Genomic DNA, 55686 nt, shown 5'->3' on the forward strand with positions numbered 1-55686 from the left:
ATTGGCTCGTCGAGCAGCAACAGCTTCGGGCGCTTGGCCAGCGAACGGGCCAGGGCCACGCGTTGACGCTGGCCGCCGGAGAGCTGGTGCGGCTTGCGCTTGGCGTACTGGCTCATCTGCACCAGCTTGAGCATTTCAGCCACGCGGGCATCGACCTCGGCTTTCGGGATCTTGTCCTGCTGCAGGCCGAAGGCGATGTTCTGCGACACGGTCATGTGGGGGAACAAGGCGTAGGACTGGAACATCATGTTGATCGGCCGCTCGTAGGGCGGCATGTCGGTGATGTCCACGCCATCGAGGAAAATCCGTCCCTCGGTGGGCCGCTCGAAACCGGCCAGCATGCGCAGCAAGGTGGATTTGCCCGATCCCGAACCGCCGAGCAAGGCGAAGATCTCGCCTTTCTTGATTTCCAGGGACACATCGTCCACGGCAATCGTCTCGTCGAACTTCTTCGTGACCCGGTCGATTTTGACCAACACCTGCTTGGGTGTCTGGTCGCCCTCGAGGGCTTTCTTATAGGCGCCGGAGGCAACTGCCATTTACGAAACTCCCACAGAATTTGCAGTTCGCCCCACGTGGACGAACCTAAGAGTGTTGACGTTATTTACCCGACTTGACCTTGGTCCAGCTGCGGGTCATGAGTCTTTGGATCTTGGGCGGCAACTCGGAGTTGACGTAGAGCTTGTCGACGACCGCTTGCGGTGGGTAAACCGCTTCGTCGGTGCGTACTTTCTGATCCATCAGCTCGCCAGCCTTGGGGTTCGGGTTGGCATAACCGACGGTGTCGCTGACCTGGGCGATGACTTCAGGCTTGAGCACATAGTTGATGAAGGCATGCGCTTGCTTGATGTTGGTGGCGTCGCGCGGAATCGCCAGCATGTCGAACCAGAGGTTGCCGCCTTCCTTGGGGATCACGTAGGCGATGTTGACGCCCTTGCCGGCTTCACTGGCACGGGCGCGGGCCTGGAAGATGTCGCCGGAGAAACCGGCGGCCACGCAGATCTCGCCGTTGGCCAGATCGGAGATGTACTTGGAGGAGTTGAAGTAGGTCACGTAAGGCCGGATCTTGAGGAGCTGGGCCTCGGCCTTCTTGTAGTCTTCAGGGTCTTCGCTGTTGGGGTTCAGGCCCAGGTAATTGAGCATCGCCGGGATCATCTCGTCGCCCGAGTCGAGGAACGAAACACCGCAACTGGACAGCTTCTTGATGTTTTCCGGCTCGAACAGCATGGCCCACGAATCGATCTTCTCGACGCCCAGGACCGCCTTGATCTTCTCGACGTTGTAGCCGATACCGTTGGTGCCCCACAGGTAAGGCACGGCGTACTGGTTGCCCGGGTCGTTCTTTTCCAGGCGCTTGAGCAGCACAGGGTCGAGGTTGGCGTAGTTGGGCAACTGCGCCTTGTCGAGCTTCTGGAACGCCCCGGCCTTGATCTGCTTGCCCAGGAAGTGGTTGGACGGCACCACCACATCATAACCGGTACGCCCGGCCAGCAACTTGCCTTCCAGGGTTTCGTTGGAATCGAACACGTCATACACCGGCTTGATGCCAGTGGTTTTTTCGAAATCCGCCAGGGTGGTCTCGCCGATGTAGTCCGACCAATTATAAATATGCACGGTGGAGGCGGCCTGGACGCTGACGGCGAGCGTCAGTCCGGCGCCGACCAGCAAGGCGTTACGTAACAAAGAAAAGACTGGCACGTGGAGGTCCTCTTAAATAGTTGGGCCCAAGTTGCCCCCGTTACTTGGCCAAGAGAGGCCCTGCAACAAAACCGGCGCGCAACTTACCCTCGATAAACCGATCCAGCAAAACTTTTAGTTATTTAATTGCTCCTGTTGCCGCCGCCGCGATGGCAGCGACAACAGGAAGATGCTTCAGGCCGGCTTATTTACCGGATTTGATCTTGGTCCAGCTGCGGGTCATGATCCGCTGGGTCGCGGCTGGCAGGTCGGCAATCGCGTAAAGCTTGGCTTGCACGTCTGCCGGCGGGTAGATGCCCGGGTCGCTGGTGATTTCCTTGTTGACCAGCGGCGTGGAGGCCGCGTTGCCGTTCGGGAAGCTCACGGTGTCGGTGATTTCAGCCATGATTTCCGGCTTCTGCAGGAAGGTCATGAACTTGTAGGCACCCTCGACGTTCTCGGCATCCTTGGGGATGGCGACCATGTCGAAGAAGCTGCCAGCACCTTCCTTCGGAATGTTGTAGCTGACTTTAACCTTGCCGCCGGCTTCGGCCGCACGGGACTTGGCCTGGTAGATATCGCCCGAGTAGCCGACCGCTACGCAGATGTTGCCGTTGGCCAGGTCGGAGATGTACTTGGAGGAGTGGAAGTAGCCGATCGAAGGACGGATCTTGAGGAACAGCGCTTCGGCTTCAGCCAGCTGTTTCTTGTCCTGGCTGTCGGTCGGATAGCCCAGGTAGTGCAGTGCCACCGGGATCATCTCGGTCGGCGAGTCGAGGAAGCTGATGCCACAGGCTTTCAGCTTGGCCGCGTTTTCCGGCTTGAACAGCAGGTCCCACGAGTTGGTCGGCGCGTCGGCACCCAGCGCGGCCTTGACCTTCTCGGCGTTGAAACCAATGCCGATCGAACCCCACATGTACGGGAAGGCGTGTTCGTTGCCCGGGTCGCTCACGGAAACGGCCTTGAGCAGGTCGGTGTTCAGGTTTTTCCAGTTGGGCAACTTGGACTTGTCGAGTTTCTGGTAGACCCCGGCCTTGATCTGCTTGGCCAGGAAGTTGTTCGACGGCACCACGATGTCATAACCGGACTTGCCGGCCAGCAACTTGGCTTCCAGGGTTTCGTTGCTATCGAACACGTCGTAGACGACTTTGATCCCCGACTCTTTCTCGAACTTGGCGACGGTGTCCGGCGCAATGTAGTCGGACCAGTTATAGACGTGCAGCACTTTGTCGTCCGCCTGAACAGCGCCCGCCATCACGCCCATCAGGGACATGGCGAGGAGGGTCTTGCCAGCTATCTTCATACCTAATGCCTTCATGAAAAAATGCTCCAGTTATTCTTCTTAGCCACAGTTCAGTAGCCGGCTCGCGGGCAACTTGAACAGCCGGTAGTCTGGCAAGTTACAGGCCAGGCTTTCAACACAAGCCCAGCCTTTTATTCTCGCTGGGCGAGGCCCTCGCAGGCACCTCGCTCAGAGCCTAGCACTTAGCCTTGCAACGCACTGAGCGTCAGGTCCAGGCACTGTCGCGCCTTGGTCACCAATTCATCGATCTCGGCCTTGCTGATCACCAGCGGCGGCGCAATGATCATGGTGTCGCCCACCGCGCGCATGATCAGCCCGTTATCGAAGCAGAACTGCCGGCAGATCATGCCCACGCCCTTGCCTTCGTAGCGCTTGCGCGTGGCCTTGTCCTGAACCAGCTCGATCGCCCCCAGCAAACCGACCCCGCGCACTTCACCCACCAGCGGATGATCGTTCAGTTCCCGCAAACGCTTCTGCAAATAGGGTGCCGTTTCAGCATGGACGCGCTCGATGATCTTTTCGTCGCGCAGGATGCGGATGTTTTCCAGGGCCACTGCCGCGGCCACCGGATGACCGGAATAGGTAAACCCGTGGTTGAAGTCGCCGCCTTCGTTGAGCACCGCGACCACGTCGTCACGCACGATCAGCCCACCCATGGGGATGTAGCCGGAGGTCAGGCCCTTGGCGATGGTCATCATGTGCGGTTTCAACCCGTAATGATCGGTACCGAACCACTCACCGGTACGGCCGAAGCCACAGATCACTTCGTCGGCCACGAACAGGATGTCGTACTTGGCGAGGATTTCCTTCATGCGCGGCCAGTAGCTGTCCGGCGGCACGATCACGCCACCGGCGCCCTGGATCGGCTCGGCGATGAAGGCGCCGACGTTGTCCACGCCGAGCTCCAGAATCTTTTCTTCCAACTGGTTGGCCGCCCACACACCGAACTCTTCGGGGCTCATGTCGCCGCCTTCGCCGAACCAGTAAGGCTGGGCGATGTGGACAATGCCCGGGATCGGCAGGTCGCCCTGCTCGTGCATATAGGTCATGCCACCCAGGCTCGCGCCGGCCACGGTCGAGCCGTGATAACCGTTCTTGCGGCTGATGATGACTTTCTTGTTCGGCTGGCCCTTGATCGCCCAATAGTGGCGGACCATCCGCAGCATGGTGTCGTTGCCCTCGGAGCCGGAGCCGGTGAAGAACACGTGGTTCATGCCTTCAGGGGCGATGTCGGCGATGGCTTTGGACAATTCCAGCACTGGCGGGTGGGCGGTCTGGAAGAACAGGTTGTAGTACGGCAGCTCGCGCATCTGTTGACTGGCGGCGTCGGCCAGTTCCTCGCGGCCATAACCGACGGCCACACACCAGAGGCCGGCCATGCCGTCGAGGATCTTGTTGCCTTCACTGTCCCAGAGGTAGACGCCCTTGGCGTGGGTGATGATGCGCGGGCCTTTCTCTTTGAGCTGCTTGAAGTCGCTGAACGGCGCCAGGTGGTGATCGTTGCTCAGGGCCTGCCATTCACGGGTTTGCGGGTTATTGCGGGTCATGCCAATTCTCCTGTTATCGGTGAGGGCGAAGCTGCCTGAAGCAGCCCCGCCCGGCGCTTCAGACGGCAAAGAGCAGGAATTCCCGCTCCCACGAACTGATCACGCGCTTGAAGTTTTCATGCTCGGCCCGCTTGACCGCGACGTAGCCTGTGATGAATTTCTTGCCCAGGTATTTCTCGATGGTGGTGCTGTTTTCCATGCGTTCCAGGGCGTCTTCGATGGTCAGCGGCAAACGCAGGTTGCGGCGTTCGTAGCCTCGGCCCACCACCGGCGCGCTCGGGTTGATGCCTTCGACCATGCCGATGAAGCCACACAGCAGGCTCGCGGCAATCGCCAGGTACGGGTTGGCATCGGCGCCCGGCAAGCGGTTTTCCACCCGACGGTTCTGCGGCCCGGCATCCGGCACGCGCAGGCCCACGGTGCGGTTCTCTTCGCCCCACTCCACGTTCACTGGCGCCGACGTGTCCGGCAGGAAGCGGCGGAACGAGTTGACGTTGGGGGCGAACAGCGGCAACAGCTCGGGGATGAATTTCTGCAAGCCACCGATGTGGTGCAGGAACAGATCGCTCATGGTCCCGTCTTCATTGGAGAAGACGTTCTTGCCGGTTTCCTTGTCGATGATGCTCTGGTGCAGGTGCATCGCACTGCCCGGCTCGCCGGTCATGGGCTTGGCCATGAAGGTGGCAGCCACGTCGTGCTTGAGTGCCGCTTCGCGCATGGTGCGCTTGAATACCAGGATCTGGTCGGCCAGGGACAGAGCGTCGCCATGACGGAAATTGATTTCCATCTGCGCCGTGCCATCCTCGTGGATCAGGGTATCGAGGTCCAGTTCCTGCAGCTCGCACCAGTCGTAGACGTCTTCGAACAGCGGGTCGAATTCGTTGGCCGCCTCGATCGAAAAAGACTGGCGGCCGGTTTCCGGGCGGCCGGAGCGGCCAATGGGCGGTTGCAGCGGAAAGTCCGGGTCGTCGCTGCGTTTGGTCAGGTAGAACTCCATTTCCGGCGCGACGATCGGCTGCCAACCCTTGTCGGCGTAGAGCTTGAGCACTTTCTTGAGCACGTTGCGCGGCGACAGCTCGATGGGGTTGCCCTGCTTGTCGTAGGCGTCGTGGATGACCTGGGCTGTGGGCTCGATGGCCCAGGGCACAAGGAATACTGCGTTCTCGTCCGGGCGGCAGATCATGTCGATGTCGGCAGGATCGAGCAGTTCGTAATAGATGTCGTCTTCGACATAGTCGCCCGTCACGGTCTGGAGCAGAACGCTCTCGGGCAGGCGCATGCCTTTCTCGGCGATGAACTTGTTGGTCGGCGAGATCTTGCCCCGGGTGATACCGGTGAGGTCGCCAATCATGCATTCGACTTCTGTGATCTTGTGGTCTTTCAACCAATCGGTGAGCTGGTCGAGGTTGTTACTCATAAATGCCTCTAGGCGTGAGTTTCCTGACTGCTATTAATCGTCAGGCGTTGTTTGACGCATCGGCGTCGCGTTGTGCTGCCCTTGCTCGGCAGGCATCGCCAAATGCCTGGAAAATCGCAAGGTAGTGCGGGTTAGAGCTTACCTCCCATTCGGGGTGCCATTGCACACCTAAAGCAAAAGCCTTGCCTTCTGGCACCGAAATAGCCTCGATCAGGCCGTCGGGGGCCACCGCTTCGGCCCGCAACCCAGGCGCCAGGCGCTCGATGCCTTGGCTGTGGATCGAGTTGACCTCTATCAGCTGGGGCAGCCCCAGGCCTGCCAGTACGCCGCCAGGCTGGATATGCACGGCGTGGGCAGGGCCGTATTGGACATCCACCGCTTGAGTATCGTCTTCACGATGATCGATGAAGGTTCCGACTTCGTGAACTTTCTGATGCAGGCTGCCGCCAAAGGCTACGTTCATCTCCTGGAAACCTCGGCAAATGCCCAGCACCGGGATGCCCGCAGCGACAGCGGCGCGGATCAGCGGCAAGGTGGTGGCGTCCCGTGCAGGATCATGAGCAGTGCCTGGCGCACTGGCCGGGCCCTGGTAATGAAAAGGTTCTACATTGGAAGGAGAGCCGGTAAAGAGAATACCGTCCAGGGCGTCCAGAATATCGGACGGCGGGAACAGATCCGCCAGGGACGCAAGCAGCACTGGCAGGCCCTTGGCGGCTGTCGCGACAGCCCGGGAATATTTATCGCCACTGATGTGATAAGCATGCAGACCAATCTGCCTGGAGCAGGTGGTGACGCCGATTAACGGCAGGCCAGACATGAAGCACCCCGGTATTATTGCTGTTATGGGTTTGAATCGAGCTTAGCCTTGTTCATTTTTTTACACAACACCCCCGTAAAAAATACAACACGGCCCGCTCAAGCCCGCGGGCGCCAAGACCCTTAAAGGGAAAAAAACGCCCTAAATTGCCTCAAAAAAGCCTTGAAGGTGCTTTTTTAGGGCAAAAAAGGCCCTGCTTGACTTCGGCATGCCGTTCGGGTTGACTGGCTTTCGAAGAGATCAATGATTGATATTTTTAACAACAAAGGTGTTGCATCATGTCGGTACCCCCGCGTGCCGTTCAGCTTAACGAAGCGAACGCGTTCCTTAAGGAACATCCTGAGGTTCTGTACGTTGACCTTCTGATTGCGGATATGAATGGTGTGGTGCGCGGCAAGCGCATAGAACGCACCAGCCTCCACAAGGTTTACGAGAAAGGCATCAACCTGCCGGCCTCTTTATTTGCCCTGGATATCAATGGCTCTACGGTGGAAAGCACCGGCCTGGGTCTGGACATCGGCGATGCCGACCGGATCTGCTATCCAATCCCTGACACCCTGTGCAACGAGCCTTGGCAGAAGCGCCCTACTGCGCAACTGTTGATGACCATGCACGAACTCGAAGGCGAGCCTTTCTTCGCCGACCCGCGTGAAGTCCTGCGCCAAGTCGTGACCAAGTTCGATGAACTGGGCCTGACCATCTGCGCCGCATTCGAGCTGGAGTTCTACCTGATCGACCAGGAGAACGTGAATGGACGCCCACAACCGCCTCGCTCGCCGATCTCCGGCAAACGCCCGCACTCGACCCAGGTCTACCTGATCGATGACCTCGACGAATACGTCGATTGCCTCCAGGACATTCTGGAAGGGGCCAAGGAGCAAGGCATTCCCGCCGACGCCATCGTCAAGGAAAGTGCCCCGGCGCAGTTCGAAGTGAACCTGCACCACGTGGCCGATCCGATCAAGGCCTGCGACTATGCGGTCCTGCTCAAGCGTCTGATCAAGAACATCGCCTACGACCATGAAATGGACACCACCTTCATGGCCAAGCCGTATCCGGGCCAGGCGGGTAATGGTCTGCACGTCCACATCTCGATTCTTGATAAAGATGGCAAGAATATCTTTGCCAGCGAGGATCCCGAGCAGAACGCCGCACTGCGTCACGCGATCGGCGGTGTGCTCGAGACCCTGCCCGCGCAGATGGCTTTCCTCTGCCCGAACGTCAACTCCTACCGTCGTTTCGGCGCACAGTTCTACGTGCCGAACTCGCCGACCTGGGGCCTGGACAACCGCACCGTGGCCTTGCGCGTTCCTACCGGTTCGGCCGATGCCGTGCGCCTGGAACACCGCGTCGCCGGCGCCGATGCCAACCCCTATCTGCTGATGGCCGCCGTGCTGGCGGGCGTACACCATGGCCTGACCAACAAGATCGAGCCCGGTGCGCCGGTGGAAGGCAACAGCTACGAACAGAACGAGCAAAGCCTGCCGAACAACCTGCGCGATGCCCTGCGCGAGCTGGACGACAGCGAAGTCATGGCCAAGTACATCGACCCGAAATACATCGATATCTTCGTGGCCTGCAAGGAAAGCGAGCTGGAGGAGTTCGAACACTCCATCTCCGACCTCGAGTACAACTGGTACCTGCATACCGTGTAAGCGGCTGCGGTAAACAAGAAACGCCGCAGGCCTTATGGCCTGCGGCGTTTTTTTATGTATTTGGGTGAATGGCCGCCTTCGGCGGATCGCGAGCAAGCTCGCTCCCACAGGGGATTTTCGGTGCACTGATTTGAGGGTCAGCACACACCCAATGTGGGAGCGAGCTTGCTCGCGATGGCGACCGGGAAGACAACACAGGACCCGACTCGTACAATGCCCGGCAGCCCCGCAGGAGACGTCCATGACGCGCATCGCCACCCCCCGCAAACCCCGCGCACGCAGCCAGGCCCGGATCGACACCATTCTTGATGCCGCCCGTACGCTGCTTGCCGCCGAAGGCGTGGCCAGCCTGTCGATCTACAGCGTCGCCGAGCGCGCCGGGATCCCGCCCTCTTCCGTGTACCACTTCTTCGCCAGCGTCCCGGCCCTGCTCGAAGCCCTGACCGCCGACATCCACGCCGCCTTTCGCGCCGGCCTGCAAGCACCGATCGATCATGCGGCGTTGAACCATTGGCACGACCTGTCACGGCTGGTGGAACAGCGCATGCTCACCATCTACAGCCAGGACGCCGCCGCTCGCCAACTGATCCTGGCCCAGCACGGCCTGACCGAAGTCATCCAGGCCGACCGCCAGCACGACCTCGAGCTGGGCGACCTGATGCATAAGGTGTTCAACCACCATTTCGAGCTGCCGAGCTTGCCCAAAGACGTCGACGTATTCGCCCTGGCCATGGAACTGGGCGACCGCGTCTACGCCCGCTCGGTACAACAACACGGCCAGATCACCCCGCGCATGGCCGAAGAAGGCATGCGGGTGTTCGATGCGTACCTGGGGCTGTACCTGCCGCCGTATCTGCCCAAGCGTGAAGCCCTCTGACCCATTGATCGTTCCCACGTCCGCGTGGGAATGCAGCCAGGGACGCTCCGCGCGCCCAAGAGCCGAACGCGGAGCATCCGTAGAGGCATTCCCACGCAGAGCGTGGGAACGATAAGCCCCGAAGGGCTCGCGCCGTCCGGGGCTGTGGGTCAAGCATCGCTCACAACTTGGCGATAGACACCTCGGTGGATTTGACGAAGGCAATCACTTCGCTGCCGATCGCCAGTTCCAACTCCTTGACCGAGCGGGTAGTGATGACCGACGTGACAATGCCCGAAGCGGTCTGCACGTCGATTTCCGACAGCACGTCGCCTTCGACGATTTCCTTGATAGTGCCTTTGAACTGGTTGCGTACGTTGATGGCTTTGATAGTCATGGTGTCGATTCCTGTCTGGATGAAGTTATTGCGCCCAACGCAATTGCGTGGGCAAGGGTGAAACGGGTTCGGGTTCCGGCGGTTGGCCGGGCAAGGACAGCACACGGTTGAGAACTTCGGTTTCCAGGCTCGCCAGCCGATGAGAGCCGCGAACCCGTGGGCGTGGCAGGTCGATGGGCAGGTCGAGGCCGATCTGGCCGTCCTCGATCAGGATCACCCGATCGGCAATCGCTACCGCCTCGCTGACGTCGTGGGTCACCAGCAACACCGTGAAACCGTGCTGCTGCCAGAGGTTTTCGATCAGTTGCTGCATCTCGATGCGGGTCAGTGCGTCCAGCGCCCCCAAGGGTTCGTCGAGCAGCAACAGGCGTGGCTGATGAATCAGCGCGCGGGCCAGGGCCACTCGTTGTTTCTGCCCGCCGGACAACGCCGCCGGCCACTCATGGGCGCGGTCGGCCAAGCCGACGGCTTCCAGTGCTTGCAGCGCCTGCGGGCGCCAGTTGCCTTTTAATCCAAGGCCGACGTTGTCGATGACTTTTTTCCAAGGCAGCAAACGCGCTTCCTGGAACATCAACCGCGTGTCCTGTTGCGCAGCACTCAGCGGCGCCGAGCCCGCCAACAGTTGACCATCGGTAGGCTGATCGAGACCGGCCAGCAACCGCAGCAAGGTACTTTTGCCACAGCCACTGCGACCGACCACGGCCACGAACTGCCCGGCCGGGATATGCAGGTCGATGTCGCGCAACACCTGGCGCGTGCCGAAGGTTTTTTGCAGCTTGCGCACCGCCAGCGGGATGCCACGCAGCAGGCGCGGAGGTTGTTGGGCGGTCATGCGGCACCTCCCTTGTTCACTTGGTAGGCCGGGTGCCAACGCAGCCAGACCCGCTCAAGCCCACGGGCGGCAAGGTCGGCCAATTTGCCCAGCACGGCATACAGAAGAATCGCCAGCACCACCACATCGGTCTGCAGGAACTCCCGGGCATTCATCGCCAGATAACCGATGCCGGAGCTGGCCGAGATGGTTTCCGCCACGATCAGCGTCAGCCACATGAAACCCAGGGCAAAGCGCACACCCACCAGGATCGAAGGCAAGGCGCCCGGCAAAATCACCTGGCGAAACAGGCTGAAGCCGGACAAACCGTAGCTGCGGGACATTTCCACCAGCGCCGGGTCGACGTTGCGAATGCCGTGGTAGGTGTTGAGGTAGATCGGGAACAACGTACCCAGCGCCACCAGGAAAATCTTCGCCGACTCATCGATGCCAAACCACAGGATCACCAGCGGAATCAGCGCCAGGTGCGGCACGTTCCGCACCATCTGCACCGAACTGTCCAGCAGGCGTTCGCCCCATTTCGACAAACCGGTGATGAAGCCCAGGGCCAGGCCGATGCCGCCGCCGATCAGGAATCCGACTGCTGCGCGCCACCCGCTGATCGCCAGGTGCGTCCAGATCTCGCCGCTGCGCACCAGGCTGATCCCGGCTTCGATCACGGCCACAGGTGCCGGCAGGATCCGCGTGGATAACCAACCGGCCGATACCGACAGTTGCCATACCGCCAGCAACAGCAGTGGCACCGCCCAGGGCGCGAGGGTGTGGATGATTTTCTTCATGGCCGCCTCAGCTCTGGGACGCAGCTTTGGGAAGAATATCGTTTGCGACCATTTCACCGAACGGGCTCACATAGCCCTGGCTTTTCGGTAATTCCGGACGCTCGACGTCCAGGTGTGGGAACAACAGTTCCGCCACGCGATAGGACTCTTCCAGGTGTGGATAACCGGAGAAGATAAAGGTGTCGATGCCAAGGTCAGCGTATTCCTTGACCCGCGCCGCCACGGTCGGGCCATCGCCCACCAGCGCCGTACCGGCACCGCCGCGCACCAGGCCGACGCCGGCCCAGAGGTTGGGGCTGACTTCCAGCTTGTCGCGACGGCCACCGTGCAGCGCGGCCATGCGTTGCTGGCCCACTGAGTCGAAGCGCGCCAGGGAAGCCTGGGCACGGGCGATGGTGTCGTCGTCCAGGTGGGAGATCAGCCGGTCGGCTGCTTGCCAGGCTTCGGCGTTGGTTTCACGCACGATCACATGCAGGCGGATGCCGAAGCGTACCGTACGCCCCAATTTCGCAGCCTTGGCCCGTACTTGTTCGATCTTTTGCGCGACGGCTGCTGGCGGCTCGCCCCAGGTCAGCACCATTTCCACCTGCTCGGCGGCCAAATCCTGGGCGGCTTCCGACGAGCCACCGAAATACAGCGGCGGACGCGGTTGCTGGATCGGTGGATAGAGCAGCTTGGCGCCCTTCACACTGATGTGCTCACCGTCGTAATCCACGGTTTCGCCTTCCAGCACCCGACGCCAGATGCGGGTGAATTCCACCGACGCCTGGTAGCGTTGCTCGTGGTCGAGGAACAGGCCGTCGCCAGCCAACTCATCCGGGTCGCCGCCGGTCACCAGGTTGAACAGCGCACGTCCGCCGGACAGCCGGTCCAGGGTCGCAGCCTGACGCGCGGCCACCGTCGGGGAAATGATCCCGGGACGCAGGGCAACGAGGAATTTCAGGCGCTGGGTCACCGGAATCAACGAAGCGGCCACCAGCCAGGAGTCCTCGCAGGAACGCCCGGTGGGGATCAGCACACCGCCGAAACCCAGTCGATCCGCCGCCTGGGCGACTTGTTGCAGGTAACCGTGATCGACGGCGCGGGCGCCTTCGGCAGTGCCAAGGTAATGGCCGTCGCCGTGGGTAGGCAGGAACCAGAAAATATTGAGGCTCATGGAGTGGTCTCCTAAGGAATCGAATTACTGCGCTTTCGCAACGGCCGCCGGCGGCGTCCAGATCACGTCCTTGATGCTCAAGGGTTTGGGAATCAATTTGAGCTGATAGAAGCTGTCGGCGATTTTCTGCTGCGCCGCCACCACCTCCGGCGTGAGGAACAACGCCCCATAGCCTTGGCGTTTCACCGACGTCAGGGTGATGTCCGCCGGCAGGCCGAGCAGCGGCGATACCTGCTTGGTCACGTCGTCAGGATTGGCCCTGGACCACTCCCCCACTGCGCGCACCTCTTCCACCAGCGTCGTGATGACCTGGGGATTTTTTTGCGCATAGGGTTTGGTGGCCAGGTAGAACTGGTGGTTGTCGACGATGCCTTTGCCGTCACGCAGGGTGCGTGCCTGCAACTGCTGTTCGGCGGCAGCCTGGTACGGATCCCAGATCACCCAGGCGTCGACGCTGCCACGCTCGAACGCGGCGCGGGCGTCGGCCGGTGGCAGGAAAACGGTCTGGATGTCGGAATACTTCAGGCCGGCATCTTCCAGCGCTCGCACCAGCAGGTAGTGAACGTTGGAGCCTTTGTTCAGCGCGACTTTCTTGCCCTTGAGGTCTTGCACCGATTGGATGGCCGAGCCTTTGGGCACCAGGATCGCCTCGCTGGTGGGCGCCGGTGGCTCGTAAGCGACGTAGAGCAGATCGGCGCCTGCGGCCTGGGCAAACACCGGCGGGGTTTCACCGGTCACGCCAAAGTCGATGGAACCGACGTTCAAGCCCTCAAGCAGCTGCGGGCCACCGGGGAACTCGGTCCATTGCACGTCCACGCCTTGGGCGGCGAGACGTTTTTCCAATGTTCCCTTGGCTTTGAGCAGCACCAGGGTGCCGTATTTCTGGTAACCGATCCGCAAGGTCTCGGCTTGAGCTTGAGTAATGACGCCGAGGGACACAGCCGCAGCAAACAGAGCGACCAGCCCGCGACGCAAAATGACAGTGCGCATGGCGCCTCTCCTTTTTGCTGTGGGGTTTTGGCTGCACCTGCTGGGCCGTTGACGGCTGAGTAAGGTGAGTTGAATCAGGGTGTTCGGGGTTCAAATGCTCCAGCGAGCACTCAACAAACGTTCGTTCAATACATTTGGGTCCAACGGCCTGGGCCGACGGGCCATGGCGCTGAAAAACTGTTCCAGCGCCTCGTCCAGGCGCTGTTGCAGGGCCGGTACCAATTGCGCCTGGGCGCTGCCTTCGCCGTAAGCGATCTGGCTATCTTCAGCAAAGATCCCATGGAGCATTTCCTGGGCCTTGAGCGCAGACAACACCGGCTTGAGGGCGTAGTCCACTGCCAGCATGTGGGCGATGCTGCCGCCGGTTGCCATCGGCAACACCACTTTATGAGCCAGGGCCCGTTCAGGCAGCAGGTCCAGCACGGTCTTCAGCGCACCGGAAAAAGACGCCTTGTACACCGGCGTGGCAATCAACAGGCCGTCGGCATTTTCGATCTGCTGGAGCAGGTCGATCACCTTCGGGCTGTCGAAACGGGCATGGAGCAGATCTTCGGCCGGAAAGTCGCGTACCTGATAGCTCACCACTTCCACACCTTGCTGCTGCAACCAGCGTTGCGACCGCTCCAGCAGCACCCCGGAGCGGGAGCGTTGGCTGGGACTGCCACCGAGTGAGACGACCAACATGCCTGCCATTCCTTAACTGTCACGTGCGATTCGCGGTGGGCGATCTCGCTGTATGGGTCAAACCATAACAGGGGATTAATATATCTTTAAATCATATTTATTCATTTGGTTATGCAATTTGGAGATATGAAACCCACTCTCTTCAAGCAATAAAAAAAGGCCGTCGAAACGGCCAAAACCCTTGGTGCACAGAAATCCCCTGTGGGAGCGAGCTTGCTCGCGATAGCGGTGTATCAGTCGACATCGACGTTGGCAGATCCGACGCCATCGCGAGCAAGCTCGCTCCCACAGCTTCAGAGTCAGGTTCAGGGGTTGCGTCAGCGATTGGGCTGCGGGGTCAGGCGCAGGTAAGGCTTCACGGCGCGGTAACCCTTGGGAAAACGCTGCTTGAGTTCCTCTTCATCCTTGAGCGACGGCACGATCACCACTTCATCGCCGTCCTGCCAGTTGGCCGGGGTGGCGACTTTGTAGTTGTCGGTCAATTGGAGCGAGTCGATCACCCGCAGGATCTCATTGAAATTGCGCCCGGTACTGGCCGGGTAGGTAATGGTCAGGCGGATCTTCTTGTTCGGGTCGATCACGAACAAGGAACGCACAGTCAAAGTGTCGCTGGCGTTGGGATGGATCAGGTCGTACAGGTCCGACACCTTGCGGTCGGCATCGGCCAGGATCGGAAAATTGACCACGGCGTTCTGGGTCTCGTTGATGTCCTCGATCCATTTGTGGTGCGAGTCCACCGGGTCAACCGAGAGGGCAATGGCCTTGACCCCGCGCTGGGCGAATTCGTCCTTGAGCTTGGCGGTCAGGCCCAACTCGGTGGTGCACACCGGGGTGAAATCCGCCGGGTGGGAAAACAGCACGCCCCAGCTGTCGCCGAGCCATTCGTGGAAGCGAATCTTGCCGGCGCTGGAATCCTGTTCGAAGTCGGGGGCGATGTCGCCGAGTCTGAGGCTCATGGTGCGGCTCCTGGATGAGGTTGTTGTGAGCCCAACTTTGCACCGCTTTCGATTGCTTTAAAAAGAATAAATATCCATTTATCTAGATCGATAGGGAATATAAAAAACTGTTCACTGGCGCCACAACACATAGCGGCCCAAGATCATTTCCGAGGTTTCGAGAAGGCCTCGAGTTGCTGAAAAGAGGAGAAGGTTCGGGGAAGGCTACAGGGGTGGGCCAGACCCGAAACGCAAAAGCCCCGCCCGGCGTGTTGCCGGGCGGGGCTTTTTTTTGTTTTGTACCCACACTGCGGAAATTATTGACGCGATTTCAGGACGAGCGGCTAGGATAGGCAGCATGAACACTCAAGCCTTGTTGGCCCATCTGCAAAACCATCTCCCTGGACTGCTGGCGGTTTACCTGTTCGGCAGCCATGCACAGGGCACCGCCGGGCCTGACAGTGATGTCGATATAGCTGTGCTCTTGTCCGGCGAGGTCGATCCTGTGTCGTTATGGCAGCTTTCAGGTGATTTGGCGGATATCGCGGGCAGTCCGGTGGATCTGATCGATCTACGCGAGGCAACGACCGTGATGCAGTACCAGATCCTTACCCGAGGTCAGAGGCTCTGGGCCAGAGACGTACAGGCGGGGTTGTTCGAGTGTTTTATTCTCAGCGAAAAAACCGCTCTCGATGAGGCTCGGGCGGGATTGCTCAAGGATATTCAGAAAGAAGGCAGCGTGTATGGCCGATGACGTACTGATCAATAAAGCAGCGAGTATCGAGCGTTGCGTTGCCAGGGTGCGAGAGGAATACGAGAAAGATCCCGCTACCTTTGCCACCGATTTCACTCGCCAGGATTCGGCCGTCCTGAACATCCAGCGTGCGTGCGAAGCGGCACTGGATATGGGACAGCATTTGATTCGACGTGAGCGATTGGGGGTCCCGCAAAGTGCCCGCGATACATTCGAGTTGCTTTTTCAAGGGGGCTGGGTGGAAGAAGGCCTGGTGAAGAACCTGAAGAACATGGTGGGCTTCAGGAATATCGCCGTGCATGACTACCAAGCCCTGCAGTTGCCGATCATGATCGCGATCATTACCGGACATCTGGATGACTTTCTTGCATTCAGCACATTCATCCTGCGTAAGGACGCGGCGGAGTCCGCACCATAGCGGCGGGAACGCTAAGAGAACCCTCTCGCGTCCCCAAAAACGCAAAAGCCCCGCCCGGCGTGCTGCCGGGCGGGGCTTTTTTTACTTCGCTACGTCTTACATGAAGTTGTAAGTGTAGTTGAAGATCAGGCGGGTCTGATCCTGGTCGGCAATACCGGTGCTGCTGCCACGGTAGGTACCGTGACGCAGGGTGGTGCCGAAGCCTTTCAGAGGGCCTTGCTGGACGACGTAGTCCAGGCGCATGTCACGTTCCCACTCGGAAGTGTCGCTGCCGCCGGTAGCCGACTTGATGTCATCACCGTGCAGGTAGGCAATCGAAGCCTTCAGGCCTGGAGCACCCAGGGCCGTGAAGTCGTAGGAGTATTGACCGAAGGTGGTGTTTTCACCGGCACGGACAAACGCGTTGATCATGCTGTCGGTGAACAGGTAGAAGCTGGAACCACCCGCGCCTTCGTTACGACCGGCGTCATTGAGCAGGCTGCCCTGGTTCAGGTAGACGAAGCCACCGTCATCACCGACTTGTTGATGACCCAACAGGAACGCGCTGCCACCCAGGGTGTAAGTGAACATGGCGCTCCAGGTCTTGTTATCGACCTCGCCCGGGTTCTTGGCGTAGCCACCGTTGTTGTTGAAGCGATAGCCCGCATCACCGTTGCGGCCATCCGAGCTGCTGTCGAAGTAACGCAGGTCAGTCTTGAACGACTGGCCTTCGCTGATCGGGAAAACGTGTACTGCGCCCAGGAAGTGCTGCTTGTAGTAATCCTGCAGGTTGGCGTAGTAGTACTGCAGCGTCAGGTCCTTGGTGACCTTCCAGTCGGCACCGCCGTAACGGAACTGGTTGCTGTCTTCAGTACCGCCGTTTACCGACATGCCAGTGCTGTTGGTGCCGGCACGACCCACAACGTGTTCCAGCTGACCGGCGTTGAACGTCACATTGTCGATTTCCTTGGAGGTGATGGTGCCACCTTCAAAGGTTTGTGGCAGCAGACGACCGTCGCTGGCGACCAGGATCGGCAGGTTAGGCGCCAGGGCACCACCCAGGTGGGCCTCGGTCTTGGAGAACAGCGCCTTCACGTTGCCAGACAGACGGCTCCAGTCGTGTACGGCGGAGCCATCGGAATCGCTTGGAACGAAGGAGTTGCTATCCGGGTGATGGCCTCTGCCGCCATCGAGGTGGATACCAACCAGCGCTTGGGCATCGATACCGAAACCAACGACGCCTTGAGTGAAGCCGGACTTGTAGTCGAATTTCAGGCCAGTAGCCGTCTCACGCTGGTCATTGCCGCCTTCGCGGTTATCGTTATCAAAGTACAGGGTACGAGAACTGACAGACGCCTTGCTGTCCTCGATAAAACCGGCGGCGCCTGCCTGCTGCGCCAAAACCCCAACGGCCACAGCCAGGGCCAAGGTGGACTTGTTCATGCTTCGCTCCTCTCGTTTTCTAATTCTTGTGTGTCTTTGGTTCCGGATCGAACGCCCGGATTCCGCGGATGCGCGATTAGCGCCAGACCGTGACTGACAAGTCAATCGTAACCATTTATGACTACGACTATGGTCTAACCCCCACTACACCGGATCGCAGGATAATGGATTGTTTATAATTCCAAAAAGAATTGTTTCAACAGTTTTCAGCTCATTTCGACATATGAGTGCCATCACAGCACCATCAGGCCGTGACATGACTTATCGGCGACGCAGGGAATTACTGAATGCTGATTCGTCGGGGATTTACGAGGCCCGTGAATTCTTGGCGGCGAGATCTGTTTGCGCGCCTCCTGCGCCTTCGATTCCTGTTCAAGACAGCGCGCACATGCCGCGATCTTGACGTGTTCCAGACTAGCTGCTCATTGTCTGAAATCAAGAAGATCGCGACAGCGCAAATTTTCCGACGGCCGCTTACAAGGATTTTTCGAAGATTTTCGAGTTGCGCTGGTAGTTGTAGAGCGAAGCCCGCGCCGCCGGCAGGCGCTCGACACTGCTGGGTTCAAAGCCACGTTCACGGAACCAGTGGGCGGTCCGGGTCGTCAGCACGAACAGCGTCTTGAGCCCCTGGGCGCGGGCCCGGGTTTCGATCCGCTCCAGCAGCTCATCGCCCCGGCCACCATGGCGGTACTCCGGGTTCACGGCCAGGCAGGCCAGTTCCCCGGCGTCCGAATCGGCAATCTGGTACAACGCCGCGCAAGCGATGATCATGCCTTCGCGCTCGACCACGCTGAACTGCTCAATCTCGCGCTCCAGCACTTCGCGGGAGCGACGCACCAGGATCCCCTGCTCTTCCAGCGGGCTGATCAGGTCCAGCAGGCCGCCAACATCCTCAATGGCCGCTTCGCGTACCACCTCGAATTGCTCCTGGGCCACCAGCGTCCCGCTGCCATCGCGGGTGAACAGTTCGGCCAGTAGCGCACCGTTCTCGGCATAGCTGACGATATGGCTGCGCGCGACGCCGCCCCGACAGGCCTGGGCTGCCGCATCCAGCAATTCGGCCTGATAGTCGCTGCCCAGGCGTTGCATATGGCCCGGAACCTGTTGCGGGCGCAATTCGCGAACCAGCCGCCCGTCCTCACCGATAAGCCCCTGTTCGGCACCGAACAGCAGCAGCTTGTCGGCTGCCAGGTCGATGGCTGCCCGGGTGGCAACGTCTTCACAGGCGAGGTTGAAGATCTCTCCGGTGGGCGAATAACCCAACGGCGACAGCAGCACGATGGAGCGCTCGTCCAGCAAGCGATTGATGCCCTTGCGATCGACCCGGCGCACTTCACCGGTGTGGTGATAATCCACGCCTTCAAGCACGCCGATTGGCCGCGCGGTGACCAGGTTGCCGCTGGCGACTCGCAGCCGCGAGCCCTGCATGGGCGAAGAGGCCATGTCCATGGACAGGCGGGCCTCGATGGCGATGCGCAGCTGGCCGACCGCGTCGATCACGCACTCCAGGGTCGCGGCATCGGTGATGCGCATGCCGTGGTGGTAATGAGGCGTGAGGCCCCGTGCAGCGAGGCGGGTCTCGATCTGCGGGCGCGAACCATGGACCAGCACCAGGCGCACGCCGAGGCTGTGCAACAGCACCAGGTCGTGGACGATGTTGCCGAAATTAGGGTGTTCCACCCCGTCGCCGGGCAGCATGACGATGAAGGTGCAATCGCGGTGGGCGTTGATGTAGGGCGAAGCGTGACGAAGCCAATTGACGTATTCGGGCATGAACCTGGACCTGTAATAAATAACAGCCAAAACAAAGACGAAACAGAACGCACAACGGGGCTGGTGGTTATCGTCGGAACAGGCTTGGCGACACGCGCGCTCTCCTCATGTGATGAATACGGCCCCGCAAGGGGGCAATTTAACCGACCGTGGCCGGCGTCAGGCAGTAATGGCCGATCAACTGCCGCAACAACTGTACGGTAGGTTGCAAACGTGACATTTCAAGGTACTCGCCCGGCTGGTGGGCGCAGGCGATATCGCCAGGACCGAGCACCAGGGTTTCGCAGCCAAGGCGCTGAAGATAAGGCGCTTCGGTGCCAAACGCCACTGCTTCGGCACGATGGCCGGTAAGTCGCTCGGCCACCCGTACCAGCTCGCAGTCTTCGGCCTGCTCGAAGGGTGGCACTTCGGGGAACAGCGGTGCGTAGTCGATCTTGACTTGATGGCGTTCGGCGATGGGGTTCAGCTTCTGTTGGATCGCCGCCCGCAGCACTTGCGGGTCCATGCCCGGCAACGGGCGCAGGTCGAATTCCATGGAGCATTGGCCGCAGATGCGGTTGGGATTGTCGCCGCCATGGATGCAGCCGAAGTTCAGGGTCGGTTGTGGCACGGTGAACTGCGGGTTACGGAACTCACGTTGCCATTGCAGGCGCAGTCCGCGCAGTTCGCCCATGGCATCGTGCATGGCTTCCAGCGCGCTGTGGCCCAGGCTCGGATCGGAGGAATGGCCGCTGCGCCCGAGAATGTCGATGCGCTCCATCATCACGCCTTTGTGCAGGCGAATCGGCCGCAGGCCGGTCGGCTCACCGATCACCGCCGCACGCCCCAGTGGTCGCCCGGCATCGGCCAGGGCGCGGGCGCCGGACATGGAGCTTTCTTCGTCGCAGGTCGCGAGGATCAGCAGCGGTTGCTTGAACGGTTGGTCCAGCAGCGGCTTGACCGCTTCGATGGCCAAGGCGAAAAAACCCTTCATGTCACAACTGCCCAGGCCCACCCAGCGGCCATCGACCTCGGTGAGCTTCAGCGGATCGGTCTGCCACAACGCGCCGTCGAACGGCACCGTGTCGCTGTGGCCAGCCAGCACCAGGCCGCCGGGACCGCTGCCAAAACTGGCCAGCAGGTTGAATTTGCCGGGGTTGACCTGCTGGATATCACAGCAGAACCCCAGCTCAGTGAGCCAGCCTGCCAGCAGCTCGATCACGGCACTGTTGGACTGGTCCAGCCCAGGCTGGGTACAACTGACCGAAGGTGCGGCGATCAGGGCAGCGAATTGATCTTTCATGGACGGCAAAGGCATCGCTGACTCCGGGCTTACAGATTGACGTTCATCATAGAACCATCTGGACCCAGGAATAAACCTAGGGCGAGTGAGTCCTGTACACTGCACGGCCTTGGCAGCCACACCTTCCCCCGGCTGCACACCCGATCCCTGGATTTTCCGGCCATGCAGAAAGAAACCGAAATCAAACTCCGCGTCAGCCGCGAGACCCTGGCAGCCTTGCGCGAGCATCCGCTGCTGAAAAAACGCAACAAGAGTGGCTGGGAACGCCACGAACTGATGAACCAGTATTTCGACACGCCGGAGCGTGACCTGGCCCAGGCCAAGGTCGCCCTGCGCCTGCGTCGCGACGGCGAAGAAGTGATCCAGACCCTCAAGACCCGCGGCCAGAGCGTCGCCGGCTTGTCCGAGCGCAACGAGTACGATTGGCACCTGCCCAAGGCCAAGCTCGACCTGAAGAAGCTCGACGGCGAATGCTGGCCCGAGGCCTTGGCCGAACTGGACAAGAAAACCCTCAAGGCCATCTTCACCACCGATTTCGTTCGCGAACGCGCTGAAATCGCCTGGGGCCGTGGCAAAAGCAAGGTGGTCATCGAAGCCGCCCTGGACCTGGGCCATGTGGTGGTCGGCAAGCAGAAGGAAGAAATCTGCGAACTGGAGCTGGAACTGCGCGAAGGCGAACCCGCCGCCCTGCTGGAACTGGCCGCCGAGCTGGCCGCGACCCTGCCCCTGATGCCCTGCGACATCAGCAAGGCCGAGCGTGGCTATCGCCTGTATGACGCGGGCAGCTACGCCCTGAGCCTGCCAGCGCCACAACTGACCGCCGAAACGCCGCTGGATGACGCCTTCGCCGCGCTGAGCTGGCACCTGCTCGGCAGCAGCCAGCGCCTGGCCGAACAATACCGTTTCAACGGCCATTGGCGCCTGCTGCAGGACTGGGTGGAAAACCTCGCCGAACTGCGTGCCCTGCTCAGCAGCCTCGGCCAGGCCGCACCGCGCCAATCGACCCACGACTTGCGCCTGGCCCTGGACGCGTTGCTGGAAGACTGGCGCCCACTGGTCCAGGCCGGCCTGGATGACGAAGACGTGCGCAAGGCGGCACCGGAACAGTTCCTTGAAGAGCTGCAAGACCCGCGCTGGGGCCTGTTTTCCCTCAACACTTCACGCTGGCTGTTGGCGCGCAGCTGGGCCGCCGAGCGCAACACCCGTGGCAATCGCCAGGGCGCGGCGCAACTGGGCAGCTGGCTGCCGCGCCTGCTCGGCGAAGAATCCTCGTCCCTGCAACTGCAACGCTACCAGCAGCAGCCGGAAGACCTGGCCGAGCAACTGCCGCGTATCGAACGCATCCAGGCCTGGCTGCACCACGCCCGCCATGTGCTGGAGATCCCGGAAATGGATCGCCTCTACGGTGAACTGAACAAACTGGCGCAATTGGCCAACCAACCGATCACCGACGAAACGCTGGATGCGCGCAAGCAACAGGCGATTGCGGTTTACCAGAATCGGGCCTGGAAGACTTTGTTGCGCCTGTAAGATCGCCATCGCGAGCAAGCTCGCTCCCACAGGGGTCTATATCGAGATCCAATGTGGGAGCGAGCTTGCTCGCGATGAGGCCAGCACAAACACCGCAGAAACCAGCTCAGCGCAGCACCGGCAAACTCGTCGTCGACTTGATCTCCGACAGCGCCACGATCGAGTTCACTTCCTGGATCCCCGGCACCATCGACAGCTTTTCGAAAAAGAATCGCTCATACGCCTCGATGTCCGCCGTGACGATGCGCAGCAGAAAATCCACCGACCCCATCAGCACGTAACACTCCAGCACTTCGGGAAAGCCGCGGATCGCCTCGGTGAACTCGGTGAAGTTCGAACGGCCGTGGGCGTTGAGTTTGATTTCGGCGAAGATCTGCGTGTTAAGGCCGATTTTCTTGCGATCCAGCAGGGTCACCTGGCCACGAATGATGCCCTCTTCCTTCATCCGCTGGATCCGCCGCCAGCATGGCGATTGCGACAAGCCGACCTGTTCAGCGATCTGCGCACTGGACAGCGAGGCATCCTCCTGCAGCAGCGCCAGTATCCTGCGGTCATAGCTATCCAATTCGCTGTGCATAATCAAACCCGAAATGATTGATGTAGAGAATCAAGCGATTCGAAATGTCGCCAGAATCACTCATCTTAGATAAGAAATACCCCGCCTGGCATGTAAATATTTCTCCCGCCACCAAGGAGACCGAACATGCCCCCACTCGAAGCCGTTGCCGTTGCCGTAGTCCCGACCCGCACCGACGTCTGGCACGCCGCCAACACCCATTGTCGGGTGCAGTACCAGATATTGGCCGAAGCCGAGCCGGATTTACTGTGTCGGGCGTTGAACCTGTTTGCCTTGCAGGGCCTGACGCCGCAGCGGGTTCACGTAGAACGCCCAGGCGATATGCTATCGCTGGACATCGTCATGGACGGGCTGAGCTGGCACCGTGCCCAGGTCATCGCTGAAAAATTACGTAACCTGATCAGCGTCTGCTCGGTGGACCTGCAAGACGCTGATATTGCGCACGTTGGGCCGGCCCAAGCCGTCTGTTGAACACCCACGGGCAAGAATTGGTAACGCATTGGTCGGGTAGTGGCCCAACGGCCTACGAGGTCGGGACTATTCTTTTGCAGACCGAGCGAGGACGCCGAAGCGTCTGTATCGCGGCTTTGCTGCAATTGTCCAATAGGAACCCGCATGTCCACCAAACACGCCACTCAGGACCGCTGGCTGGACCTCAACGATCTGCTGCGCCAACTGGTCACCCAGGGCCTCATCAGCCAGGATTCAGCCGAAACCGCGCTGAACGCCCGCCGACGCCACAGCGCCAATAGCCAGTTGCATCCGCTGGAGTTCATCGCCAACCAGCACCTGGACGACCTCAGCCGACCCGGCAAGCGCCTGGACCTGGAGAACCTGACCCTGTGGTTGTCCCAGCAGGCCGACCAGCCCTACATGCGCATCGACCCGCTGAAAATCAACGTCGCGGCCGTGACACCCTTGATGTCCTATGCCTTTGCCCAGCGCCACAAGATCCTTGCGGTGGCGGTCGATCGTGACGCCGTCACCGTCGCCAGCGCACAGCCCTACGTCAACAGTTGGGAAGCCGACCTGACCCACGTGCTCAAGCTGCCGATCAAGCGGGTGGTCGCCAACCCGGTGGACATCCAGCGCTTGAGCGTGGAGTTCTATCGCCTGGCCAAATCGGTCAGCGGCGCCACCACGGTCGATCAGCAACCGAGCAACCTGAGCAATTTCGAACAGTTGCTCAACCTGGGCGCCAGCGACCAGGAGCCGGACGCCAACGACGCCCACATCGTCAATATTGTCGACTGGCTGTTCCAGTACGCCTTCCAGCAACGCGCCAGTGATATCCACATCGAACCGCGCCGCGAGCAGGGCACCGTGCGGTTTCGCATCGACGGCGTGCTGCACACCGTCTATCAGTTCCCGCCGCAGGTCACGATGGCAATCGTCAGCCGTCTCAAGAGCCTGGGGCGGATGAACGTCGCGGAAAAACGCAAACCCCAGGACGGCCGGGTCAAGACCAAGACCCCGGACGGCGGCGAAGTGGAATTGCGCCTGTCGACCTTGCCCACCGCGTTCGGCGAAAAAATGGTCATGCGGATTTTCGACCCGGAAGTGCTGCTCAAGGACTTCGACCAACTCGGCTTCTCCGCCGACGACCTGCGCCGCTGGCAGGACATGACCCGCCAGCCCAACGGCATCATCCTGGTGACCGGGCCTACCGGCTCCGGCAAGACCACCACCCTCTACACCACCCTCAAGAAGCTGGCGACGCCAGAAGTGAACCTCTGCACCATCGAGGACCCGATTGAAATGGTCGAGGCCTCTTTCAACCAGATGCAGGTCCAGCACAACATCGACCTGACCTTCGCTGCCGGGGTGCGGGCGCTGATGCGGCAAGACCCGGACATCATCATGATCGGTGAGATCCGCGACCTGGAGACTGCCGAGATGGCGATCCAGGCGGCGCTCACCGGGCACCTTGTGCTGTCGACGCTGCACACCAACGACGCGCCGAGCGCCATCAGCCGCCTGCTGGAGCTGGGTGTGCCCCATTACCTGATCAAGGCCACCGTGCTCGGAGTCATGGCCCAGCGACTGGTGCGCACCTTGTGCCCGCAATGCAAGGCGCCCCTGACCCTGGACGAAGATGACTGGCAAACCCTGACGCGGCCCTGGCAGGCGCCACTGCCGAGCAACGCCCAACAGGCCGTCGGTTGCCTGGAATGCCGTGACACCGGTTACCGCGGCCGCGCCGGCGTCTACGAAATCATGCAACTGACCGACAGCGTCAAGGCCTTGATCCACCCCGACACCGACCTGCTGGCGGTGCGCCGCCAGGCATTCAAGGAAGGCATGCGCAGCCTGCGACTGTCGGGGGCGCAAAAGGTGGCGGCGGGCTTGACCACGGTCGAGGAAGTGTTGCGGGTGACGCCGCAGAGCGAGCAGAAGTAGCTGTGGCAGCACCTGTGGCGAAAGGCTGTGGGAGCAAGGCTTGCCCGCGATGAAAATGACGCGGTCTCCCGGGGAAGCAAGGCGCCCGCATCGCGAGCAAGCTTTGCTCCCACAGAGTGATGATACTGGCCGCGTGCCCTACACTCAGGGCTCGCAGGTCCATCTCAATTCGCACAGGGAACCGTCATGCAGATCGGTAGTGTACTTTTACTTTTCATCGGCCTCGTGGTCGCCATCCTGTTCATGGGTTTCAAGGTCGTGCCCCAGGGCTACCAATGGACCGTCGAGCGGTTCGGGCGCTACACCAACACGCTCAAGCCCGGCCTGAATATCATCATCCCGGTGATGGATCGCATCGGGCGCAAGATCAATGTCATGGAAAGCGTGCTGGACATCCCGCCCCAGGAAGTCATCACTGCCGACAACGCCACGGTACAGATCGACGCCGTGTGTTTCTTCCAGGTGGTCAATACGGCCCAGGCTGCCTACGAGGTGAACAACCTCGAGCACGCCATCCGCAACCTGCTGCAAACCAATATCCGTACCGTGCTGGGGTCCATGGAGCTGGACGCGATGCTGAGCCAGCGCGACGGTATCAACGAAAAACTGCTGCGCACCGTCGATGAAGCCACAGCCCCGTGGGGCATCAAGATCACCCGGATCGAGATCAAGGACATCAGCCCACCGGCCGACCTGATGGCCGCCATGTCGGGGCAGATGAAAGCCGAACGTATCAAGCGTGCCCAGATCCTCGAAGCCGAGGGCCTGCGAGCGTCGGCGATTCTCACCGCCGAAGGCAAGAAGCAGGCGCAAATCCTCGAGGCCGAGGGCAGCCGCCAGGCCGCGTTCCTGGAATCCGAGGCCCGCGAGCGCCAGGCACAAGCCGAAGCGCTGGCCACCCAGGTGGTGTCCCAGGCGATTGCCGACGGCAACGTCCAGGCCGTGAACTACTTCGTCGCGCAGAAGTACATCGATGCGCTGGGCAAACTGGCTTCGGCCAACAACAGCAAGGTGATCCTGATGCCACTGGAAGCCAGCCAGGTCATCGGTGCGGTCGGCGGCATTGGCGAGATCGTCAAGGCCACCTTCGACAGCAAGAAAGCCTGAGGCACGCGTATGTGGATGTTCCTGCAACACATGTCGTACTGGGACTGGCTGGCGCTGGGCGTCATCCTGCTGATCCTCGAAGTGTTCGGCGCCGGCGGCTACTTGCTGTGGATCGGCATGGCCGCCGCGGCGGTCGGCGTGCTCACGTTCATCCTGCCGCAGATGCCGTGGGAGCTGCAGTTCCTGTTGTTCGGCCTGTTCGCCATCGCAACAGCGCTGTACTGGTGGCGGCGCCAGCGCAGCGCGGTGCGCCAAAGCGATCAGCCGCACCTGAACCTGCGCGGGCAAGAGCTGATCGGCAAGGTCTTCCAGGTTCATGAAGCGATTGTCGATGGCCGCGGCAAGATCAAGGTGGCCGACAGTGTCTGGCTGGCCAAGGGGCCCGAGTCGTCCGTGGGAATGCGGGTCAGGGTGGTGGCGCAGGAAGGCGCGGTGCTGCAGGTGGAACGGGCTGACTGACAAGGCATGGAACTGAATAGAGGCGCAGGTAATCCAACGTCATAGTTAACCCAGTGGAGTCCCCTATCATGCGTCTCAAACTTGCTGTCGCTACCCTAGCCTTGCTGTCTCTACCTGTTGGCTCGGCAATGGCCGACACGTTTTGGCGTAACGTCATCTCATCCGGTGCGACCACCGGTTCCACCTACCTGACTTTCAAGGATCACAAGCTGATCGTCGCCGCCCAGGATGATGCCGGCAGCTTCGTCGCCAGTGACGGCGGTATTCGTGGCCCTTACCTGGAAGCGGCGATGCAGAAAGTGCGTGCTGACAACCCAGGCCTGCAAGCCACCGACATGGAACTGGCCAACGCGATCCTGGCGAAAAACGCCGTCGCCCAGGACTGATTCCCGGCCAATAAAAAATGCCGCTCGATTGAGCGGCATTTTTTTTGCCCGGTGAACATCCCTGGCTATCCCAACCCCTGTGGGAGCGAGCTTGCTCGCGATAGCGGTGTGTCAGTCAACATCAATGCTGCTGGTCCACCGCTATCGCGAGCAAGCTCGCTCCCACAGGTATCAGGCGTTATTCGCCGATAGCGGCCTTGTAGCCCGCCGCATCAAGCAAGTTGGCCAGGTCAGCCTCAGCATTGGATGGCTTGACCTTGAAGATCCACGAGTCGTAAGGCTTGTTGTTCAATGCTTCCGGCTCGTTCCCCAGGTCTTCGTTGACTTCGACGACTTCACCTGCCACGGGCGAATAGATGTCCGAGGCAGCCTTCACCGACTCCACCACACCCGCCGCGTCCCCGGCCGCGAACACCTTGCCAATTTCCGGCAACTCGACAAACACCACGTCACCCAGTGCTTCCTGGGCATGGTCGGAGATGCCCACGACGATCAGGTCGCCGTCCTTTTTCGCCCACTCATGGCTTTCGGCAAAACGCAGTTCGGCAGGGATATCGCTCATATTCTGTGTCCTCAAGAGAAAGTGTCAGCGGCCAGCGGCCCGCCGCAAAAGGTTAGATCAGGGTTTTGCCATGGCGGACGAAGGTCGGTTTGACCACCCGTACCGGGTACCACTTACCGCGAATTTCCACCTCGGCCCGGTCAGCCGTAGCCATCGGAACACGTGCCAGGGCGATCGACTTGCTAAGCGTAGGAGAAAAACTACCACTGGTGATCTCCCCTTCGCCAACATTGGCGATGCGAACCACCTGATGGGCGCGCAAGACACCCCGCTCTTCCAGCACCAGCCCGACCAGTTTGTGCTGCACACCGCTGGCAAGCTCGGCTTCCAGCGCACCGCGCCCGATGAACTGACGGCTCGCCGGTTCCCAGGCGATGCTCCAGGCCATGTTCGAGGCCAGCGGCGAAACGTCCAGGTTGATGTCCTGGCCGTAGAGGTTCATGCCGGCCTCCAGGCGCAGGGTATCGCGGGCGCCGAGGCCAATTGGCGAAATGCCGGCCCCTACCAGGTCGTTGAAGAAACTCGGGGCCTCCTGGGCAGGCAAGACGATTTCCAGGCCATCTTCGCCGGTGTAGCCGGTCCGGGCGATGAACCATTCGCCGTCGACGCGACCTTCGAAAGGCTTGAGTTGCTGGATGATTTGCCCACGCGGCTGGGTCACCAGTTCGGCAATCTTCTGCCGGGCCTGGGGGCCCTGGATCGCCAGCATCGCCAGCTCGGGGCGCTCATGCAGCTGCACGTCGTAATCACCGATCTGTGCCTGCATCCAGGCCAGGTCCTGATCGCGAGTCGAGGCGTTGAAGACCAGCCGATAGCCGTCCTCGACCCGGTAGATGATCATGTCGTCGACGATGCCGCCGCGCTCATTGAGCATCGCGCTGTACAAAGCACTGCCTGTGTCTTGCAAACGATCGACGTCATTGGCCAGCAAACGCTGCAACCAGACCTTGGCCTGGGGGCCGGCGACATCGATCACGGTCATGTGGGATACATCGAACACTCCACAGTCGCGACGCACCTGATGGTGTTCTTCGACTTGCGAGCCGTAGTGCAAAGGCATATCCCAACCGCCAAAATCGACCATCTTCGCGCCGAGGGCGAGATGAAGGTCATACAGAGGCGTACGCTGTCCCATGGGTTTCTCCTTCCGGGCTTGGCGAAGGTGCGGACGGGCACTGCATAGCGCGAACGTCTGAAAAAAAGGAGTTTTCTGACGTTCTCAGTTGCCCGGTCCGACAGACGGACCGCACCGAATGCCGCGCATTGTAGCCGCATGAGGTGGGACTGACACCTAGCTGTTTCGATGGGCCGAACGTCGTATCAATCCGATGACCGGTAACAACCCCACCAATACCAACGTCAGCGCCGGCAACGCGGCGCGGGCCCACTCCCCTTCGCTGGTCATCTCGAAGATCCGCACCGCCAGCGTGTCCCAACCGAACGGGCGCATCAGCAGGGTGGCGGGCATTTCCTTGAGCACGTCGACGAACACCAGCAACGCCGCGCTCAAAGTGCCGGGCAACAACAAGGGCAGATACACTTTGAAAAACAGTCGTGGCCCACTGACCCCAAGGCTGCGTGCAGCCTCGGGCAAAGACGGACGAATTCGCGCCAGGCTGCTTTCCAATGGACCGTAGGCCACGGCCAGGAAGCGCACCAGATACGCCAGCAACAGCGCCGACAGGCTACCCAGCAACAACGGCTTGCCTGCCCCGCCGAGCCAGCTCGACAGCGGGATGACCAGCTCACGGTCCAGGTAGCTGAACGCAAGCATGATCGACACCGCCAGCACCGAACCGGGCAAGGCATAGCCCAGGTTCGCCAGGCCGACACCGGCACGAATCGGACGGGTTGGCGCCAGCCGTCGGGCGAACGCCAGCAGCAAGGCCACGCAAACGGTGATCAGCGCGGCCAGGCCGCCCAGGTAGAGGGTGTGGACGATCAGCCCGGCATAACGTTCGTCCAGGTCGAAACGGCCGCGTTGCCAGAACCACACCACCAACTGCAGCACCGGAATGACAAAGGCACAGGCGAACACCAGGAAACACCAACTGCTGGCTGCCACGGCCTTGAGACCGCGCAACGTATACAACGCCTTGGCTCGTGGACGTTCGTTGCTGGCTCGGTGGGCACCGCGGGCCCGGCGTTCGCCGTAGAGCACCAGCATCACCGCCAGCAACAGCAGGCTGGCCAGTTGGGCTGCGCTGGAGAGGCTGAAGAAGCCATACCAGGTCTTGTAGATCGCGGTGGTAAAGGTGTCGAAGTTGAACACCGACACCGCGCCGAAATCCGCCAGGGTTTCCATCAGCGCCAACGCCACGCCCGCACCGATGGCCGGCCGGGCCATCGGCAGCGCCACGCGCCAGAACGCCTGCCAGGGCGACTGCCCGAGCACCCGGGCGGCTTCCATCAAGCCCTTGCCCTGGGCCAGGAATGCACTGCGCGCCAGCAGATAGACGTAAGGGTAGAAGACCAGCACCAGCACCAGGATCACCCCACCGGTGGAACGGACCCGGGGCAGGCGCAGGCCGCTGCCGAACCATTCCCGCATGAGCGTCTGCACGGGGCCGGCAAAGTCCAGCAGGCCAACGAAGACAAACGCCAACACGTAGGCCGGAATCGCAAACGGCAGCATCAACGCCCAGTCGAGCCAGCGTCGCCCGGGGAACTCACACAGGCTGGTGAGCCAGGCCAGGCTGACACCCAGCAACGTCACCCCGACACCCACACCAAGGATCAACGTGAGAGTGTTGCCCAGCAAGCGCGGCATTTGCGTGTCCCACAGGTGGGACCAGATCTGTTGGTCGATGCTCTGCCAGGACAGCAGCAAGACGCTCAAGGGCAACAGGACCAGCGCGGCGACGGCGAAGACCAGGGGATACCAGCGGCGTTGGGCGGGGTGGGCCAAGGAATACTCTCGTTAAACAAACGGTCATGTGGCGAGGGAGCTTGCTCCCGCTGGGCTCTGTAGGAGCTGGCGAAGCCTGCGATCTTTTGATCTTTCTGATCTTTCTGATCTTTCGCTTGAGATTCAAGTGGCTGGGGAAAGATCGCAGCCTCGTTGCACTCGACAGCTCCTACACAGCTCCTACACAGTTCCTACAGGCCCAGCGGGAGCAAGCTCCCTCACCACAGGTCTCAGTTCCAGCCAGCGCGATCCATCATGCGAATGGCTTCGGCCTGGCGTTTACCCGCGACTTCCACCGGCAGGGTATCGGCCTTGAACTTGCCCCAGGCTGCCACTTCCTTGGACGGCTCGACTTTCGGGTTGGCCGGGAATTCCTGGTTCACGTCGGCGAAGATGCTTTGCGCCTCCGGCGTGGTCATCCACTCCACCAGCTTCTTCGCGGCGTCCGGATGCGGTGCATGCTGGGTCAAGCCAATCCCCGAGAGGTTGATATGCACCCCTCGGTCGGCCTGGTTCGGCCAGAACAGTTTCACCTTCAGGTCCGGCTTCTGCTGGTGCAGGCGGCCATAGTAGTAAGTATTGACGATGCCGACGTCGCACTGCCCGGCGTTGATCGCCTCAAGCAGCGCGGTGTCATCGGAGAAGACGTCGGTGGACAGGTTCCGGACCCAGCCCTTGAGGATCTCCTCGGTTTTTTCCGCACCGTGGGTTTCGATCAGGGTGGCGGTCAGCGACTGGTTATAGACCTTCTTCGACGTGCGCAGGCACAGGCGGCCTTCCCATTCGTCACCCGCCAAGGCCTCGTAGGTGCTCAGCTCAGCGGGTTTGACCCGGTCAGTGGAGTAGACAATGGTCCGCGCCCTCAGGCTCAAGCCGGTCCAGGCGTGGGAAGAAGCGCGGTATTGAGACGGGATGTTGGCGTCGATCACCGGCGAGGTGAACGGCTGGAGGATGCCCATCTGCTCGGCCTGCCAGAGGTTGCCGGCGTCGACGGTGAGCAGCAGGTCGGCGGTGGCGTTCTCGCCCTCGGCCTTGATCCGCTGCATCAGCGGCGCTTCCTTGTCGGTGATGAACTTCACCGACACGCCGGTTTTCTTGGTGTAGGCATCGAAGACCGGCTTGATCAGTTCGTCGATGCGCGAAGAGTAGACCACCACCTCATCGGCGGCCTGGGCGGCAGTGGTACCGATCAGGGTCAAGGCGAGGGCGGACAGCAGGCGCTTGGGTGCCGACATGGGGGCAGTCTCTCGAGTATGAAGTGCGCAAATGATAAGGACTCACATTTGGCTTCTCAATCGAACAGTGGGTGGACACATTTCCAAATGTTGCAACTTTGAGATGCGAGGTGTTTTTGCGTCCGCCATCGCGGGCAAGCCTTGCTCCCACAAAGGTCATCTCAAACTGCACACCTGTGGGAGCAAGGCTTGCCCGCGATGAGGCCATAAGCCCCAACCCACCTCTCAGGCCTTGGCCAGATCCGGCAAATCGCCAATCAACCCCAGCGCCTCGCGCACGAACAACGCCTTGGCCTCGGGCATGCTGTCTACCAGCTTCAGCCCGGTGTTACGCAACCAGCGCACCGGCAGTGGATCGGCCTGGAACAACCGCTCGAAACCTTCCATCGCCGCCATCAACGCCAGGTTATGGGGCATGCGTCGCCGCTCGTAGCGGCTCAGCACCTTCACGTCCGCCAGTCGTTCGCCACGCCCGGCTGCCTGCAACAGCACTTCGGCCAGCACGGCGGCGTCGAGGAAGCCCAGGTTCACGCCCTGCCCGGCCAACGGATGAATGGTATGGGCGGCGTCGCCGATCAACGCCAGCCCTTCGGCTACATAGCGCTTGGCATGTCGTTGGCGCAACGGCACGCACAGCCGCGGGTCGGCACTCAGTACCGTGCCGAGCTGGCCTTCGAAGGCCCGTTCCAGTTCGCTGCAGAATTGAGTTTCATCGAGCGCCATCAAGCGCTGCGCTTCACCAGGGGTGGTGGACCAGACGATCGAGCACCAATCGTGCTGACCGTCACGCTCAAGTGGCAGGAACGCCAGCGGACCGTTGTCGGTGAAGCGCTGCCAGGCCGTCATTCGATGCGGCCGGGCGCTGCGCACGCTGGTGACGATGGCGTGGTGCAGGTAATCCCATTCGCGCGTGGCAACGCCGGTCAGGCGGCGCACAGCGGAATTCGCGCCGTCAGCCGCGATGACCAGGGGCGCCCGCAACGTGCGGCCATCGGCCAAGGTCAGCAGCCAGTCGTCACCGGAACGACGCATCTGTTCCAGCCGGGCATTGGCCAGCAGGCCCAGGTCGCAGTCATGCAGTCGATCCAGCAAGGCGTCCTGCACAACGCGGTTTTCAACGATGTGCCCAAGCGCCTCGGCGTGCAGGCTGGCCGCCGAGAAATGGATCTGCCCAGTGCCGCTGCCGTCCCAGACGTGCATGTCGGTATAGGGACTGGCGCGTCGGGCGGTGATGCCGTCCCAGACGCCCAGGCGCTCGAGGATCCGCTGGCTGGCCGTCGACAAGGCACTGACCCGGGGCTCGAACGCGGCCTGGGGATCGAAGGGTTTGACGCTCATCGGGCTGCCGTCGAGCAACAGCACTTGCAGGCCACTGCCCTGCAACGCCAGCGCCAGGGCGCTGCCGACCATACCGGCGCCGACAATCAGCAGATCTGCACGCAATTCCATGCTCTAAGCCTGTTTTGCTGGCGACATCGGTCGCCCATGAAAGGAAATGACAGCCCCGGCCTCAAGCATCGGGACGCGTCCCCAGCCCCATGGCCTGGCGGGCGAACCAGCGCTTGGCCGGCGGCAGCAAGTCGAGGCCCAACAGGCCGAGGTTACGGCCCAGGGACACCAACGGCAGGTTGCTGGCGAACAGCCGCGTGACCTGGTCGGAAAAGCCCACGGTCAAGGCCTGATCCATTCGCTGGCGCTCGCGATAGGCTTGCAACACGGCAAAATCCCCCGGCTCGCTTTCGCTGTCGAGCAGCGCATCGGCAAGAGCCTGGGCATCGCGCAGGGACAAGTTGAACCCCTGCCCGGCAATCGGGTGCAGGCTGTGGGCGGCGTTGCCCAGGATCGCCAGGTGCGGACGGACCTGCTCTTCGGCCTCCACCAGCGCCAGCGGGTACAGATGTCGCACGCCCACCTGTTTCAGGGTGCCCAGGCGATAGCCGAACACGCCCTGCAATTCACTGAGGAAACTGCGCTCGTCGAGGGCCGCCAGCCGTTGTGCGTCCATGCCCTGGCGAGTCCAGACCAGCGCGCAACGATTCTCCGGCAGTGGCAACAAGGCCATCGGGCCGTCATCGGTAAAGCGTTCGAAGGCCATGCCGTTGTGGGCTTCGCTGGGGGTGATGTTGGCGATCAAGGCGCTCTGGTCGTAGGGTCGACTGCGCACGCCGATACCCAACTGCTCGCGCAGGCCGGAGCGACCGCCATCGGCCAGTACGGCAAGGTCGCATTCCAGGGTGGTTTCATCGTCGAGGGTCAGGCGATAACCGCCGACCAGCGGTTCCATGCGGGTGACCTGCGCCGGGCAGCGCCAACTGACCACCTCCGGGTCCAGGCCTTGCCACAGGCACTGGCCGAGCCAGGCATTTTCCACCACATAGCCCAGCGCCGGCACGCCCTCTTCCATGGCCGACAGCCGCGCCGTGGAAAACCGCCCGCGGTCGGACACATGGATCTGCTTGATCGGCTCGGCGCGGCGGGAAATCTCCTGCCAGACACCCAGGCGTTGATAAATCTGCCGGGCGCCATAGGACAATGCCGAGGACCGGGCATCGTAGCTTGGCTGCCAAGCGTCGCCGGGGGCGAAGGGCTCGATCAGCATGATCTTCCAGCCCCGGGCCTTGGCACCGGCCTGCAGGGCCAGCGCCAGGCTCGCGCCAACCAGGCCGCCACCGACGATCGCCAGATTGACCCGGGTCATGCCGTTTGCGTCCGGGCGGCGGCCATCAGGGCCTCGATGTCGGCGACCGTCTTCGGTACGCCGTGGCTCAGGATTTCACAACCGGTTTTGGTCACTACCACGTCATCCTCGATGCGCACGCCAATGCCGCGCCATTTTTTCGCGACGCTGCGATTGTTCGGGCCGATGTAGATGCCCGGCTCCACCGTCAGCGTCATGCCGACCTCAAGTACCCGCCACTCGCCACCAACGCGGTATTCACCCACGTCGTGCACGTCCATGCCCAGCCAGTGGCCAGCGCGGTGCATGTAGAACGCCCGGTAGGCCTCGCTGGCGATCAACGCGTCCACCTCACCCTCCAGCAGCCCAAGGTGCACCAGCCCCTCGGTAATCACCCGCACCGTCGCTTCGTGGGCCTGGTTCCAGTGTTTGTCCGGCGCGATCTGGGCAAACGCGGCTTCCTGGGCAGCCAGCACCACTTCGTAGATTGCCTTCTGCTCGGGTGAAAACTTGCCACTGACTGGCCAGGTACGGGTGATATCGCTGGCGTAGCAGTCGATTTCACAGCCGGCGTCGATCAGCACCAGGTCGCCGTCCTTGAGCAGCGCGTCGTTCTGCTGGTAGTGCAGGATGCAGCTGTTGCGCCCCGCCGCGACGATCGAACCATAGGCCGGCATCTTCGCCCCGCCCTTGCGGAACTCATAATCGAGCTCGGCTTCCAGGCTGAACTCATGCAGCCCGGGGCGCGCCGCCTGCATCGCTCGGATGTGCGCCTGGGCGGAAATCCGCGCCGCTTCGCGCATCACTTTCACTTCTGCCGCCGATTTATACAGGCGCATGTCATGCAGCAAGTGATCCAGGGCAACGAATTCGTTCGGCGGCTGGGCGCCGAGGTGGGCCTTGGAGCGAATCACGTTGATCCACTCCATCAGGTGCCGGTCGAATTCCGGGTTGCTGCCCATGGCCGAATACACCCGGTCGCGGCCTTCGATCAGGCCCGGCAGGATGTCGTCGATGTCGGTGATGGGAAACGCGTCGTCGGCACCGTAGTCATGGATCGCCCCTTCCTGGCCGGCGCGCAGGCCATCCCACAACTCACGTTCGGCGTTGCGCTCGCGGCAAAAGAGGATGTATTCGCCATGGGCGCGGCCGGGCATCAGCACCAGCACCGCTTGCGGCTCGGGAAAGCCGCTGAGGTACTGGAAGTCGCTGTCCTGGCGGTAGACGTGCTCGACGTCGCGGTTGCGGATCGCAACGGCGGCGGCGGGCAGGATTGCGATGCTGTTGGGTTCCATCTGCGCCATCAGTGCCTTGCGGCGACGGCTGTATTCCGATTTCGGGATATGAATCATGGGCAGACGGGGTTCCCTCTAAAAATTAATGCAAGGACGGCTTGGGGGCCGCTGCATCGGTTTTCTTGGTCTCGGTGAACAGCAGCAATGGCGCGACCCGCAGGTACTCCATCACTTCCATGTAGTCGCTTTCGCCGTCATCGGATTCTTCCAGGGCATCCTGGACCTGGGAGATCGCGGCCAGGTCCTGCAACACTTCCTTGGCCTCTTCGCTCAAGGCGTATTCGCGGCGAGTCAGGCCGAAGCCGGCGAGGAAGCCCTGGCACCACTGGCCCAGCGCAGCGGCGCGTTCAGCCAAGGGGGCGTCGTCAGTGGGCAGCAGCAGGACGACGGTCATGTCGTCGCTGGTCAGCTCGCCCTTGACCATTTCCTGCAGGCCGATAAGCGCGTTGCGGACGTTGTCCGCCGGCTCGCCTTCCAGCAGCTCGGCGGCGTCGGCCAACCAGCCGGCGGCATCGAAACCGGCGCCGGCGCAGCTGCGACCGAGCAGCAGGCCATGCAGTTCGGCAGGCGAGACAGGATGACCGCTGGTGCTCAGCAGGGTGGCGAATGCTTGATACGGGGAATTCTGAATGGGCATGGGCAGCTAGGCGCCAGACGGCGCTATGTCTAGAATGGAGGCCTTGTATCCTACATCGACAGACTCGCCAAGACTATCAGAGGCTGTGCGACTCATACCCTCCATCAGACACAATCTTCAGTGGACACAATGGAAGACACCGACCTGCAAGCGCTGATGGCCAGACTCGAACTGCTAATTGACCGGGTCGAGCAACTTAAGAGCCAAAACGGACTCCTATTAGCTCAGGAAAAAACCTGGCGCGAGGAACGCGCGCACCTCATTGAAAAAAACGAAATCGCCCGGCGTAAGGTCGAATCGATGATTTCGCGCCTCAAGGCCCTGGAGCAAGACTCATGAGTTCAAGCAATAGCGTTACCGTGCAGATCCTCGACAAAGAATATTCGATCATCTGCCCCCAGGAAGAGCGTAGCAACCTGGTGAGCGCCGCCCGTTACCTGGATGGCAAGATGCGCGAGATCCGCAGCAGCGGCAAAGTCATCGGTGCCGACCGCATCGCCGTGATGGCTGCCTTGAACATCACCCACGACCTGCTGCATCGCCAGGATACGCCGGACCTGCAGGTCAGCGGCTCGACCCGTGAACAGGTGCGCGACCTGCTCGATCGGGTGGATCTGGTGCTCGCCACCGATCCAGACGTCAGCAAGGGCTGATTCGCGAGGCTGCCTGGGGTATACTCGCATCACTCCCTGGGGTGCTTGCCAGTTGGTGATGTCCCTGAGCCGATACGCACAACCACGGGGGTTGCACGTTGGGGCCGGTGTGCATGTCCGCTTGACGGAAAGCCTTAACGCCCCCTGCAACTTCCACCTTGAACTTTCGGGTTCAAGGGCTAAGCCGACAGCGGTTCATCCGGGGAGCCTGATTCCAGACAATGCCAGTCCATGTGGACTGGCATTGTCGTTTCTGGCGCAGGCATTTCTGAGCAGCCTGTTTTGCGGTTACGCTGTGGCATCGCCACTGCGTGAAGCACTGATATGACCGAACCTGCGCTGCTGCCCCGCCCGCAACTTCGACGCCTGCTGCGCCAGGCCCGGCGCGCCCTGACGCCCGCCCAGCAACGGCAAGCCGCCCACGGGCTGTACAAGCAACTGGCCCAGCACCCGCTGTTTCGCCGCGCGAAGCACATCGCCCTGTACCTGCCCAACGACGGCGAGATCGACCCGCGCCTGCTGCTGCGCGCAGCCCAACGCCGGGGCAAGGCCACTTACCTGCCGGTGCTCAGCCCGTGGCCGCAGACCAAGATGGTGTTCCAGCGAATCCACCCCGGCGAAAAAATGCAGCCCAACCGGTTTCGCATCCCAGAGCCGCGCAAGAACATCGCCCGGCAACGCAAGGTCTGGACGCTGGACCTGGTGTTGTTGCCACTGGTGGGGTTTGATGATGCGGGTGGTCGGCTGGGCATGGGCGGCGGCTTTTATGACCGCAGCCTGGCGTATCTGGCACGGCGCAAGCAGTGGCGCAAGCCGACGCTATTGGGGCTGGCCCATGAATGCCAGAAAGTCGAACGATTGGCGCAGGCAAGCTGGGACGTGCCGCTGCAGGGAACGGTCAGCGACAGGCATTGGTATATCGCGGGGTAGACGCCGCGGTCATCAGCGGCGCCAGGAAAGCGGATTCAGCGTTTGAACGATGACGCGGGTTGGGTGATTTCCACCGGCGCGTCGGTCTTGTTGGCCCACAGGCTTTGGGCGTAACCCGTGGTCACGACACCCAGACCGAACAGAATGACCAAGATCCACAACAAATCCGGTTTGCGTTTCATCGATTGCCCCCCTCAAGGCACATCACACACGATGACAGCAGCGGTTTTCTTATTGGCCGTGCAGCAGCGTCAAGCTTGGAAGGCCGGCATTTTGCGGCAACCGGCCCCGACACGCAAACTCTGGCGTCAACCGACTGTCGGTTTGTCATAAAATCGCTGAACTATTTTTTTCAACACCGCCAAGGAGTAGCAATCATGGCCTATTGGCTGATGAAATCCGAGCCCGACGAATTATCCATCCAAGGTTTGGAAAAGCTCGGCCAGGCACGCTGGGACGGGGTTCGCAACTACCAGGCGCGTAACTTTCTGCGAACCATGGCGGTGGGCGACACGTTCTTTTTCTACCACTCCAGTTGCCCCGAGCCAGGCATTGCCGGGATCGGCCGGATTGTCCGCGCGGCCTACCCCGACCCAACGGCGCTGGAACCCGACAGCCATTACTTCGACCCCAAGGCCGGCCCGGACAAAAACCCCTGGACCGCGATCGACGTGGCCCATGTCGAAACGTTTCCCCGTGTGCTGAAGCTCGACTACCTCAAGCAACAGACCGCCCTGGCTGAAATGCCACTGGTGCAAAAAGGCTCGCGACTGTCGGTGATGCCCGTCACGGCCGAACAATGGGCCGCGGTGATTGCCCTGCGCTGATCGCCAATGAGTTGATGGATATCAAGCTGGCTCGGCTATTGATCGCGCAGACTTCGGTGCTATAGCCGCAGGATGCCGGACATGTCGAAGAACCATCGTACCTCGCGTTTTTTTGCCTTTGCCTTGATGGCCGTGTTGCTGGCCGCCGGCGGTTTCGGATACTGGAAGTCACGCCACGATCGCCTGCCGGAAGGCTTGAGCATGGGCAACGGCCGCCTTGAGGCCACCGAGGTCCAGATCGCCAGCAAGACGCCCGGGCGCCTGGCCGAAGTTCATGTCGACGAAGGCGACAACGTCATCAAGGGCCAGGTACTGGCGCGCATGGACACCCGCACCTTGGAGGCCCAGCGCAACCAGGCCGAGGCCGAAGTCGTGCGTGCCCGGCAGAACCTTGCCGCCACCGAAGCCAACGTGCAGTTGCGCCAGAGCGAACAATTGCTCGCTCACCAGGAGCTCAAGCGGACCCAGGAACTGTTCAAGCGCGGTTACGCCAGCGGCCAGGTCATCGACCAGCAACAAGCCCGCGTCGACACCGCCAACGCCGCGGTCAACGCCGCCCGGGCCCAGGTATCGGCGGCGAATGCGGCCATCGGCGCGACCCTGGCCCAAGTGGCGCAGCTCACCAGTGAAATAGATGACAGCACGTTGCGGGCACCGCTCGACGGCGTGATCCAGTTGCGCCTGGCCGAGCCAGGTGAGGTGCTGGGCGCCGGCGGCCGGGTGTTGCTGATGATCGATCCGAACGACCAATACATGAATCTCTACCTACCGGCCTCGGTGGCCGGGAAACTGGCGGTGGGCGATGAAGCGCGCCTGCTGCTCGACGCCCTGCCCGAGCGACCGCTGCCGGCCAAGGTCAGCTTCGTCGCGGCCAAATCCCAGTTCACCCCGAAAGAAGTCGAGACCCGTGATGAGCGCCAGAAACTGGTGTTCCGCGTCAAGGTACGCCTGACCCAACCCGGCGAAGTGCCCCAGGCCAAACCCGGCATGCCCGGCGCCGGCTATGTACGCACTGCCCCCATCGACTGGCCGGCCAACCTGCAATGACCACCGCCCTCAGCGAGGCATTGCACGCCTCGGGCATCGAGCATCGCTACGGCCAGCAGGTGGCGTTGAGCGATATCGCCTTCAGCTTGCCCGTCGGCACTCGCTGCGGCCTGATCGGCCCGGACGGCGCCGGCAAGTCGAGCCTGCTGGGGCTGATTGCCGGGGTGAAGAAACTCCAGCACGGTCAACTGGACGTGCTCGGCGCCTCGATCGACGACCGACGCCATCGCAACACCCTCTACCGACGCATTGCCTTCATGCCCCAGGGGCTGGGGGGCAACCTTTACCCGGACCTGTCGATACGCGAGAACATCCGCTTCTTCGGCACGCTGTTCGGGTTATCGCGGGCAGATTGCGAACAGCGCATGGGCACCTTGCTGCTGGCCACCGATCTGCAGCGCTTTGCCGATCGTCCGGCGGGCAAACTGTCCGGCGGCATGAAACAGAAGCTCGGCCTGTGCTGCGCACTGATCCATGAACCGGACCTGCTGATTCTCGACGAACCCACCACCGGCGTAGACCCGCTGTCCCGGCGACGCTTCTGGGAACTGATAGAAGACGTGCGCCGACAACGCCCGCAACTGACCCTGCTGGTCGCCACCGCGTACATGGAAGAGGCCGAGCAATTCGAGCATTGCCTGATGCTCGACAACGGTCGCTTGATCGCCAAGGGCTTGAGTGCGGAGCTGGCCAAGGTCACACCGGACGGCAAGCTCGACTCGGCCTTCACCCATTTCCAGGGCGACATCGGCCGCGATGCCGAACCGCTGGTGATTCCCCCCAGGGGCGCCAACACCGCCGACATTGCCATCGAAGCCCACGACCTCACCTTGCGCTTCGGTGATTTCACCGCCGTCGACAACGTCAGTTTCGCGATTGGTCGCGGGGAGATCTTTGGGTTCCTGGGTTCCAACGGTTGCGGCAAGACCACCACCATGAAGGTGCTGACCGGGTTGATCCCCGCCAGCGAAGGCAGTGCCCGGCTGCTGGGCAACCCGGTCAACGCCAAGGACCTCGCCACCCGCAAGCGGGTGGGCTTCATGTCCCAGAGCTTTTCGCTGTACGGCGAACTGAGCGTGCGCCAGAACCTGGAACTGCACGCCAAACTCTTCGACCTGCCCACGACGGACAGTCGCCAGCGCATCGACGAACTGATCCAGCGTTTCAATCTCCAGGCATTGGCGGACCAGCCCTCCGGCGCGCTGCCACTGGGCCTGCGTCAGCGTTTGTCCCTGGCGGTGGCGGTGCTGCATCGCCCGGAAGTGCTGATCCTCGATGAGCCGACCTCGGGTGTCGACCCGGCTGCGCGGGATGATTTCTGGCGGCTGTTGATCGAGCTGTCTCGCGAACAGGGCGTGACGATTTTCCTTTCCACGCATTTCATGAACGAGGCCCAGCGCTGCGATCGCATTTCGCTGATGCACGCCGGCAAGGTCCTGGCTTGTGACACGCCGGCGGCCTTGCAGGCGCAGTTCAACGGCCAGACGCTGGAAGCCGCGTTCGTCACCTGCCTGGAAAAAGCCCAGGGCGAGACGCAGCAAGACGCCGCTCCCGTGACCCTCGACAGTGCCGACGCCCCCCGGGACCGGCGCGGCCTGAGCCTCGGTCGCCTGTGGGCCGTTGCCAGCCGGGAGGGCAAGGAACTGCTGCGCGACAAAGTGCGGATGGCATTCGCCCTGCTGGGCGCCTTGTTCATGATGGTGGTCTTCGGCTTCGGTATTTCCCTTGATGTGGAGAAACTGGCCTTCGCCGTGTATGACCAGGATCAGAGCCCGCAAAGCCGTGCCTACCTGGAAGCGTTCCGCAGTTCGCGCTACTTCGAGGAGCAGCCGATCATCCGCGACGCGAAGGAGCTGCACCGACGCTTGCAGCGCTCGGAGATCAAGCTGGCCCTGGAAATCCCCCCCGGTTTCGGTCGTGACCTTTATGCCGGCCGCCAGCCGACGGTGGGTGCCTGGCTGGACGGCGGCATACCGTTTCGAGCCGAGACCAGTCGCAACTACGTCCAGGCCGTGCACCAGGCCAACCTTGAGCAACTGGCTGAAATAAGCAGCCGCGCGCCAAACCGGCAACCCGGCGCGACACTGGAGACGCGCTTTCGTTATAACCAGGACGTGGTCAGCGTCAACGCCATCGGCCCCGGGGTCATGGCGCTGATCCTGGCGTTCATTCCAGCCATGTTGACGGCGCTGGGCATCGTGCGAGAGAAAGAGCTGGGCTCGATCACCAATTTCTACGCCACGCCGCTGACCCGCCTGGAATTCCTGCTGGGCAAACAAGTGCCCTACCTGGCGGTCAGCCTGATAAACCTCGCCTTGCTGACAGCGATGAACCGCTGGCTGTTCGGTGTGCCGTTCAAAGGCAGCGGCCTGACGCTGGCGGTGGGCGGCCTGCTCTATGTACTGGCGACCACCAGCATGGGGTTGCTGATCTCGGCGTTCACTCGCACCCAGATCGCGGCGATCCTCGGCACCATGATCATCACCAGCCTGCCGACCATCCAGTTCTCGGGGCTGATCGTGCCGCGTTCGTCCCTGGAGGGTGCCGCTGCGGTGATGGGCCAGTTGTTTCCCGCCGGCTACTTCCTGGATATCGCCGTCGGCACCTTCACCAAGGCCCTGGATCTGCGCCAGTTATGGCCGCAATGCCTGGCGCTGGGCGGGTTTTTCCTGGGCTTCACCGGACTCAGCCTGATCATGCTGAAAAAGCAGGAGGCCTGATGCACACGCTTTCACATATCTGGCGTCTGGGGCTCAAGGAACTGACCAGCCTGCGCTACGACTCCGTTCTGCTGCTGTTTTTGGGCTACGCCTTCACGGTGGCGATCTACATGCCGGCCGCCGGCTCGGTAATCGGCGTCCACAACGCCAGTGTCGCAATAGTGGACGAAGACCAGAGCCATCTTTCGCGCCAATTGGCCCAGGTCCTGCAACCGCCGGAGTTCCAGAACCCGATGGCCTTGCCCTATGCCGAACTGGACAAGGTCATGGACAGTGGCCGCTACACCTTTGTCATTAACGTGCCCGCCAACTTCCAGGCCGACCTGCTCGCAGGACGCGAACCGACGCTGCAACTCAACGTCGATGCCACGGCCATGAGCCAGGCGTTCATGGGCGCCGGCTACATCGGACGGATTTTCCAACAGGAACTGACGACCTACGCCGGCCAGGCACAAACGAGCGAAGCAACGCCCGTGAGGCTGACCACGCGTTCGCTGTTCAATACCAACCTGGAAGGTGGCTGGTTCCTGGCGGTGATCCAGATCGTCAACAACATCACGATCCTGGCGATCATCCTGACGGGGACCGCGCTGCTGCGCGAGCGCGAGCACGGCACCCTCGACCACTTGCTGGTGCTGCCGCTGACGGCATTGGAAATCATGCTGGCGAAAATCTGGAGCAACCTGCTGGTAGTGGTGCTGTGCACCTGGGCGTCGCTGGAAATCATCGTCAAGTTCGCCCTGGGGGTTCCACTCGCCGGCTCCATGGTGCTCTTCCTGCTGGTGACCGCACTCTACCTGTTCGCCAGCACCTCACTGGGCATCTTCCTCGCCACCCTCGCCCGTTCGACGCCACAATTCGGCTTGCTGGCGATCCCGGTCATCATTCCGATGCTGCTGTTGTCGGGCGGCAGTACACCGCTGGACAGCATGCCGCAATGGTTGCAATGGGTGATGCAAGGCTCGCCCTCGACGCATTTCGTCAGCCTCAGCGCGGCGATCCTGTTCCGAGATGCCGGCCCTGGCGTGATCTGGCCGGACCTGCTGGCGCTGGCGGTCATCGGGCTGTTGTTCTTTGCAATCGCCCTGGCCCGGTTTCGGAAAAGCCTGGCGTCTTGACGAAAAAAAGCAGCCTTTGGCAGCGCCAGGAGATCCGGGCACTGCCAAAGGCTGCGATCGAGCCGGTTTACTGAATGATCAGGTTGTTGAACAACAGGTCATCGACCATCGGCTTGCCGGTTTCGTCGTTCATCACCTGCTGGGTCTGCTTCAACGCTTCCTGACGCAGCTTTTCCTTGGCTTCCAGGTCATTCATGGCCTCGGTGGTCTGCTGGGCGAACAGCGCCACCAACTGGTTGCGAATCAACGGCTCGTTGGCCTTGACCGCCGCAGCGGCGGCGTCACCGGTCACGCGCAGGGCCACGTCGGCCTTGTAGACCTTCAGTTTCGCCGTACCGTCGAGCCCATAGTTGCCGACAAAGGGTGGGCTGAGGGTGATGTAGCTGACCTTCGGCGCCTCGCCTTCCTTCGCTTCCTTGCCCTCTTCGGCCATCGCTGCCACAGGCAACGACAGGGCCAGCATCAACATGATCCACGCTTTCACAATTGATTCCTCATCCGGTTTGCGGCCCAGCATACCGCCCCGCCGTTCAAGCACAAGCTTATGGCCGGCTATCAGGGCAGGGCATGCTCGTTGACCCGTTGTCTCTCACACCTACACTTATCGGCCATCACTCCCAAAGGAATAGCCCTGATGAAAGCCGTGCTGTGCAAAGAATTCGGCCCCGCCGAATCGCTGGTGCTGGAAGACGTCGCCAACCCCGTCGCCAAGAAGAACGAAGTGCTGCTGGACGTGCATGCCGCCGGGGTGAACTTCCCTGACACGCTGATCATCGAGGGCAAATACCAATTCAAGCCACCCTTCCCGTTCTCCCCTGGCGGCGAAGCGGCGGGCATCGTCAGCGAAGTGGGAGAGAAAGTCAGCCACTTGAAGGTCGGCGACCGGGTGATGGCGTTGACCGGCTGGGGTAGCTTTGCCGAGCAGGTGGCGGTACCTGGCTACAACGTGTTGCCGATCCCCGCGTCCATGGACTTCAACACCGCCGCCGCCTTCAGCATGACGTACGGCACCTCGATGCACGCCCTCAAGCAACGGGCCAACCTGCAAGCCGGCGAAACCCTGCTGGTGCTCGGCGCATCCGGTGGTGTCGGCCTGGCGGCGGTGGAGATCGGCAAGGCCATGGGCGCCCGGGTGATCGCCGCTGCCAGCAGCGCGGAGAAACTCGCCGTGGCGAAGGCCGCTGGTGCCGACGAATTGATCAACTACACCGAAACCAGCCTGAAGGATGAAATCAAGCGCCTCACCGACGGCCAGGGTGCCGATGTGATCTACGATCCGGTGGGTGGCGACCTGTTCGACCAGGCCGTCCGCGCCATCGCCTGGAACGGCCGGTTGCTGGTGGTGGGCTTTGCCAGCGGACGCATCCCCGAACTGCCGGTGAACCTCGCGCTGCTCAAGGGCGCCGCCGTGGTGGGCGTGTTCTGGGGCTCCTTCGCCCAGCGCCAGCCCCAGGACAACGCCGCCAACTTCCAGCAATTGTTCGGCTGGTTTGCCGAGGGCAAGCTCAAGCCGCTGGTGTCGCAGGTGTACCCGCTGAGCAACGCTGCCCAGGCGATCAATGATCTTGGCCAACGCAAGGCGGTCGGAAAAGTGGTGGTTCAGGTTCGCTGATTGCTTACCTGAATTGTTTATACCGGGCCGCAACCCTACGACCCGGTTTCGCCATTCCCACACCGCCCTTCATTTATACCTGAGCGACATGTTCGTAAAAGAACACAACATCTCCAACATTCCCGCTTTTTTGTGGATAAGAACCGATGCTATTTTCGGTAACGAAACTGTAACATTCGTATCCGCAGTCAAAACAAGAAATTTGGAGCTCTTGAATGTTTGCTTTCTTTCGCCCTGCCCCACATCAGGCGCCATTGCCTGAAGAAAAAATAGACAGCACCTATCGACGCCTTCGCTGGCAGATCTTCGCCGGGATTTTCATCGGGTATGCGGGTTACTACCTGCTACGCAAGAACTTCACCCTGGCATTTCCGGATCTGATCGCCCAAGGCTATACAAAAGGCCAACTGGGGGTGGCGATGTCGGCGATCGCGATCGCCTACGGCCTTTCCAAGTTTTTGATGGGCATCGTGTCCGACCGTTCCAACCCTCGTTACTTCCTGCCCTTCGGCCTGATCGTGTCCGCCGGCGTCATGTTCGTTTTCGGTTTCGCACCGTGGGCAACCTCCAGCGTGACCATGATGTTCATCCTGTTGTTCATCAACGGCTGGGCCCAAGGCATGGGTTGGCCACCTAGCGGGCGCACCATGGTGCACTGGTGGTCGCAGAAAGAACGCGGCGGTGTGGTTTCGGTATGGAACACCGCCCACAACGTCGGCGGCGGCCTGATCGGTCCACTGGCAATACTTGGCATGGGCTGGTTCAACGACTGGCACAGCAAGTTCTACGTACCGGCGGCGGTGGCGCTGCTGGTCGCTGTATTTGCCTTCATTGTGATGCGCGATACGCCGCAATCGACGGGCTTGCCACCCATCGAGAAGTACAAGAACGATTACCCGGAAGGCTACGATGCCAGCCACGAAGAAGAATTCAGCGCCAAGGACATCTTCGTCAAATACGTGCTGCGCAACAAAATGCTCTGGTTCATCGCGCTGGCCAACGTCTTCGTCTACTTGTTGCGTTACGGCATCCTGGATTGGGCGCCGACCTATCTTAAAGAGGTCAAGCACTTCAACTTCGACAAGACGTCCTGGGCTTACTTCCTGTACGAGTGGGCCGGCATTCCCGGCACGCTGTTGTGCGGATGGATGTCGGACAAGATCTTCCGGGGCAACCGTGGCCTGACGGGCATGGTGTTCATGGCATTGGTGACCGTTGCGACGATCGTTTACTGGCTGAATCCGCCGGGCAACCCGATGGTCGACATGATCTCGCTGTTCGCGATCGGCTTTCTGATCTACGGTCCGGTCATGCTGGTGGGTCTGCAGGCGCTGGAACTGGTGCCCAAGAAAGCGGCGGGCACGGCTGCCGGCTTTACCGGTCTGTTTGGTTATCTCGGTGGTTCGGTCGCGGCCAGTGCCATGATGGGCTACACGGTGGACTATTTCGGCTGGGATGGCGGCTTCATCCTACTGGTTGTCGCCTGCCTGCTGGCGATGGCCTTCCTTGCGCCAACCCTGTGGCACAGGCAGATCGCCAGTCAGAGCCGCGAAGCGATCGCCTGATCCAGCGCTGATTTGCAGCGCTTGAGCCGCGCCTCCAGATTCCGGTCTGGCATGGCGTGGCTGCGCAGGGCGTGGATGGTCTGCTCGACGTAATCACGAGTGGTGCCATAACGCCCACAGGCGCTTTCGAACACCTGGCTCAGCACATGATCCGGCAGGTTGCCGGCATAGCTGGGCAGGTGTCGCTCCAGTACAAACCCCAAGGCTTGCACCCGGCTGCCATCCTCGAGACGGCAACTGAGCCAGTGCGGGCGATAGGACGGGACCGGCATCTCGCGCTGCCACAGGGCAAACAGCGAACTCTCGAGATTCTCCTCCGGCAATCGGTAGGCGAAACCGCTGCAGGAGCCGCCGCGATCCAGCCCGAACACCAGCCCCGGCAACTCCGGTGTACCGCGATGCTCGTGGGACCACAGGTACAAACCGCGATGATAACCATGGACCCGGCCGCGCATCCGCTCCACCGCCGTGCATTCGGGCCGCCAGATCAAGGAACCGTATGCGAACAGCCAGATCGGACCGCCCTGGTGGAGACTCATGGTCAATTGCATCGAGGCGAGCAATTGCTCACGGGTCAGCTGCGGCCCCAGGTCGAGCCTTGGCGGGTACAAGGCACAGGTAACGGCGGATTCGATAGCGGTCATGGCCGGTAGCGTTTGGCTCCTCGCGGGTCAGAAGGTGAAGGGGACCGTCATGGGGTTGACGTTCATGGGGAGCAAGGCAAGTTAAATGCCATCCCGTACCCTATATACGTTATCGGTATCTAGCCTTGAGACTAAATATCGAAACGAAATATATGAGGTTATATCGACGGGCGGACATGCGCGCGGTTGTGGCGAGGGAGCTTGCTCCCGCTCGGTTGCGCAGCGACCGCAAGATGTTGGGGCCGCTACGCAGCCCAGCGGGAGCAAGCTCCCTCGCCACAAAAGCCCACCCATCCAGATCAGTCGCTATCAAGCCCGCGGCGCATACGCAAACACGTCGGCGCGCATTTGATGGGCGTCCATGCCGGCTTCCACCAGCGCGTCGAGCGTGGCGTAGATCATGGCCGGCGAGCCGCTGGCGTAGACGTGCACACCGGAAAGATCGCTAAGGTCCTCGCACACCGCTTCATGGAGCATCCCGCAGCGCCCTTCCCAGCCGCACAAGTCGCTGACGACTTTGTGCAGGAACAGGTTCGGCAGTTTTTTCCATTCGTCCCAATGCTCGATTTCATAGAAATCTTCCGGCCGCCGCACGCCCCAATACAGGTGCACCGGGTGCTTGAAACCCGCCGCCCGGCAGTGCTCGATCAGGCTGTGCATCTGCGCCATGCCGGTTCCGGCGGCGATCAGTACCAACGGGCCATCGGGCAGTTCGGACAAATGCGTGTCGCCAAAAGGCATTTCGATACGCACGCTGGGGTTGCGCCGCAGTTGCTCCAGCAGGGCTTGTGCACTGCTTTCGCGCACCAACACGTGCAATTGCAGCTCGCGCCCCGAATGCGGCGCCGAGGCCAGGGAGAAGGCCGATTTTTCGCCGTTTTCCCGTTCGATCATCAGGTACTGCCCGGCGTGATAGCGCGGCGGCTTACCGGCCGGCGCACGCAGGTGCACTCGCCAGACATCACCCCCCACGTCGGCGCACTCGACCACCTGGCACGCCAGGTTGCGTACCGGCAGCTCACCCGGCGACAGCACGCCATCCCACAACACCACGCAATCCTCCAGCGGCTCGGCGATGCAGGTGAAGATCTCACCGTGATCGCGCACCTCGCCCGCCTGTTCCACACGGCCTTCCACCAACAACGCGCCGCAGACGTGGCAGTTGCCGTTGCGGCAACTTTGCGGGCATTCATAGCCCAGGCGCCGCGCGCCATCGAGAATCCGCTCGGCGGGCCGGATCTCCAGCACCGCCCCGGAAGGCTGCAAGGTTACACGCATCAATCTATTCCTAACTGATTCCAGATGGCATCGATCCGTTGGGTAACGGCCTCATCCTTGACGATAACCCGGCCCCACTCACGAGTGGTTTCACCGGGCCATTTATGCGTGGCATCGAGCCCCATCTTCGACCCCAGGCCGGACACCGGCGAGGCGAAGTCGAGGTAGTCGATCGGCGTATTCTCGATCATCACCGTATCGCGCTTGGGGTCCATGCGCGTGGTGATGGCCCAGATCACGTCGTTCCAGTCCCGTGCGTTGATATCGTCGTCGGTGACGATAACGAACTTGGTGTACATGAACTGTCGCAAAAACGACCAGACTCCGAGCATCACCCGCTTGGCATGCCCCGGATACGACTTCTTCATGGTCACCACGGCCATGCGATACGAACAGCCTTCCGGCGGCAAATAGAAATCGGTGATTTCCGGAAACTGCTTTTGCAGGATAGGCACGAACACTTCGTTCAGGGCCACGCCGAGAATGGCCGGCTCATCGGGCGGACGGCCGGTATAGGTGCTGTGGTAAATCGGCTTGATCCGATGGGTGATGCGCTCGACGGTGAACACCGGGAAGCTATCGACTTCGTTGTAGTAACCGGTGTGGTCGCCGTACGGACCTTCATCGGCCATTTCACCTGGATGGATCACCCCTTCAAGGATGATCTCGGCGGTGGCCGGCACTTGCAGGTCGTTGCCACGGCACTTCACCAGCTCGGTGCGGTTGCCCCGCAACAGGCCGGCGAATGCATATTCGGAAAGGCTGTCGGGCACAGGCGTGACGGCGCCGAGGATGGTCGCCGGGTCCGCGCCCAGGGCCACCGACACCGGGAATGGCTGGCCGGGGTGTTTTTCACACCACTCACGGTAGTCCAGCGCACCGCCGCGATGGCTCAGCCAGCGCATGATGACCTTGTTGCGGCCAATCACTTGCTGACGATAGATGCCCAGGTTCTGGCGATCCTTGTTCGGGCCCTTGGTGACGGTCAGGCCCCAGGTGATCAGTGGCCCTACGTCGCCCGGCCAGCAGGTCTGCACCGGGAGCATGGCCAGGTCGACATCGTCACCCTCGATCACCACTTCCTGACAGATCGCGTCCTTGACGACTTTCGGCGCCATGGAAATGATCTTGCGGAAGATCGGCAGCTTGGACCAAGCGTCCTTCAGGCCTTTCGGCGGCTCGGGCTCCTTGAGGAACGCCAGCAGCTTGCCGATTTCGCGCAGTTCGCTGACCGCTTCGGCGCCCATGCCCAGGGCCACGCGTTCCGGCGTGCCGAACAGGTTGCCCAGGACCGGAATGTCGTAGCCTGTCGGGTTTTCGAACAACAGCGCCGGGCCTTTTGCGCGCAGGGTGCGGTCGCAGACCTCGGTCATTTCCAGGACGGGGGACACCGGCACCTGGATGCGCTTGAGTTCGCCGCGCTGTTCCAGCCCGCTGATAAAGTCGCGCAAGTCGCGATACTGCATGCAAAAGCCTCATGGTGGCCGTGGCGTTCGGGGGCCCGAGTTTAACGCCGCCCGTCCAGAATAGTGAATGCACAGATAGCAAAAAGCCGGGTTTCCCCGGCTCTTGCTGGCCTGTCTTGTCGAGTTACTTGCGTTTCATCGACAGGAAGAACTCGTCGTTGGTCTTGGTCGTCTTCAGCTTGTCGACCAGGAACTCGATGGCGGCGACTTCATCCATCGGATGCAGCAGCTTGCGCAGGATCCACATGCGCTGCAACTCGTCGTCGGCGGTCAGCAACTCTTCGCGGCGTGTGCCGGAACGGTTGATGTTGATGGCCGGGAACACACGCTTCTCGGCGATACGGCGATCCAGAGGCAGCTCCATGTTGCCGGTGCCCTTGAATTCCTCGTAGATCACTTCGTCCATCTTCGAGCCGGTTTCAACCAGCGCGGTGGCGATGATGGTCAGCGAACCGCCTTCCTCGATGTTCCGCGCGGCGCCGAAGAAACGCTTCGGTTTTTCCAGCGCGTGGGCATCGACACCACCGGTCAGCACCTTGCCGGAGCTCGGGATCACGGTGTTGTAGGCACGGGCCAGACGGGTGATGGAGTCCAGCAGGATCACCACGTCCTTCTTGTGCTCGACCAGGCGCTTGGCCTTCTCGATCACCATTTCGGCAACCTGCACGTGGCGGGTCGGCGGCTCGTCGAACGTCGAGGCGACCACTTCGCCGCGCACGGTGCGTTGCATCTCGGTCACTTCTTCCGGACGCTCGTCGATCAGCAGCACGATCAGGTGAACTTCAGGGTTGTTACGGGCGATGTTGGCCGCGATGTTCTGCAGCATGATCGTCTTGCCCGCTTTGGGCGGTGCCACGATCAGGCCGCGCTGGCCTTTGCCGATGGGTGCGCACAGGTCGATGACACGACCGGTGAGGTCTTCGGTGGAACCGTTGCCGGCTTCCATCTTCATGCGTACGGTCGGGAACAGCGGCGTCAGGTTCTCGAAGAGAATCTTGTTCTTCGCGTTTTCCGGACGATCGAAGTTGATCGTGTCGACCTTCAGCAGTGCGAAGTAACGCTCGCCTTCCTTCGGAGGGCGGATCTTGCCAACGATGGTGTCACCGGTGCGCAAGTTGAAGCGACGGATCTGGCTCGGCGAGACGTAGATATCGTCTGGGCCGGCAAGATAGGAAGCGTCTGCGGAGCGAAGGAAGCCGAAGCCGTCCTGGAGAATCTCCAGCACGCCATCACCGGAGATTTCCTCGCCGCTTTTCGCGTGCTTCTTGAGCAGGGAGAAAATCACGTCCTGCTTGCGCGAACGGGCCATATTTTCTATGCCCATCTGTTCGGCCAATTCGAGCAGTTCGGTAATCGGCTTTTGCTTGAGTTCAGTCAGATTCATATAGGAATGACGTAATCATTTATGGAGGGGGGAAATTAAGCTTTTGGCTTAATGAGGCCGCGCCGCGGAGAAGGCGACAGGATCGCGTACTTATTCGAAAGGAGAGCGTCGGCGACGGCTTGCAGGGGGCACTGGAGAAACCAGTGCGGGGCCGAATGTAACACCTGGGTTTGCGAGCGTCTAGCCCTGAATAACGAAAAAGCCCCGCGATTTGCGGGGCTTTTTCAATGGCATTCGACGCTTAGATGTTGGCGTCGATGAAAGCAGCCAGTTGCGACTTCGACAGCGCGCCAACCTTGGTAGCTTCGACGTTGCCGTTCTTGAACAGCATCAGGGTCGGGATACCACGTACGCCGTGCTTGGCCGGAGTCTCCTGGTTTTCGTCGATGTTCAGCTTGGCGATGGTCAGCTTACCTGCATAGGTGGTAGCAATATCGTCCAGGACCGGGGCGATCATTTTGCAGGGACCGCACCACTCAGCCCAATAGTCGACCAGTACCGGGCCTTCGGCCTTGAGTACGTCAGCCTCGAAGCTAGCGTCGCTAACGTGTTTGATAAGCTCGTTGCTCATGGAAGTCTCCGGGTAATCAGCAAAAAAACGTGGCCCATCATAGCTGCCCTTCCAAGGTTCAGGAAGCTTGAGTTGATTGAGTCTCGCTATGGCGACAGATGTATTTGGGTATAGCCCAAGTCACGAGGCAACAGGCGCCACGAAGGAAATCCCGGTACGCAGCGCAGCGTTACGTACATGTTCCTGCATGGCTTTTTGCGCAGCCCCCGAAGCGCGGCGAGCCAGGGCGCGAAGGATTTTGCGATGCTCCTGCCAGGTTTCCATCGCCCGCTCCGCCCTGATGAACGGTAGTTTCTGGCTTTCCAGGAAGATATCGGCGCTGGCCGTGAGGATGCTCAACATCGCCTGGTTGCCGCTGGCCAGCAGGATTCGTCGATGAAATTCGAAATCCAGCCGCGCGGCGGCGTCGAAATCGCCGATCTTCAACTCCCGGCGCATGGCTTCGACATTGTCTTGCAGCATGTCCAGCTCGTCGGCGCTCAGCGTTACCGCCGCCAACCCCGCCGCGAAGCCCTCCAGGGCGTAGCGCAATTGGAAGATATCCACCGGCGAGGCCTGGGCCGCGAACGGCCAGCCCGGCGCCGACTCGCTGCGTGGAGCCTCTACCGGCGCCTGCACGAAGACCCCCTTGCCCGGTTGCACGCTGATCATGCCCAGGGCACTGAGGGATGACAGCGCTTCGCGCAGCGACGCCCGACTCACCCCCAATTGCAGCGCCAGGTCCCGTTGCGACGGCAGCGCATCGCCCGGGCCGAAGCCTTCATCGACGATCAGTTTGCGGATGGCTTGCAGGGCCACTTCAGGAACGGCGCGAGCGATGGAATTCATGATTTTCAAGACGAACCGGGCCAGTGAGCGGCTAGTTGTAAAGCTATTCGCCGCGCCCGGCAAGTCGTGCCCCAGCGGGGTTCGGCGACAAATACCGACGCCCGATAACGGTGCGAAAAACGCCACGACTGTTCAGACCAGTAAGACCGCTCCTCACCAGCAAAACCGTGGCTTGGGCCGCTGAAAAGCCGCCTTGGCATGGCCTGTGCTCTGTCCGAACGCAGAAATCACATCACCGATTGCGGAGATTCGCCATGATTCAGCGTTGCAGCGCCCTGCTCACAGCCCTGTTTGCCAGCCTGATGCTCTGTCAGCTACCCGCCCACGCCGATGGCCTGGAAGACGTAGTCAAGCGTGGCACCCTCAAGGTCGCCGTGCCCCAGGACTTCCCGCCATTCGGTTCGGTAGGCCCGGACATGAAACCCCGCGGCCTGGACATCGACACCGCAAAACTGCTGGCCGACCAGCTCAAGGTCAAGCTTGAGCTGACGCCGGTCAACAGCACCAACCGCATCCCCTTCCTGACCACCGGCAAGGTCGACCTGGTGATTTCCAGCCTGGGCAAGAACCCGGAGCGGGAAAAGGTCATCGACTTCTCCAGCGCCTACGCGCCGTTCTACCTGGCCGTGTTCGGCCCGCCTGACGCCGCCATCAACACCCTGGACGACCTCAAGGGCAAGACCATCAGCGTCACCCGTGGCGCCATCGAAGACATCGAGCTGACCAAGGTCGCCCCCGAAGGCACCACCATCAAGCGCTTCGAAGACAACAACTCGACCATCGCCGCCTACCTGGCCGGCCAGGTCGACCTGATCGCCAGCGGCAACGTGGTGATGGTCGCCATCAGCGAACGCAACCCCAAGCGTGTTCCGGCGCTGAAGGTAAAACTCAAGGACTCGCCGGTTTACGTGGGCGTGAACAAGAACGAGCCGGCGCTGTTGGACAAGGTCAACCAGATCCTCGCCACCGCCAAGACCGATGGCAGCCTGGAGAAAAACTCCCAGACCTGGCTCAAGCAGCCGCTGCCGGCCGATCTCTGACCGTCGCTTGAGAGGCTGAGCATGGCTTATCAGTTCGATTTTCTACCGGTGGTGCAAAACACCGAGCTGCTGTTGCGCGGTGCGCTGTTCACCCTGGAACTGACGGCCATCGGCACGTTGCTCGGGGTCAGCCTGGGCATCGTCGGGGCCGTGGTGCGGGCGTGGAACATTCGCCCGTTCGCGGCGATCTTCGGCGTGTACGTGGAGTTGATCCGCAACACGCCGTTCCTGGTGCAGCTGTTTTTCATCTTCTTCGGCTTGCCGTCCCTGGGCCTGCAGATTTCCGAATGGCAGGCGGCAGTATTGGCGATGGTGATCAACCTTGGCGCCTACTCCACCGAGATCATCCGTGCCGGCATCCAGGCGATTCCGCGGGGGCAACTGGAAGCCGCCGCGGCCCTGGCGATGAGCCGCTTCGAGGCCTTCCGTCATGTGGTGCTGCTGCCGGCGCTGGGCAAGGTCTGGCCGGCGTTGAGCAGCCAGATCATCATCGTGATGCTCGGCTCGGCGGTCTGCTCGCAGATCGCCACCGAAGAGTTGAGCTTTGCCGCCAACTTCATCCAGTCGCGTAACTTCCGCGCGTTCGAAACCTACGCGCTGACCACGCTCATCTACTTGTGCATGGCGCTGCTGATCCGCCAGTTCCTCAACTGGGTGGGTCGCCGCTGCCTGTACAAGAGCGGCAACGGGAGCGGCCGATGAGCGATTTCACTTTCTGGGACGTGGTGCGCAACCTGCTCACCGGCCTGCAATGGACCCTGGCGCTGTCGCTGGTGGCGTTTATCGGTGGCGGCGTGATCGGTTTGCTGATCATGGTGCTGCGCATCTCCAAAAGCGCCCTGCCCCGCAACATCGCCCGTACCTACATCGAGCTGTTCCAAGGCACACCGCTGTTGATGCAACTGTTCCTGGTGTTCTTCGGCGTGGCCCTGGCCGGGGTGGAGATTTCCCCGTGGATGGCGGCGGCGATTGCCTTGACGCTGTTTACCAGCGCCTACCTGGCGGAGATCTGGCGCGGTTGTGTCGACTCGATTTCCCACGGCCAGTGGGAAGCCTCGGCGAGCCTGGCCCTCAACCCGCTGGAGCAGTTGCGCTACGTGATCCTGCCCCAGGCCCTGCGCATCGCCGTGGCGCCGACCGTGGGCTTTTCGGTGCAAGTGGTCAAGGGCACGGCCGTGACCTCGATCATTGGCTTTACCGAACTGACCAAGACCGGCGGCATGCTCGCCAACGCCACGTTCGAGCCGTTCATGGTCTATGGCCTGGTCGCCCTCGGTTATTTCCTGCTCTGCTACCCCTTGTCCCTCAGTGCGCGCTACCTGGAAAGGAGACTGCATGCCTCTGCTTAGAATTACCGCCCTGCATAAATACTACGGCGATCATCACGTGCTCAAAGGCATCGACCTGAGTGTCGAGGAAGGCCAGGTGGTGGCGATCATCGGCCGCAGCGGCTCGGGCAAATCCACCTTGCTGCGCACCCTCAACGGCCTGGAATCGATCAACGACGGTGTGATCGAAGTCGACGGCGAATACCTC

The 55686-nt window shown here is 61.4% G+C and carries 56 protein-coding genes and 1 other RNA gene (2 of these 57 only partly in view); 24 read left to right on the plus strand and 33 right to left on the minus strand.

From position 1 onward, the window contains the following. The 6 genes from QMK47_RS28095 to QMK47_RS28120 all read right to left on the minus strand — a co-directional run. Positions 1-539, minus strand: the 5' portion of a protein-coding gene (locus tag QMK47_RS28095; protein WP_320389602.1) for an ABC transporter ATP-binding protein. It extends 604 nt beyond the left edge of the window; the window shows 539 of its 1143 coding nt (coding positions 1-539); the start codon lies at positions 537-539; its stop codon lies off the left edge, out of view. Between the two features lie 61 nt (positions 540-600). Next, positions 601-1698: a polyamine ABC transporter substrate-binding protein gene (locus QMK47_RS28100; protein ID WP_258689684.1), complete on the minus strand. Its 1098-nt coding sequence runs from the start codon at positions 1696-1698 to the stop codon at positions 601-603. 184 nt (positions 1699-1882) lie between these two features. Next, a complete protein-coding gene (locus QMK47_RS28105) occupies positions 1883-2980 on the minus strand; it encodes a polyamine ABC transporter substrate-binding protein (protein ID WP_214510141.1) in 1098 nt (365 codons plus the stop codon). Positions 2981-3162: 182 nt separating this feature from the next. Next, entirely contained in the window at positions 3163-4527 is a 1365-nt protein-coding gene (locus tag QMK47_RS28110; protein ID WP_024617270.1) for an aspartate aminotransferase family protein, read from the minus strand. 58 nt (positions 4528-4585) lie between these two features. Beyond that, positions 4586-5944: a glutamine synthetase family protein gene (locus tag QMK47_RS28115; RefSeq protein ID WP_003206640.1), complete on the minus strand. Its 1359-nt coding sequence runs from the start codon at positions 5942-5944 to the stop codon at positions 4586-4588. Positions 5945-5984: 40 nt separating this feature from the next. Beyond that, entirely contained in the window at positions 5985-6761 is a 777-nt protein-coding gene (locus QMK47_RS28120; protein ID WP_320389603.1) for a gamma-glutamyl-gamma-aminobutyrate hydrolase family protein, read from the minus strand. A 278-nt stretch (positions 6762-7039) separates the two neighbouring features. Here QMK47_RS28120 and QMK47_RS28125 point away from each other — a divergent pair, with 278 nt between their 5' ends. Both QMK47_RS28125 and QMK47_RS28130 read left to right on the plus strand, forming a co-directional pair. Further along, positions 7040-8416 (plus strand): glutamine synthetase family protein, encoded by a 1377-nt coding sequence (locus tag QMK47_RS28125; RefSeq protein WP_003177396.1) that lies wholly within the window; start codon positions 7040-7042, stop codon positions 8414-8416. Positions 8417-8657: 241 nt separating this feature from the next. Beyond that, on the plus strand, positions 8658-9293 hold the full coding sequence (locus QMK47_RS28130; RefSeq protein WP_024617268.1) for a TetR/AcrR family transcriptional regulator: 636 nt from the start codon (positions 8658-8660) through the stop codon (positions 9291-9293). Between the two features lie 160 nt (positions 9294-9453). Here QMK47_RS28130 and QMK47_RS28135 read toward each other — a convergent pair whose 3' ends face one another. The 7 genes from QMK47_RS28135 to QMK47_RS28165 form a co-directional block, all read right to left on the minus strand. After that, positions 9454-9669, minus strand: coding sequence for a TOBE domain-containing protein (locus QMK47_RS28135; RefSeq protein WP_003177394.1), 216 nt, complete (start codon positions 9667-9669; stop codon positions 9454-9456). Positions 9670-9694: 25 nt separating this feature from the next. Then, positions 9695-10501 carry an aliphatic sulfonates ABC transporter ATP-binding protein gene (gene ssuB / locus QMK47_RS28140; RefSeq protein WP_003206644.1) on the minus strand — a complete coding sequence of 269 codons (807 nt, stop codon included), beginning with the start codon at positions 10499-10501 and terminating at the stop codon, positions 9695-9697. Then, positions 10498-11280 carry an aliphatic sulfonate ABC transporter permease SsuC gene (ssuC, locus tag QMK47_RS28145; protein ID WP_253470291.1) on the minus strand — a complete coding sequence of 261 codons (783 nt, stop codon included), beginning with the start codon at positions 11278-11280 and terminating at the stop codon, positions 10498-10500. Before ssuC ends, ssuB begins: the two co-directional genes overlap by 4 nt. A 7-nt stretch (positions 11281-11287) precedes the next feature. Further along, the gene (gene ssuD / locus QMK47_RS28150) at positions 11288-12436 is read right to left on the minus strand and encodes an FMNH2-dependent alkanesulfonate monooxygenase (RefSeq protein ID WP_018610594.1); all 1149 of its coding nucleotides are present in this window, start codon (positions 12434-12436) and stop codon (positions 11288-11290) included. A gap of 24 nt (positions 12437-12460) precedes the next feature. After that, entirely contained in the window at positions 12461-13426 is a 966-nt protein-coding gene (locus QMK47_RS28155) for a sulfonate ABC transporter substrate-binding protein (RefSeq protein ID WP_223472092.1), read from the minus strand. A 90-nt stretch (positions 13427-13516) separates the two neighbouring features. Continuing rightward, positions 13517-14110 (minus strand): NADPH-dependent FMN reductase, encoded by a 594-nt coding sequence (ssuE, locus tag QMK47_RS28160; RefSeq protein ID WP_223472091.1) that lies wholly within the window; start codon positions 14108-14110, stop codon positions 13517-13519. Positions 14111-14427: 317 nt separating this feature from the next. After that, positions 14428-15066 (minus strand): peroxiredoxin, encoded by a 639-nt coding sequence (locus tag QMK47_RS28165; protein ID WP_024617266.1) that lies wholly within the window; start codon positions 15064-15066, stop codon positions 14428-14430. A 337-nt stretch (positions 15067-15403) separates the two neighbouring features. On the opposite strand from QMK47_RS28165, the gene mntA reads away from it, so the two are divergent. Together mntA and hepT are read left to right on the plus strand one after the other, a co-directional pair. Continuing rightward, positions 15404-15799, plus strand: coding sequence for a type VII toxin-antitoxin system MntA family adenylyltransferase antitoxin (gene mntA / locus QMK47_RS28170; RefSeq protein WP_320389604.1), 396 nt, complete (start codon positions 15404-15406; stop codon positions 15797-15799). Next, on the plus strand, positions 15789-16217 hold the full coding sequence (gene hepT, locus QMK47_RS28175; RefSeq protein ID WP_320389605.1) for a type VII toxin-antitoxin system HepT family RNase toxin: 429 nt from the start codon (positions 15789-15791) through the stop codon (positions 16215-16217). Before mntA ends, hepT begins: the two co-directional genes overlap by 11 nt. A 96-nt stretch (positions 16218-16313) precedes the next feature. On the opposite strand, the gene QMK47_RS28180 is transcribed toward hepT, so the two are convergent. The 3 genes from QMK47_RS28180 to argE form a co-directional block, all read right to left on the minus strand. Continuing rightward, positions 16314-17639, minus strand: coding sequence for an OprD family porin (locus QMK47_RS28180; protein WP_214510043.1), 1326 nt, complete (start codon positions 17637-17639; stop codon positions 16314-16316). 474 nt (positions 17640-18113) lie between these two features. After that, entirely contained in the window at positions 18114-19412 is a 1299-nt protein-coding gene (gene argA, locus QMK47_RS28185) for an amino-acid N-acetyltransferase (RefSeq protein ID WP_214510044.1), read from the minus strand. A 139-nt stretch (positions 19413-19551) separates the two neighbouring features. After that, positions 19552-20709 (minus strand): acetylornithine deacetylase, encoded by a 1158-nt coding sequence (gene argE / locus QMK47_RS28190; RefSeq protein WP_253470296.1) that lies wholly within the window; start codon positions 20707-20709, stop codon positions 19552-19554. Positions 20710-20856: 147 nt separating this feature from the next. Here argE and QMK47_RS28195 point away from each other — a divergent pair, with 147 nt between their 5' ends. Then, a complete protein-coding gene (locus QMK47_RS28195; protein WP_013694509.1) occupies positions 20857-22224 on the plus strand; it encodes an inorganic triphosphatase in 1368 nt (455 codons plus the stop codon). Positions 22225-22330: 106 nt separating this feature from the next. On the opposite strand, the gene QMK47_RS28200 is transcribed toward QMK47_RS28195, so the two are convergent. Then, positions 22331-22801, minus strand: coding sequence for an Lrp/AsnC family transcriptional regulator (locus tag QMK47_RS28200; RefSeq protein WP_057449489.1), 471 nt, complete (start codon positions 22799-22801; stop codon positions 22331-22333). A 126-nt stretch (positions 22802-22927) separates the two neighbouring features. Here QMK47_RS28200 and QMK47_RS28205 point away from each other — a divergent pair, with 126 nt between their 5' ends. From QMK47_RS28205 to QMK47_RS28225, 5 genes are all read left to right on the plus strand, one after another. Then, positions 22928-23272, plus strand: a complete 345-nt coding sequence (locus tag QMK47_RS28205; protein WP_320389606.1) for a hypothetical protein — start codon at positions 22928-22930, stop codon at positions 23270-23272. Positions 23273-23416: 144 nt separating this feature from the next. Further along, a complete protein-coding gene (locus tag QMK47_RS28210; protein WP_253470300.1) occupies positions 23417-25201 on the plus strand; it encodes a GspE/PulE family protein in 1785 nt (594 codons plus the stop codon). Positions 25202-25387: 186 nt separating this feature from the next. Then, complete coding sequence (locus QMK47_RS28215; protein ID WP_003206668.1) at positions 25388-26308, plus strand: SPFH domain-containing protein; 921 nt, start codon at positions 25388-25390, stop codon at positions 26306-26308. A gap of 9 nt (positions 26309-26317) precedes the next feature. Then, positions 26318-26767 (plus strand): NfeD family protein, encoded by a 450-nt coding sequence (locus QMK47_RS28220; RefSeq protein ID WP_253470301.1) that lies wholly within the window; start codon positions 26318-26320, stop codon positions 26765-26767. Between the two features lie 65 nt (positions 26768-26832). Then, positions 26833-27153 (plus strand): DUF2388 domain-containing protein, encoded by a 321-nt coding sequence (locus QMK47_RS28225; RefSeq protein WP_170846005.1) that lies wholly within the window; start codon positions 26833-26835, stop codon positions 27151-27153. 178 nt (positions 27154-27331) lie between these two features. On the opposite strand, the gene gcvH is transcribed toward QMK47_RS28225, so the two are convergent. The 8 genes from gcvH to QMK47_RS28265 all read right to left on the minus strand — a co-directional run bounded on the left by gcvH (position 27332) and on the right by QMK47_RS28265 (position 36467). Continuing rightward, positions 27332-27715, minus strand: coding sequence for a glycine cleavage system protein GcvH (gene gcvH, locus QMK47_RS28230; RefSeq protein ID WP_320389607.1), 384 nt, complete (start codon positions 27713-27715; stop codon positions 27332-27334). 52 nt (positions 27716-27767) lie between these two features. Next, a complete protein-coding gene (gene gcvT / locus QMK47_RS28235; protein ID WP_214510050.1) occupies positions 27768-28850 on the minus strand; it encodes a glycine cleavage system aminomethyltransferase GcvT in 1083 nt (360 codons plus the stop codon). A gap of 156 nt (positions 28851-29006) precedes the next feature. Further along, positions 29007-30623, minus strand: a complete 1617-nt coding sequence (locus tag QMK47_RS28240; RefSeq protein ID WP_253470303.1) for an ABC transporter permease — start codon at positions 30621-30623, stop codon at positions 29007-29009. Positions 30624-30853: 230 nt separating this feature from the next. Continuing rightward, positions 30854-31858 carry an extracellular solute-binding protein gene (locus tag QMK47_RS28245; RefSeq protein ID WP_214510052.1) on the minus strand — a complete coding sequence of 335 codons (1005 nt, stop codon included), beginning with the start codon at positions 31856-31858 and terminating at the stop codon, positions 30854-30856. Positions 31859-32083: 225 nt separating this feature from the next. After that, on the minus strand, positions 32084-33301 hold the full coding sequence (locus QMK47_RS28250; protein ID WP_320390557.1) for a 2-octaprenyl-3-methyl-6-methoxy-1,4-benzoquinol hydroxylase: 1218 nt from the start codon (positions 33299-33301) through the stop codon (positions 32084-32086). A gap of 67 nt (positions 33302-33368) precedes the next feature. After that, positions 33369-34556: a 2-octaprenyl-6-methoxyphenyl hydroxylase gene (gene ubiH / locus QMK47_RS28255; protein ID WP_320389608.1), complete on the minus strand. Its 1188-nt coding sequence runs from the start codon at positions 34554-34556 to the stop codon at positions 33369-33371. After that, positions 34553-35887 (minus strand): Xaa-Pro aminopeptidase, encoded by a 1335-nt coding sequence (pepP, locus tag QMK47_RS28260; RefSeq protein ID WP_320389609.1) that lies wholly within the window; start codon positions 35885-35887, stop codon positions 34553-34555. The genes ubiH and pepP overlap by 4 nt, the downstream gene beginning before the upstream one ends. A gap of 25 nt (positions 35888-35912) precedes the next feature. Next, positions 35913-36467: a YecA family protein gene (locus QMK47_RS28265; protein WP_186649326.1), complete on the minus strand. Its 555-nt coding sequence runs from the start codon at positions 36465-36467 to the stop codon at positions 35913-35915. 129 nt (positions 36468-36596) lie between these two features. On the opposite strand from QMK47_RS28265, the gene QMK47_RS28270 reads away from it, so the two are divergent. From QMK47_RS28270 to QMK47_RS28285, 4 genes are all read left to right on the plus strand, one after another. Further along, positions 36597-36806, plus strand: a complete 210-nt coding sequence (locus QMK47_RS28270) for a TIGR02449 family protein (protein WP_003177365.1) — start codon at positions 36597-36599, stop codon at positions 36804-36806. Then, positions 36803-37120, plus strand: coding sequence for a cell division protein ZapA (locus QMK47_RS28275; RefSeq protein WP_003177364.1), 318 nt, complete (start codon positions 36803-36805; stop codon positions 37118-37120). The genes QMK47_RS28270 and QMK47_RS28275 overlap by 4 nt, the downstream gene beginning before the upstream one ends. Before the next feature lie 30 nt (positions 37121-37150). Further along, positions 37151-37330, plus strand: a non-coding RNA gene (gene ssrS / locus QMK47_RS28280) — 6S RNA. A gap of 114 nt (positions 37331-37444) precedes the next feature. Continuing rightward, positions 37445-38050 (plus strand): 5-formyltetrahydrofolate cyclo-ligase, encoded by a 606-nt coding sequence (locus tag QMK47_RS28285; protein ID WP_024617172.1) that lies wholly within the window; start codon positions 37445-37447, stop codon positions 38048-38050. Positions 38051-38085: 35 nt separating this feature from the next. Here QMK47_RS28285 and QMK47_RS28290 read toward each other — a convergent pair whose 3' ends face one another. Beyond that, the gene (locus tag QMK47_RS28290) at positions 38086-38232 is read right to left on the minus strand and encodes a hypothetical protein (protein ID WP_003206689.1); all 147 of its coding nucleotides are present in this window, start codon (positions 38230-38232) and stop codon (positions 38086-38088) included. A 195-nt stretch (positions 38233-38427) separates the two neighbouring features. Here QMK47_RS28290 and QMK47_RS28295 point away from each other — a divergent pair, with 195 nt between their 5' ends. From QMK47_RS28295 to QMK47_RS28310, 4 genes are all read left to right on the plus strand, one after another. Next, positions 38428-38877, plus strand: coding sequence for an EVE domain-containing protein (locus QMK47_RS28295; RefSeq protein WP_253470307.1), 450 nt, complete (start codon positions 38428-38430; stop codon positions 38875-38877). Between the two features lie 81 nt (positions 38878-38958). Next, on the plus strand, positions 38959-39924 hold the full coding sequence (locus tag QMK47_RS28300) for an HlyD family secretion protein (RefSeq protein WP_253470308.1): 966 nt from the start codon (positions 38959-38961) through the stop codon (positions 39922-39924). Continuing rightward, positions 39921-42644, plus strand: a complete 2724-nt coding sequence (gene rbbA, locus QMK47_RS28305; protein WP_320389610.1) for a ribosome-associated ATPase/putative transporter RbbA — start codon at positions 39921-39923, stop codon at positions 42642-42644. Before QMK47_RS28300 ends, rbbA begins: the two co-directional genes overlap by 4 nt. Beyond that, entirely contained in the window at positions 42644-43762 is a 1119-nt protein-coding gene (locus QMK47_RS28310; protein WP_214510058.1) for an ABC transporter permease, read from the plus strand. Before rbbA ends, QMK47_RS28310 begins: the two co-directional genes overlap by 1 nt. A 67-nt stretch (positions 43763-43829) precedes the next feature. Here QMK47_RS28310 and QMK47_RS28315 read toward each other — a convergent pair whose 3' ends face one another. Further along, positions 43830-44246: a flagellar basal body-associated protein FliL gene (locus QMK47_RS28315; protein ID WP_320389611.1), complete on the minus strand. Its 417-nt coding sequence runs from the start codon at positions 44244-44246 to the stop codon at positions 43830-43832. A 150-nt stretch (positions 44247-44396) separates the two neighbouring features. On the opposite strand from QMK47_RS28315, the gene QMK47_RS28320 reads away from it, so the two are divergent. After that, positions 44397-45374: an NADPH:quinone oxidoreductase family protein gene (locus QMK47_RS28320; RefSeq protein ID WP_320389612.1), complete on the plus strand. Its 978-nt coding sequence runs from the start codon at positions 44397-44399 to the stop codon at positions 45372-45374. A 215-nt stretch (positions 45375-45589) separates the two neighbouring features. Next, complete coding sequence (gene glpT / locus QMK47_RS28325) at positions 45590-46939, plus strand: glycerol-3-phosphate transporter (RefSeq protein ID WP_253470312.1); 1350 nt, start codon at positions 45590-45592, stop codon at positions 46937-46939. On the opposite strand, the gene QMK47_RS28330 is transcribed toward glpT, so the two are convergent. The 6 genes from QMK47_RS28330 to QMK47_RS28355 form a co-directional block, all read right to left on the minus strand. Next, entirely contained in the window at positions 46915-47583 is a 669-nt protein-coding gene (locus QMK47_RS28330) for a gamma-glutamylcyclotransferase (protein WP_320389613.1), read from the minus strand. The genes glpT and QMK47_RS28330 overlap by 25 nt on opposite strands. Positions 47584-47892: 309 nt before the next feature. Continuing rightward, complete coding sequence (locus QMK47_RS28335) at positions 47893-48861, minus strand: CDP-6-deoxy-delta-3,4-glucoseen reductase (RefSeq protein ID WP_253470313.1); 969 nt, start codon at positions 48859-48861, stop codon at positions 47893-47895. After that, a complete protein-coding gene (gene ubiD, locus QMK47_RS28340; RefSeq protein WP_039590257.1) occupies positions 48861-50327 on the minus strand; it encodes a 4-hydroxy-3-polyprenylbenzoate decarboxylase in 1467 nt (488 codons plus the stop codon). The genes QMK47_RS28335 and ubiD overlap by 1 nt, the downstream gene beginning before the upstream one ends. Before the next feature lie 124 nt (positions 50328-50451). Further along, positions 50452-51711, minus strand: coding sequence for a transcription termination factor Rho (rho, locus tag QMK47_RS28345; protein ID WP_003206716.1), 1260 nt, complete (start codon positions 51709-51711; stop codon positions 50452-50454). Between the two features lie 241 nt (positions 51712-51952). After that, positions 51953-52282, minus strand: a complete 330-nt coding sequence (trxA, locus tag QMK47_RS28350) for a thioredoxin TrxA (RefSeq protein WP_214510063.1) — start codon at positions 52280-52282, stop codon at positions 51953-51955. 120 nt (positions 52283-52402) lie between these two features. After that, positions 52403-53110 (minus strand): FadR/GntR family transcriptional regulator, encoded by a 708-nt coding sequence (locus tag QMK47_RS28355; RefSeq protein ID WP_214510064.1) that lies wholly within the window; start codon positions 53108-53110, stop codon positions 52403-52405. A 254-nt stretch (positions 53111-53364) separates the two neighbouring features. Between QMK47_RS28355 and QMK47_RS28360 the strand changes: the two genes are divergently transcribed. The 4 genes in view from QMK47_RS28360 to QMK47_RS28375 are tightly spaced (at most 21 nt apart) and all read left to right on the plus strand, a layout consistent with a single transcriptional unit that may run on beyond the window. Further along, on the plus strand, positions 53365-54150 hold the full coding sequence (locus QMK47_RS28360; protein ID WP_018610665.1) for a transporter substrate-binding domain-containing protein: 786 nt from the start codon (positions 53365-53367) through the stop codon (positions 54148-54150). A gap of 21 nt (positions 54151-54171) precedes the next feature. Next, a complete protein-coding gene (locus QMK47_RS28365) occupies positions 54172-54852 on the plus strand; it encodes an amino acid ABC transporter permease (protein ID WP_014340792.1) in 681 nt (226 codons plus the stop codon). After that, a complete protein-coding gene (locus tag QMK47_RS28370) occupies positions 54849-55499 on the plus strand; it encodes an amino acid ABC transporter permease (protein ID WP_003206735.1) in 651 nt (216 codons plus the stop codon). The genes QMK47_RS28365 and QMK47_RS28370 overlap by 4 nt, the downstream gene beginning before the upstream one ends. Then, a protein-coding gene (locus QMK47_RS28375; RefSeq protein ID WP_253470315.1) for an amino acid ABC transporter ATP-binding protein crosses the window boundary here: on the plus strand, positions 55486-55686 show its 5' end (the start). The gene runs 534 nt beyond the window's last position; 201 of the gene's 735 nt are visible here — the first part of the coding sequence; the start codon lies at positions 55486-55488; its stop codon lies off the right edge, out of view. The genes QMK47_RS28370 and QMK47_RS28375 overlap by 14 nt, the downstream gene beginning before the upstream one ends.

The organism is Pseudomonas sp. P9_35 (genome assembly GCF_034008205.1).
Lineage (GTDB): Bacteria > Pseudomonadota > Gammaproteobacteria > Pseudomonadales > Pseudomonadaceae > Aquipseudomonas > Aquipseudomonas kilonensis.

Bases quoted from the DNA above. Each gene is read 5' to 3' on its own strand.
- QMK47_RS28105 (WP_214510141.1), bottom strand. From the start codon at position 2,980: ATGAAGATAGCTGGCAAGACCCTCCTCGCCATGTCCCTGATGGGCGTG.
- QMK47_RS28110 (WP_024617270.1), bottom strand. From the start codon at position 4,527: ATGACCCGCAATAACCCGCAAACCCGTGAATGGCAGGCCCTGAGCAAC.
- QMK47_RS28115 (WP_003206640.1), bottom strand. From the start codon at position 5,944: ATGAGTAACAACCTCGACCAGCTCACCGATTGGTTGAAAGACCACAAG.
- QMK47_RS28120 (WP_320389603.1), bottom strand. From the start codon at position 6,761: ATGTCTGGCCTGCCGTTAATCGGCGTCACCACCTGCTCCAGGCAGATT.
- QMK47_RS28125 (WP_003177396.1), top strand. From the start codon at position 7,040: ATGTCGGTACCCCCGCGTGCCGTTCAGCTTAACGAAGCGAACGCGTTC.
- QMK47_RS28130 (WP_024617268.1), top strand. From the start codon at position 8,658: ATGACGCGCATCGCCACCCCCCGCAAACCCCGCGCACGCAGCCAGGCC.
- QMK47_RS28135 (WP_003177394.1), bottom strand. From the start codon at position 9,669: ATGACTATCAAAGCCATCAACGTACGCAACCAGTTCAAAGGCACTATC.
- ssuB (WP_003206644.1), bottom strand. From the start codon at position 10,501: ATGACCGCCCAACAACCTCCGCGCCTGCTGCGTGGCATCCCGCTGGCG.
- ssuC (WP_253470291.1), bottom strand. From the start codon at position 11,280: ATGAAGAAAATCATCCACACCCTCGCGCCCTGGGCGGTGCCACTGCTG.
- ssuD (WP_018610594.1), bottom strand. From the start codon at position 12,436: ATGAGCCTCAATATTTTCTGGTTCCTGCCTACCCACGGCGACGGCCAT.
- QMK47_RS28155 (WP_223472092.1), bottom strand. From the start codon at position 13,426: ATGCGCACTGTCATTTTGCGTCGCGGGCTGGTCGCTCTGTTTGCTGCG.
- ssuE (WP_223472091.1), bottom strand. From the start codon at position 14,110: ATGTTGGTCGTCTCACTCGGTGGCAGTCCCAGCCAACGCTCCCGCTCC.
- QMK47_RS28165 (WP_024617266.1), bottom strand. From the start codon at position 15,066: ATGAGCCTCAGACTCGGCGACATCGCCCCCGACTTCGAACAGGATTCC.
- mntA (WP_320389604.1), top strand. From the start codon at position 15,404: ATGAACACTCAAGCCTTGTTGGCCCATCTGCAAAACCATCTCCCTGGA.
- hepT (WP_320389605.1), top strand. From the start codon at position 15,789: ATGGCCGATGACGTACTGATCAATAAAGCAGCGAGTATCGAGCGTTGC.
- QMK47_RS28180 (WP_214510043.1), bottom strand. From the start codon at position 17,639: ATGAACAAGTCCACCTTGGCCCTGGCTGTGGCCGTTGGGGTTTTGGCG.
- argA (WP_214510044.1), bottom strand. From the start codon at position 19,412: ATGCCCGAATACGTCAATTGGCTTCGTCACGCTTCGCCCTACATCAAC.
- argE (WP_253470296.1), bottom strand. From the start codon at position 20,709: ATGCCTTTGCCGTCCATGAAAGATCAATTCGCTGCCCTGATCGCCGCA.
- QMK47_RS28195 (WP_013694509.1), top strand. From the start codon at position 20,857: ATGCAGAAAGAAACCGAAATCAAACTCCGCGTCAGCCGCGAGACCCTG.
- QMK47_RS28200 (WP_057449489.1), bottom strand. From the start codon at position 22,801: ATGCACAGCGAATTGGATAGCTATGACCGCAGGATACTGGCGCTGCTG.
- QMK47_RS28205 (WP_320389606.1), top strand. From the start codon at position 22,928: ATGCCCCCACTCGAAGCCGTTGCCGTTGCCGTAGTCCCGACCCGCACC.
- QMK47_RS28210 (WP_253470300.1), top strand. From the start codon at position 23,417: ATGTCCACCAAACACGCCACTCAGGACCGCTGGCTGGACCTCAACGAT.
- QMK47_RS28215 (WP_003206668.1), top strand. From the start codon at position 25,388: ATGCAGATCGGTAGTGTACTTTTACTTTTCATCGGCCTCGTGGTCGCC.
- QMK47_RS28220 (WP_253470301.1), top strand. From the start codon at position 26,318: ATGTGGATGTTCCTGCAACACATGTCGTACTGGGACTGGCTGGCGCTG.
- gcvH (WP_320389607.1), bottom strand. From the start codon at position 27,715: ATGAGCGATATCCCTGCCGAACTGCGTTTTGCCGAAAGCCATGAGTGG.
- gcvT (WP_214510050.1), bottom strand. From the start codon at position 28,850: ATGGGACAGCGTACGCCTCTGTATGACCTTCATCTCGCCCTCGGCGCG.
- QMK47_RS28245 (WP_214510052.1), bottom strand. From the start codon at position 31,858: ATGTCGGCACCCAAGCGCCTGCTGTCCGCCCTCGCCTTGACCCTGATC.
- ubiH (WP_320389608.1), bottom strand. From the start codon at position 34,556: ATGACCCGGGTCAATCTGGCGATCGTCGGTGGCGGCCTGGTTGGCGCG.
- pepP (WP_320389609.1), bottom strand. From the start codon at position 35,887: ATGATTCATATCCCGAAATCGGAATACAGCCGTCGCCGCAAGGCACTG.
- QMK47_RS28265 (WP_186649326.1), bottom strand. From the start codon at position 36,467: ATGCCCATTCAGAATTCCCCGTATCAAGCATTCGCCACCCTGCTGAGC.
- QMK47_RS28270 (WP_003177365.1), top strand. From the start codon at position 36,597: ATGGAAGACACCGACCTGCAAGCGCTGATGGCCAGACTCGAACTGCTA.
- QMK47_RS28275 (WP_003177364.1), top strand. From the start codon at position 36,803: ATGAGTTCAAGCAATAGCGTTACCGTGCAGATCCTCGACAAAGAATAT.
- QMK47_RS28285 (WP_024617172.1), top strand. From the start codon at position 37,445: ATGACCGAACCTGCGCTGCTGCCCCGCCCGCAACTTCGACGCCTGCTG.
- QMK47_RS28290 (WP_003206689.1), bottom strand. From the start codon at position 38,232: ATGAAACGCAAACCGGATTTGTTGTGGATCTTGGTCATTCTGTTCGGT.
- QMK47_RS28295 (WP_253470307.1), top strand. From the start codon at position 38,428: ATGGCCTATTGGCTGATGAAATCCGAGCCCGACGAATTATCCATCCAA.
- QMK47_RS28300 (WP_253470308.1), top strand. From the start codon at position 38,959: ATGTCGAAGAACCATCGTACCTCGCGTTTTTTTGCCTTTGCCTTGATG.
- rbbA (WP_320389610.1), top strand. From the start codon at position 39,921: ATGACCACCGCCCTCAGCGAGGCATTGCACGCCTCGGGCATCGAGCAT.
- QMK47_RS28310 (WP_214510058.1), top strand. From the start codon at position 42,644: ATGCACACGCTTTCACATATCTGGCGTCTGGGGCTCAAGGAACTGACC.
- QMK47_RS28320 (WP_320389612.1), top strand. From the start codon at position 44,397: ATGAAAGCCGTGCTGTGCAAAGAATTCGGCCCCGCCGAATCGCTGGTG.
- glpT (WP_253470312.1), top strand. From the start codon at position 45,590: ATGTTTGCTTTCTTTCGCCCTGCCCCACATCAGGCGCCATTGCCTGAA.
- QMK47_RS28330 (WP_320389613.1), bottom strand. From the start codon at position 47,583: ATGACCGCTATCGAATCCGCCGTTACCTGTGCCTTGTACCCGCCAAGG.
- QMK47_RS28335 (WP_253470313.1), bottom strand. From the start codon at position 48,861: ATGCGTGTAACCTTGCAGCCTTCCGGGGCGGTGCTGGAGATCCGGCCC.
- ubiD (WP_039590257.1), bottom strand. From the start codon at position 50,327: ATGCAGTATCGCGACTTGCGCGACTTTATCAGCGGGCTGGAACAGCGC.
- rho (WP_003206716.1), bottom strand. From the start codon at position 51,711: ATGAATCTGACTGAACTCAAGCAAAAGCCGATTACCGAACTGCTCGAA.
- trxA (WP_214510063.1), bottom strand. From the start codon at position 52,282: ATGAGCAACGAGCTTATCAAACACGTTAGCGACGCTAGCTTCGAGGCT.
- QMK47_RS28355 (WP_214510064.1), bottom strand. From the start codon at position 53,110: ATGAATTCCATCGCTCGCGCCGTTCCTGAAGTGGCCCTGCAAGCCATC.
- QMK47_RS28360 (WP_018610665.1), top strand. From the start codon at position 53,365: ATGATTCAGCGTTGCAGCGCCCTGCTCACAGCCCTGTTTGCCAGCCTG.
- QMK47_RS28365 (WP_014340792.1), top strand. From the start codon at position 54,172: ATGGCTTATCAGTTCGATTTTCTACCGGTGGTGCAAAACACCGAGCTG.
- QMK47_RS28370 (WP_003206735.1), top strand. From the start codon at position 54,849: ATGAGCGATTTCACTTTCTGGGACGTGGTGCGCAACCTGCTCACCGGC.